This is a genomic window from Mycobacterium europaeum (assembly GCF_002102155.1).
Classification (GTDB): Bacteria; Actinomycetota; Actinomycetes; order Mycobacteriales; family Mycobacteriaceae; genus Mycobacterium; species Mycobacterium europaeum.
The window spans coordinates 111,254-166,467 of sequence record NZ_LQOU01000016.1 but is presented as its reverse complement, the minus strand read 5'-3'; the positions used below and the strand labels follow the sequence as shown (position 1 = coordinate 166,467).

Below are 55,214 nucleotides of genomic sequence, written 5' to 3'. Positions count from 1 at the left end.
ACGGCGCCGTTGCGGCCCAGGTGGAACCGGGCGAACCGGGCCGTGCCCTGGATGCGGCCGTCGTCGGTCTTGCGGGCCTTCATGGGCACGCTCAGGATGTTGCCGCGCATCGGCAGGTCCATCCGGCGGCCCGACGGGGACTCCCATTCGTCGGCGTCGAACGGGCTCAGCAGCGCCGACACCTTGTCCAGCAGGTCGGCGGCCTCGGTGATCACCGCGTCGGGCGCGTCGACGGCGCGGGCGTGGTCCTGCAGGGTGCGCACGGCGTCGATGAACCTGCCGTAGTCGGGGCCGCCCTTGGTCGTCGGCTCCGGCGGGTTGAACCCACCGCCGGGATGCCCGGCCCGTTCGCTGGTCATCCGGACACCGTATCCGGGCCGCGAGACTGCAACTACGGACGGGCCGACCCGCGAAACGTGTCGTGGAATACAGTTTCGCGGGCCAAGTGACGGTCAGACCGTCTGTTGAGCCCCGGCCGCGGACAGGGTTTCGAACTCCTCGTCGGACAGCGTGATCTCGGCGGCGGCGACGTTCTCCTCCAGGTGCGCCACCTTCGAGGTGCCCGGGATCGGCAGCATCACCGGCGACCGCTTCAGCAACCAGGCCAGCGCCAGTTGCGACGGGCTCGCGTGGTGCTCGCCGGCGATGCGCTGCAGCGGGCCGTCGGCGGCGGCCAGCGGCCCGGCCGCCAGGGGGAACCACGGGATGAAGCCGATGCCCTGCTCGGTCGCGGCGTCCAGCAGCGGTTCGGCGCCGCGGGCGGACAGGTTGTACATGTTCTGCACCGACACGATCTCGGTGATCCGCTGGGCCTCCGCGAGTTGGTCGACGTTGACCTCCGACAGGCCGATGTGGCGGATCTTGCCCTCGTTCTTCAGCGCCAGCAGCTCGCCCACCTGGTCGGCCAGCGGGAAGTCGCGGTCGATGCGGTGCAGCTGGAACAGGTCGATCGTGTCGACGCCCAGGCGGCGCAGGCTCATCTCGCATTCCTGGCGCAGATAGCTCGGGTTGCCCAGCGGGATCCAGACATCCGGTCCGGTGCGCAGCAGGCCCGCCTTGGTGGCGATGACCAGCCCGTCATAAGGGTGCAGCGCCTCGCGAATGATGTCCTCGGCGATGTAGGGGCCGTAGGAGTCGGCGGTGTCGATGAAGTTCACGCCGAGTTCGACGGCGCGCCGCAAAACCCTGACCGCCTCGTCCCGGTCGGCCGGCGGTCCCCAGACGCCCTTGCCGGTCAGGCGCATGGCGCCGAAGCCGAGTCGATTGACGGTCAGGTCGCCACCGAGGGTGAACGTTCCGGACGCTTCTGCAACGGTTTTCGAGTTCTGTGCGGTCACTTTTACGACCGTACGCCGCAAATGCCGGCGCGCATCCCGCCGTGGCAAGCTGGGCAAGTGGACTTAGCAGCGCTCGAGGGCCTCCCGCTGACGTACACCGAGGTGGGAGCGACCGCCTCCGGCGCGCTACCCGCCGGCTACGGTCACCTGCACACCGAGACCCAGATCGGCGCGGGCAGGCAGCGCTTCGAGCAGGCCGCCCACGCGGTCATGCGCTGGGGGATGCAGCACGGCGCCGGCCTGCGGGTGCGGCCCAGCTCCGAAGTCGCCGAGGTCGACACGGTGGTGGTGGTGCGCATGGGTTTCCTGCCCGCGCCGTGCCGGGTGGTCTATGTCGTCGACGAACCCGATATCCGCGGATTCGCCTACGGCACCCTGCCGGGACACCCGGAGTCCGGCGAGGAACGCTTCGTCGTCCGGTATGACCCCGTCACCTCCGCGGTGTTCGCGGAGGTGACGGCGTTCTCGCGGCCGGCCACCTGGTGGAGCAAGGCCGCCGGGCCGGTGGTCTCGGTGGCCCAGCGCGTCATCGCCAAACGCTATCTGCGCGGGGTCTGAGCCGACCGTCATGGGCGCCCGATGGCGCCGCTGTGCACGCCCTGCGCCAGCCGGGCGAGGGCGATGGCGCCGACCAGCAGCCCGAAGTCGCGCAGCGCCACGTCGTAGAAGCCCGGCCCGGTGAGTAGGTCGACGATGATTCCGGCCAACCACGCCGCGACCACCCAGGCGCCGAACCGCGGGGCGACGGCGACCAGCACGCCGGCCACGATCTCGACAACGCCCACCAGGTGCATGCACTGGTCGGCGGTGCCGGGCACCAGGTCGTCGATCCAGCGGGCCAGGTACATGCTCCAGTGATGTGGGTACGTCAGCACGTTGAAGAACTTGTCCAGCCCGAACGCGATGGGCGCGACGGTGAAGACCGTGCGAAGTGCGTAGTACGCCGACAGCGCGGGATCCTTCAGCTGGGCCGCGAACGTGGGTGTCGTGTTAGTGGTGCTCATGGCCGCCTCCTTCTTCTAACGGATAATAATTTGAACGCTAGAATCAGTAGACTGTAGCGTCAAGAGTTTTATCCGTTAGAAATGGCGTGAACGTGGACGACGACTCCCTGGAACGCGACGCCGCCGGCATCGGGGCGCTCGCCGATCCGGTGCGCCGCGAGCTCTACCGATACGTGTGCGCGCAATCCGCCCCGGTGAGCCGCGACCAGGCGGCCGACGCGGTCGGGGTCGCCCAGCACCAGGCCAAGTTCCACTTGGATCGGTTGACCGCCGAGGGGCTGCTGGAAAGCGACTACGCACGCGTGACCGGCCGGTCCGGGCCGGGTGCGGGGCGGACATCCAAGCTGTATCGCCGCGCGCGCCGCGACATCGCCGTCAGTCTGCCCCAGCGCGAATACGAATTGGCGGGGCGGCTGATGGCGACGGCGATCGCGGAGTCCGCCAGCACGGGCGAGCCCGTGGTCGAGGTCCTCAACGGGGTCGCGCGCGCTTACGGACGGACCATCGGAGCGACGGCGCGCCGGCCCGCCAACGCGGCGGCCGGGCTCAGGGTCGCCGCCAAGGTCTTGAGCAGGTACGGCTACGAACCCCACACCGTGGGCCGCCGGATCGAACTCGCGAACTGCCCGTTCCACGCGCTCGCCCGGGAGCAGACCGAGCTGGCCTGCAACATGAACCACGCACTCATCACCGGCGTGGCCGATGCCCTGGCGCCGCACGGGCCCGACGCCCGGCTATGCCCCGGGCAGGACCGCTGTTGCGTCGTGCTGACCCCGGGCGACGGCTAGGCGCGCGCCGAGCCCCAGCCCGCCAGCAAACGCTCTGCGCCGGAGCACATTTCGTCGATCACTGCGGCCACCGGCGCGTCGTCGCGGATCATCCCGACACCCTGACCGGCGTCCACCGGGGCGACCCGGCGATCGTCGGCCGCGATGGACGCCGCGAGTTCGTCGCAGGCCTGCGGGTCGAGCGCGTCCTCCTTGCCCGTCCAGCGCTCCACGAAGTCGTTGGCCAGCACCCGCGACGGGAACCGGGCGGGCCACGGCCGGGCCTGGGCGACGTCGAAGGCCCGGGTGACCGCGGTGTCGGTGGCCCGGGCCGCGATCAGTGCGTGGCGGCTGCCGTCGCCGGAGAGCGCCTCCGGACACGCCGCCAGGCGGGTGCCCACCCACGCCCCGCTCGCACCGGCGGCGAGCACGGCGGCCAGGCTGCGCGCCGACGCGACGCCGCCGCCCGCGAGCACCGGCACCGACACGGCGTCCAGCACGGCGTCGAGCAAGGGCAGGGTCGCGAGCTTGGTCTCACCGTGCCCGCCGCCCTCCGAGCCGCGGGCCACCAGGATGTCGACGCCCGCATCGGCCGCCCGGCGCGCCCCGACACCGTCGTATACCTGTGTGGCGGTAGGAATCCCGGCGTCGTGCGCCTTCGCGACCCAGGACCAGTCGGTCCCGAAGCTGACCGACAGCAGCGCCGGCCGCGCGGCCAGGGCGTCCTCCAGCAACCCCGCCTCGGTGCGCATCACCCAGTCGACCAGGCCGATGCCGAACGTTCCCCGCACGTGCTGCAGCTGGGCTCGCAGCAGGTCCCGCGTCCCGACACTGCCCATGCCGACCATGCCCAGGCCACCGGCCGCGGTGACCGCCGCGGCCAGCCGACCCCCGGCGACGCCGCCCATGGGCGCGTTGACGATCGGTACCCGCAGCCCGAATTCTCTTGACCAGGGCGTGGAAAGCATCCGGCTAGTGAACCGAGGGAATGGTCTTGAGCACGGTCAGCATGACCACCGAATCCTCGACCGCGTGCAGGGCGTGCCGTTCGGTCGGGATCGCGACATAGTCGCCGGTTTTGCCCTCCCAGGCGTCACCGCCGGTGGTCAGGCGCACGTGGCCCTGCAGCACCTGCAGCGTTGCCTCCGCGGGGCCGTCGTGTTCGGAAAGCTCATGGCCGCCAAGCAAAGCCAGCACGGTCTGCCGAAGTTCGTGGGTGTGGCCACCGTGGATGGTGTGGGCGGCCCGCCCGCTGTGCGATTCCTTGGCCTCGGCCAGCTTTTCGGACGCGAGGCTGGTCAACGAGATCGATTCCATAGCTGAGTCCTTTGCGGTTGGGCGGAGGAGATCAGGCCGTCAGTAGCAGTATCCCCGCCACGGCGAGCGCGATGACCTTGACCACCTCGAAGGCCACGTACACGTAATGGGCCCGGGAGCGCGGCCCGTCCGACCCGGCGAGCACCGCGTCGGATCGGCGCGTCAATCGCGGGCGCACCGCGATCAGCTGCAGGGCCAGCGCGCCGGCGGCGACGGCGATCGCCGCGACGATGCCCCGAGACGTCGGGCCGGCGACCACGATCGCCAGGACGACGAGGGCGAAGCAGACCTCGACGGTGTTGAGGGCGCGAAACACCAGCCGCCCGATGCCGAGCCCGATCTGGAGGGTCACGTTGGGCGCGCGGAACTTCAGCGGCGCTTCCAGGAACGAGATGGCCAGCACCATGCCCAGCCACACGAAGGTGACGGCGACGGCGATCGCCGGCCCGGTGCTCATGTGGCCGCCTTCTGCAAAGCCAGGTGCGCCACACACAAATCCGGTTCGACGAACGCGTCGAGCCGGTCGACGGACACCGGCGCCTCCCACGCCTCCATGGCGCCCTGCATCAGGCCCAGGTGTACCGGGCAGACGACGGCGGTCCGGTTTTCGGCCAACTCGAGGAAGGGGCAGTGCCGCAGGCCGACCTGTTGCTCCCCGTCGGCCACCCGGCGTTCGGGCGCGAAGCCGAGTTCGTCGAGCATGTTGACGAGGTGGTCGATGGCGTCGTCCGCGCTGGCGGGCGGCGTGGGGACCTCTTCCACGCTGGATTCCAGTTTGTGCCCCCAGGCGCGGCCCGCGGCCTGGGCCTTGGCGCCGGCATCGCGCTCTCCGGCGAACGCCGTGGCCAGGATCTCGGCGAGCAGGCGGTAGTGCCGCGTGCCGCCGCGGTCCATCTGCCTGACGGCGCGGAACATCAGCGGCGGGCGGCCCGGGCCCTTGCGGCCCGGCTCGACGTGCTCTACTTGCCCGTCGCCGACCAGGCTGTCGAGATGAAAGCGGACGGTGTTGGGGTGCACGCCCAGCATTTCGGCGATCGCGGCGATGCTCATGGGATCGGCCGACCGCCGCAACACCCGCAGCACCTCGCGGCGCCGGCTGGCGGATTCCCCGATCGACGCGGGCGGCAACTTCACGGGCCCTCACGCTCCTTCCGCTTGGTCGGCCCTCGGCTGGGCGGCCACCAAAGGCGTGTCTACACCCAGCGGGCCAATCTTGGCCGCCCCGCCCGGGGATCCCAGGGGAGCCTCGCGGCCCGGCAGCGTTTCGGCGAAGAACGCCTCATTGTCGGCCAGGTACGGTTTGAGCTGCTCAGGCAGGTCGTCTTCGTAGTAGATGGCGTCGACCGGGCACACGGGTTCGCACGCACCGCAATCCACGCATTCGTCGGGATGGATGTAGAGCGCCCGACCGCCCTCATAGATGCAGTCGACGGGACATTCCTCCACGCAGGCGCGGTCCATCACGTCGATGCACGGCTTTCCGATCACGTACGTCATGCGATAGAGTTTACACAACATCAGTTGTAAAAACGACCGCGTTGGGAGAACCGGTGAAACAGATTCTGGAATGCGCTGCGGGGCGGGCAATCTGATGAGCAAGCCACGGGCCGACGTGCGGCCTCCCCTGCCTGCGGCGAGTCGCACCGACGCCGCCGTGGCGGGCCATTGGCTGTTGGCCCGCCTCGGCAAACGCGTCCTTCGCCCCGGGGGCCTCGAGCTCACCCGCACACTCCTGGCCCGCGCCGGGGTGGCCGACTCCGACGTGGTGGAGCTCGCTCCGGGTCTGGGCCGGACCGCCACCGAAATCGTGGCACGCCGGCCACGGTCGTATGTCGGCGCCGAGGGGGATCCGGACGCGGCCAACGTGGTTCGCGGCGTGCTCACCGAACTCGGTGTCGAGAACGGCGACGTCCGTGTCGCCGATGCGGCGGCCACCGGGTTACCCGACTCCAGCACCGATGTGGTCATCGGGGAGGCGATGCTGACCATGCACGGCGACGCGGCCAAGCACGCCATCATCGCCGAGGCGTCGCGCGTGCTGCGGCCGCGGGGCCGGTACGCGATCCACGAATTGGCCCTGACACCGGACACGGTGCCGGACGAGGTCAGCACCGATATCCGGCGATCGCTGGCCCAGGCGATCAAGGTCAACGCGCGACCGTTGACGATCGCGGAATGGTCGCGGCTGCTGGCCGAACACGGGCTGGTGGTCGACCACGTCGCGACGGCCCCGATGGCACTGCTGCAGCCACGCCGGCTGGTGGCCGACGAAGGGCTGCTCGGGGCGCTGCGCTTCGCCCGCAACGTGCTCGTCCACCGGGACGCCCGCAGGCGGGTCCTCACGATGCGCCGCACGTTCCGCCGGCACCGCAAGCGGCTGGCCGCCGTCGCCATCGTCGCCCACAAACCGTGACTTCGATCGTCGTGGCCTAAATGCTCTGAGCCGACGCCGGTTTCGCGTCGTCGGGATGGGCGAGCCGGTAGACCTCGATCAGCCGCGCCACATCGGTGGGGGTGACGATGCCGACCACCTGACCGCCCTCGAACACCAGGGCACGGCTGTGCGGACCGGCGGGCGCCATCCGCTCCAGCAGAGCGGTCAACGGCTCCTGGGGGGCGCCGGACGGGACCTCGTGCAGCGGTTGCGCGACCTCCCCCACGGTGGTGGCGGCGCGGCGCCCGGGCGCGACGTCACGCAACTGCCGCAACGTGATCAGTCCCGAGACCGACCCGTTCTGGTCGACGACCGGGTACGCCGAGTGACGGTCGCCGAGCACGTAGCGCTGGACGAAGTCGTCGACGCTGATCCACCCGGGAGCGGTGTGCGGCCGGGCCGTCATGGCGTCGCCGACGCGCACCCCGGAGAACATCTGCTGGGTCGAGATGCGCATCTCCTCTTCGCGACTGGCCGCGAAAATGAACCAGCCGATGAACGCCAGCCAGACGCCGCCGACGAGCCCGCCCAGCAGGAATTCGGCCAAGCCCAAGGCGATCAGGATGAACGCGACCACCCGGCCGGCATGCGCGGCCCCGATGCTGGCGCGCACGCTGTCGCCGTGGCGCCGCCACAGGTAGGCCCGCAGCACCCGGCCACCGTCCAAGGGGGCGCCCGGCAGCAGGTTGAACAGTCCCAGCAGGAGGTTGATGCCGGCCAGCCAGGAGGCGACGCCGACCACGATGGGTGCGGCGCCGACCGTCGGCAGCGCGGCGACGAGGCCACCGAAGATGGCCGCCAGCGCGAGGCTGGTGGCCGGGCCGGCGATCGCGATCCGGAAGGCGGCCCGGGGTGTCTTCGCCTCGCCGCCCAGGGTGGTCACGCCGCCGAACAGCCACAGCGTCACGCTGCCCACGGAGACCCCGGCGCGGCGCGCGACGACGGCGTGCGCCAGTTCGTGCGCCACCAGCGAGGCCAGCAACACCAGCGCGCCGCACGCGCCGGCCGCCCAGTAGGCGACGGGCGAATACCCCTTGACGCTGCCGGGAAGCGTGCTCGCCAGGCTCCAGGTGAACAACCACAAAATGACCAGCACGCTCCAGTGGACATTCACCGGAAAGCCGGCGATCCGCCCCAGCGGGATCGCATCGCGCACCTCAAACCTCCAAAGTCGTTGCGGCCTGGCGATTCGGCCGCGGCGTCCTCTCCGAACGTAGGTCGGTGCCCGCGGCCCCCGCTAGGGCCGTTCGACCCCCGTCGGCCCCACTTTGGACACGGTCAAAACTCGCACCGCCGTCCCAGGCAACCGCCGCTGAACGTGGCGTCGGCGGCGAGCAGCGCCTGGTCGGATCCCACGTAACTGAGCACCTGCCCGGCCCGGGTGCCGTAGCGGTAGACGGTGATGCCTTTCACCTTCGCCTTCCACGCGGCGAGGTAGATCGCATGGACGTCCTCGACGGTCGACTCCGCCGGCAGGTTGACGGTCTTCGACACCGCGGCGTCGACGTGCCGCTGCACGGCGGCTTGCATGCGCAGGTGCCATTCCGGGGCGATCTCCGCCGCGGTGGGGAACGCCGCACGAACCTCGGCGGGCACGTGCGGGTCCCCGCGCACGCCGCCGCACCGGGCGATTTCGGCGATCAGGTCGGGATGGTAGAAACCCCGGTCGCGGGCGAGGCGGTCGAAACACGGGTTGACTTCGAGCAGGCGCCGCCCGATGACGGCACGCACATAGGCGATCGCGAACATCGGCTCGATCCCCGCGCTCGTCCCCGCGATCAGCGAGATCGTGCCGGTCGGCGCGATCGAGGTGAGTTGGGCGTTGCGCCGTGGCGCCGACCCCGCAAACCGGCTGTCGGGGAAGGCCGGAAACGGTCCGCGTTCCTCGGCCAGCCGCTCCGAGGCGGTGCGCGCTGCCCGGCCGACGGTGCGGGCGATCCGCCCGGCCAAGCGAACCCCCCGCTCGCTGTCGTACGGGATGCCCAGGACGGCCAGCAGTTCGGCCAGGCCCATGACGCCCAACCCGATCTTGCGCGTCGCCGTGGTGGCCGCCTCGATCTCCGGGAAGGGGAAGCGGCTGACGTCGATGACGTCGTCCAGGAAACGCACGGCGAATTCGGCCACCGCGGCAAGCCGGTCCCAGTCGACGCCACCGCCGCTCACCATCCGGGCGAGGTTGATGGACCCCAGGTTGCACGATTCGTAGGGCAACAACGGCACTTCCCCGCACGGGTTGGTGGCCTCGATCCGGCCCAGCGCCGGCGTGGGATTGGCGCGGTTGATCGTGTCGAGGAACACCAGCCCCGGATCGCCGCACCGGTGCGCCGCCTCGCAGATGGCGGTGAACAGGTCGGCGGCGGAGACCGTCGCGACCGTCGCGCCGGTCCTCGGGTTGACCAGTCGGTGGCTGCGGCCGGCCCCGACGGCGCGCAGGAACTCGTCGGTCACCCCGACCGAGAGGTTGAACTGGTTGAGCTCGCTCGCCGCGCTGGATTTGGCGGTGACGAAGTCGTAGATGTCGGGGTGCGATACGTCCAGTACCGCCATGGAAGCTCCCCGCCGACGGCCGCCCATCGAGATGACCGTGGCGGCGTAGTCGAAGAGCCGGAGAAACGACAGGGGCCCGCTGGCCGTACCCCCGGTGCGGGCCACCAGGTCACCGGCGGGCCGCAAGTGGCTGAACGTGTATCCGGTCCCTCCCCCGGCCTGGTGTATGTCCGCGCCCTGCGCGAGCGCGGCGAAGATCGAGTGCAGCGAATCCTGCACCGGGAGAACGAAACACCCGGACAGCATGCCCAGCTCGGTGCCGGCGTTCATCAGCGTCGGAGAGTTGGGCAGGAACTCGAGGCCGCGGAGCATCGCCGAAAACCGTTGGGACCACCTGGCCGAGGACCCGCGACGGTACTTCTCTTCGGCCCCCGCGACATGGTTCGCGACGCGGTCCATCATTTCGCCCGTCGACTCCACGGGCCTGCCACGGTCGTCACGCAGCAGGTAGCGTTCGCCCAGCACCGTCACGGCGGCCACACTCAACTTCAGGTCATCGCGCACGCCGATCAGTTCTTTGGTCGCGCGCAGTTCGGCGTGCTGCTGGCGGTAGACGACGTACGCGCGGGCCACGTCGTCGAGGCCGGCCGCCGCCAGCTGCGCCTCGACCAGGTCCTGAATGTCCTCGACCGTCGGGATTCCGCTCCGGGGCCGGCCCACCAGGGCGTCGGCCACCGACCCGGCGAGCACGCCGGGCAGGCGGGGGTCGCGATGCCCGGCCTCGCGCGCGGCCCGGGCGATCGCCGTTTCGATGCGGCCCACGTCGAACGGCACCAGCCGCCCGTCGCGGCGCCGGACGCTCGACGGCCACCGCGCGGACCGCGCTGTCCCGACCATCATCCGAGTATCCCCGCCGCGCCAAAAGTCGTCGCCGGAAACGGGATAAGGACTTCCGTCCCTACCCTGGCGCCGGCTCGCATGGTCGGATCGAAGATGTCCGTTTGAGGCAAGTGACACATCTGTAGGAGAAGACCATGACCACCACGCTGCCCGCGGCCCAGAAGCCGCACACGCTGTTCCCCGAGTTCTTTTCGGCCTTCCCGTCGTTCGCCGGACTCCGTTCGATGTTCGACACCCGGCTCATGCGGCTGGAAGACGAAATGGTCGACGGCCGCTACGAGGTGCGCGCCGAGATTCCCGGCATCGACCCGGCCAAGGACGTCGACATCACAGTCCGCGACGGTCAGCTCACCATCAAGGCCGAGCGCAGCGAGAAGAACGAATTCGACGGCCGATCGGAATTTTGCTACGGCTCGTTCGTCCGGACCGTCTCGCTACCGTCCAACGCGAACGAAGACGACATCAAGGCCACCTATGACAAGGGCATTTTGACTGTCTCCGTGCCGGTTTCGCAGCCCGCACCCGAGGAGAAGCACGTCAAAGTCGCCGTCAAATAACCGGCTGAAGCGTGGGCCCGGGCAGCGTCGCCCGGGCCCCGCATGGCGATAGCGCAGGCGGATTCCGGTGATGACTTTGGGCCCTATCCGCAATCGGCGCGTGACGCAATAATGGTGACGTCTGACGTAATTTTGCTGGTGCGATTTGCGGCTGAACAAAGGAGCATCACGGCTATGGGTAATAGCCCGACGATGTTGTTGACCGACTCTGACGTGGACGCCCTGGCTTCGGAATTCCTGCAGTCGCGGTATCTCGGCCCGATTTATGCCGACTGGTCCCCCGATCGACGCCTCGACACGTTCCTGCGGCGCCGCGGGCTGTCTCGCGTTGCCGACGACGGCGACCTGTCCAATACCGTCCTGGAACGCATCATGGTCCACGTCGGCCGCGCCTCGCGGTTGGCGCGAGGCTGATCACTTCCCGCAACACGCCACCTGGGGTCGGCCCGCACCGGGCTCAGTGGCGTTCTTGCCAAGGCAGGTAACGCTTCTCGACCGCTTCCACCAGTTGTTGGCGTATGCGTTCCAGGTCGGCGGCGCGACGGGCTTCCAGGTCGTCCTCCCAGGCCGCCACCCGCGCCGCGAGCTCCTTGTCGGCGATGGTGCCTTCCAGCCAGTGGGAGAAGTCGCCCCGTTCAAGATGGTATTCGAGCGCTTGTTGGTCGAGGTGCCGCAACGCAACGGTGAAGTCGTGCATCGTTGCGGCCGGTGCGATCGGCAGACCGTCGGTGCTGTGGAAGTAGAACCGCCGCTCCGCCGGAAGGTGGATATCGGCGTATTTGTGGCGGTGCCGGACGTGCCTGGTGTGGCGTTCCCCGATGGTGAATTCGCGGGGTGGCCCCGAGCCGAATCGGATGGTGGCCCGGCGCCGCGAGGCGAGGTCTGTAGCGGTGTCGGACCTGGTGAGCGTCAGCACGACGTCGCTGCTGTCGGCCTCGTGGGCGGGCAACGACGCCGGGACGAACGAGCACAGGACGTAGCCGCCGCGGCGCGCCCAATGCGCTTCCTCTCCGATGCCCAGGAGGTGGGCCTCGTCGTAGACCACCCAGTGCGGGAAGCCGTAGTGTTCGCGGTGCGCCTCAGCGGTCGCCCGAAGTCGGTGCACGTAGTCGGTCTTGCCCGGCTCGGCCAGTCCGGACAGATCGACCACCATGCCGGAATTGGGCCGCAGGGCGTCGACCAACTCGGCGGGTTCGGGCAGGTGATGACCGGCGTCGACGACCTGCACATGGCCGAGTTGCTGCAGCTGCAGGTGATCCCCCTCGGGGTCGATGACGAGAACGCAGTAGCCGGCCGAGATCCATCGCTCCGCCATCAGGCCGACGAGGTAGCTCTTTCCCGACGCGGCCGGCCCGGTGACCAGGATCCGTGCCTGGCTCCCCGGCAATCTGGTGGGGGTTGCGTCCTCGAACGCTCCGATCTCGAGCCAGTGGCGCGACGGGCAGAACCGTTCCGCCCCAGAGAGATATGGGCTGTTCAGCAGCCCGGCCACACCGGCCGCACCCGGCTCGTCCAGCACCACGTCGGCGGATCGCCGAAGCGACGAGACGGCGTTGGCGACCGCCGCACCGACCTCGGCCACACCGAGCAACGACAGATCGTTTTCCGCGTCGCCCACCGCCACCGTGTTGTGTGGCGACAGGTTCATGGTTTCCAGGAGCGCGGTCAAGCCGGTGCCCTTGGTGATCCCCGCCGGCAACACCATCAGGGCGGCGCGATTTCGGATCAGCTGGTAGTCCATTTCCAGCTCACCGATCACCTCACCGACGGCCGCAACGTGCTCACCGTCGACGGCCACCAGCACCTGGCCCCGCCGGAACGGGATCCCCCGCTCGGTGAGCGCTTTGTCCAGCTCCGGACCCACCGCAGGTGCGAGCGCCCTGGCCTCCCCGTCGAACGACACCACGGCGCCGTTCTCGAGCACCAGCGCGTCGACGTGGCCGGCCAACTGGGGGAACTCGGCGTGCAATTCGGCCCCGATGCGGCCGGTGACGACCACGATCGCCAAGCCATCGCTGCGCGCCCGGTCGATCGCCCGCAGGACCTCCGGGTCCAGTTTGCCGCCCGACGTGAGGGTGCCGTCGAAGTCGGCTGCGACCACCTTGAAAAACGCCACAGCCCCGCCCATCTGTATTCGCCGGTTTGCAATCCGAATGTTTCGTGCCGGGGCATCGGATCTTCCGATGCCATGCTGAACGTATGGCCCGTCGCCTGTAACCTTCTAGGGCCGTTCGTCCCCGTTCGGCCTCGACGAATGGCCCGGGCGCATCACGGTGCCGCCGCGGTCAGGCGGCCCCCAGGGCATCCTCCAGCTCGGCCAGCGACTGCTCGGTCAGAGGTACCAGCGTCTCGATATCGGGCACCACGTCGCGGCCGGCGGCGAAGCCGAAGCCGACCCGGTCGGCGTATGAGCACGTCGTGATGTTGAGCCCGTGGCCGTCGTAGACCGTCGAAACCGGATACATTTCCTCGATTCGCGCGCCGTTCCAATACATTTCCGCAGCCGGGCCGCGGACGTGCGAGATCGGCAGGTTGTACCCGGTCCGGATCTTCGGCGCGAACGGCAGCAGCGGGCCGATCGCCGTGGTCGCGATGCTTCCGGCGTTCGTCAGCAGTGACGCCGCCGCTCCCCGTTTGGCCACCCAGCGCTTTCCCTCCGACATTGATCGGTGGATCGCGTTCAGTCGGGCCAGCGGGTCGTCCAGGTCGGTGCCCAGCGGGCACATCCAGAGCCCGAACCTGTTGGCATGCCGATCGTCTGGCATTTCCTGCTCGCGCTCGCGCACCGTGATGGGGCAGGCCGCCACCAGCGACCGCTTGGGCAGCTCCCCCCTGTCCCGTAACCAGCGGCGGACAACCCCGGCGGCCATCGCGGTCAGGACGTCGTTGACGGTCACGCCGGCCGCCTGCCGCACGGCGTGGATGCGGTCGTTTGCCCAGCTGCCCGCGGCGACCGCACGCTCGGGGCCGAGGCGGCCGTTGAACCGGGTGTAGGGCGCCCCCAGGGGCAACGCGGTGGTGTGCCCGACCAGGGCGTCCAGCACGGTGGCGATCTCGCCGGTGGCCACCCGCCCGACCAGCCCCGCACCCGAGGCGGCGGCGCCGGTGAGCGACCGTATCGGCGACAGCAACCGGGAGATCAGCCCGCCCGTCGCCGTCGACCCCGTGGGCTCGCCGCGGGAGTCGGCGTAAAACGGTGGCATCGAGCGCCGATCCGGGTTGTCGCTCAGCGCATCGGTGATCATTCGGAAGCCGGCCACCCCGTCGACGACGGTGTGATGCACCTTGATGTAAAAGGCGAACCGGCCCCTGTCGAGGCCGTCGATCAGATACGACATCCACATCGGCCGTGCGGGGTCGAGGCCGAGCGCGTCCAACTCGCCGATCAGCCGCCACAGACCTTGACCGGAAACCGTGCGCCGCTGGCAATGCCGGCTCACGTCGACCGGATCCATGTGCCGCCAGACCCACATGCCACCGGTGTCGACACCGCGATGCGGGTACTTGCGCAGTCGCGGATCGATCGAACCGTTGCCGGCCAGTGTCGTTCGATGCAGCTCGTCGACGTAGTCGGGCCCGGCGTCGCCGGGCGGCGAAAGGATCAGCACGGCACCGACGTGCATCGGGTTGGACACCCATTCCGCGGTCATCATCGCCGCGTCGAGCGGATCCAGCAGATTCATCGCCGAACCTCTCGCGGTTAAGCGGGGCGGTCGCGCTGGTCGACGGCGCTGTTCAACAGACCCGACTGCTGCAACGCCGCTTCGACGAACCGCTGCACCGGTCGCGCGCGGAAGAATCCGGTGTGCCCGCCGCGGTACCACACGATTTCGGGTTTGCCCCAGTGTTCCCAGAGGCGGATGACCTGCTCCCGGGGATGCACCACCTGATCGGCGACGCCCGCGTAGATGAAGCGGCCGGGCATCGGCACGAGCGGCGCCAGTGACAGGGGCGACGTCATCCGTCCGATGGGCTCGGCGAGTTCGATCGTCTGCCGGCGGGGATCGCCGGGGGCGAGCCCGGAGTGCCGGCTCAGCAGGCCGACCAGGTCTGCGACCGGGACACCGAGGATTGCGCACGTCAGCCCGGGTTCGAGGCTGGCAACCAGCGCGGTGATGTAGCCACCCAGCGACAAACCGTTCAGCCCGATCTGCGATTCGGGCTCTTGCCGGCGTATCCAGGACAGCAACCGCCGGATGTCCCATACCGCCTGCCCGGTCGCGTGCACGTCGTCGAGGACGTCCTCCCCGGGAAAGACCGCGCCTTTCGGGAGGCCCCTGGCGCGCGGGCCGTGCATCGGCAGGACCGGCATGACGACGTTCAAACCGAGATCTTCGTGCAACCGCCAGGACCGGAACAGAGCGAGATCCAAAGCGGCTCGGCCCATTTCAGTTCCGTGGATGCACACCAACCACGGCCGTGGTTGCGGATGGCGAAGCAGCAGGGCGTATTCGCGGTTGTTTGCGGTGTAGCTCATCCACCGGTCCGCGCCCGGTTCGCCCGGCCGGGGCAGGTATCCGCTGTCGAAGGACATGCGGTAGTAGGAACGCTTGCCCTTTTTGACCTTTCGCACGGTGACGTCCGAAAGCGGCGGCGGGGCACCGAAGAATCTCTTGGGGTTGTCGAGCCATCCACGGTCGCCGTAGAACTTCAGCCCCGCGACCACCTCGCTGGTGATCCGTTCGAACTCCTCGGGGCGGCTGACCGGGCGTCGCGCCTTCAGGCCCAGCAGGACGACCTCGTCGCGAAACGCCTGTGCCGCCAGGGCGAGGGTGGGCCGCGCGATCGGAAGCTCGTCGGGCCCCTGGCTGAGGTAGTCGCGCCATGACTCGGCGACGTACCGACCGGTGCTGGTGAACGGTTTGACGGCGCTGCCCAAGCCGACGCCCCCGGGCGCGTTCAAAGGCAACGGGCCGCGCCGGGGAGCTCCGCCGTTGGTCGATACCGCCATGATGGCAAGTTAGCAGGCGCGCAAATCGGCGTGTTAGGGACTTACGGCCCGGTCACGGCCGCGAAAGTCCTTGGAAGGCAGACCGACGGCACGCGCACCGGCCGGGGTCATCTGACCGGGCGCGAAGGGTCTTTCGTCTCTCGCGCCGGGCGCCCGGGCCTCGCAACGTCGGACCCGCACATGCAGCTATGACCTAAGGAGTGGGGAATCATGCCAGAGGCACCGCAAAAGACCGAGCCGCGCTGGGCCGAGCTCTCCGACGACGTGCTGGAATCGGTCGAGAACGGCCGCAAGCAAGCGATCGAGGCGGTCCGCAAGTTCGTCGACCAGATCAGTCCGGTGCTGCCCGAACAGTCACGACGCAAGACCGTCGTCGACGCCGCCCTGGACCTGGCCGACGAGTTGGTCACCGCGCGCATCGAGTTCTTCCGGAACGTGATCCGAAGCGCCGGTCAGGCCGTCAGCAAGCACGGCGAGTAAAACCTCGACGCCACGGCTGTCCGGTCATTCGACGTCCGGCTCCCCGGACAGCCGCAGGACGGCCTCTCGCACGGCGCGCTGTAATTCGACGGCCGCCGTCCAGCTGTTCCCGGAGGGGTTGATCGGCTCTCCGACGGTGATGTCGATGGCCCCGCGTCGCGGGAAGTGGTGCTCTGGACGAAGTACGGTCCGGGTCCCGCGAATAGCCACCGGGGCGACAGGCACCCCGGTTTGGGCGGCCACCACGAAGGCACCCATGTGAAACGGCCGCAAGCCGGGTGCGCGGGCCAGGCGGCCTTCGGGGAAGATGACGAGCGATTGGCCGGCACGCACCAGGCCGGCCAGCCGGTCCGCGTCCGCGACGCCGTGTTCGCGCTCGTGGCGCTCGACGAACTGGTGGCCCAGCCGCCTCAGCACGAATCCGTTGATCCCTTGGTGCTCAAGCACTTCGGCGGCGACGAACAGAAACGACTGCGGCATGACGGCAGCCAGCGCCAACGGATCGATCCAGCTGGGGTGGTTGGCCACCGCGATAGACGTGCCCGAGGGAAGGTGGTCGAGGCCGTGCACGGTGATCGCGGTTCCCGTGAGACGGGCCAGCAGCCGGACCGCGGCCCGCGCCACCCGCCACCGCCACCGCGCGCGTGGGAGCACCAGCAATAAAACCGCGACCGACAACCCGAGGATTGTGTACACCGCCCACGCGTAGCCGGCGAAGGCCACGTCCCCCGCCGCGCGCCGGGCGCGGCGCAGCGACGGTGCCGCGCCGCGGAAGCGGAGCCGGGCCAATTCCCACCACAGCGCGCGCGGTCGCGCGCCGATCTTGCCGGCCTGATAGAGGGTCCGGCTGGCAGACCGCCGGATCTTGCCGCTGGATGTCTTCAGAACCGTGCGCGGCGGCGCCAGCACCACATCGTCGGGCGCCACCCCCAGCAGATCGACTGTGGTTGCCACGATTTCGGAGCGTAACGCGGCGCGTGCGTCGTCTCGGAGCACCCGCGTCTCGGCCATGACGACGAGTCGCTCGGGGCCACCGGAGGGATCGGGCGAGGCGAACACCGCCACGCAGCCCTTGCGGACCCCCTTGATGTCACCCACCGCTTCTTCCAGTTCCGCGGGGTGCAAGTTGCGTCCGGCCCGGATGATCATGTCCTTGATCCGGCCGGTCACGTAGACGTCGGCTTCGACCGTGTACCCGAGATCGCCGGTGTCGAGCCAGTCGTCGCGGAACAGCGCACGCGTCGCCGCCGGGTTGTTGAAGTAGCCCGCGGTCGCCGACGGTCCGCGAAACTCGATGCGGCCTTCGCGGCGATCACCCAATTCGTTGCCGGCGGCGTCGACGATGCGGATTTCATGTCCCGGCAGGGGCCGGCCGCAGGCGACGAATCGGAGGTCGCGCTCCCCGGGCCTGGCGGGCTCGGCCTGTCCGGACCTTGCGAAAACATCTCGTCGAATCCGGTCGATCACCGGACCGCGGCCCAACGGCGGGAACGCCAGCCCCACCGACGACTCCGCCAGCCCATACACCGGGGTGATCGCTTCCCTGCGAAAGCCATACGGGGCGAAGCGATCACCGAAGCGCTCGATGGTGTCAGCGCTCACCGGCTCGGCGCCGTTGTAGGCCAAACGCCAGCTGCTGAGGTCCAGTCCCTCGATCTCGTCGTCGCGAATCTTCGAGAGGCAGAGTTCGTAGGCGAAGTTCGGGCCTGCCGACATGGTGGCGCGGTTGGCATGAATCGCCCAGAGCCAGCGCGACGGGCGGATCAGGAAGGCCTGCGGGCTCATCACCACCAGCGGCACACCGAAGTACATGCAACCGAGCCACGCACCGATCAGGCCCATGTCGTGGTAGAGCGGCAGCCAGCTGACGAACGTGTCCGATCCGGTCGCCCCGGCGGCCTGACCCATCACCCGGATGTTGGCGAGCAGGTTGCGGTGCGTCAGTGCGACCCCTTTGGGCTGCCCGGTGCTGCCGGAGGTGTACTGCAACAGCGCGAGGTCCTCGGACCGCGGCCGGGGAAGGGGTGGTGTCGCGCCTTCGCCTGCGCGCGTGAGGGATTCGGGGACGACGACATGACGCAGGCTTTCGACATTCGAGCGCAGCAGGTGACCGAGGGTGACGGCCTCGGGGACCGTGACGAGCATCGTGGCACGGGCGTTGCTGAGAATGCCGGCGGTGCGGCGCAGGTGATCCGGGAGTTGGGAGGGGCGCGCCGGTGGATAGACCGGGACGGGCACGGCACCGACGAGGACCACGCCGGCGAAGGTCACGAAATACGCCCGAGAGGTGGGCAACATGATGGCGACCGCTTCGCCCGGCACCACATCGTGTGCGACCAGCCCGGCGGCTACGGCGGCCGCCTCCCGATGCAGGGCGCCATAGCTCATGTCGGAGTTGTTGGCGGGGTCGCCGGCGTCGTCGAGGATGCGGAGGTGGATCCGGTCGGGCGTGGCGCCGACGTGCCAGTTGAGCATGTCGTTGAGGCTCTGCGCGGACTCCGGCGTCGAGGCGGGCGGCGCGGTGGCCGGCAGCGAAACGACACCGCGGCCCGTTCGCACCGCCGGGCGGCCGTGCGCCAGGGCCGGGTTGAGGGCCGCCACCAGGTCGCGCGGTGTCTCCGCGCTGGCCAGGATATGGGGCGGCAGCGCCACCCCGAATTTGTCCTGGACACGCGACAACAATTCCGCCAGCTCCAGGCTGCCGATGCCGAGCGCGTCGAAAGGGCTGTCAAGCGTCACCCGAGGCGGCGCGGCCTGCGGGTGAACCTCCTCGACGAGACCGCGCACCAAGGCCAGAACCGGAGAAGCACAGTCTTGGGTCGCCATCGGTCACGAAGCGGCTGGGGATCCAGAAACGCATTCGATGAGCGACTCCATGGCACAACTCCTCGAACTGGCGAACAAGTCCTCATGGTGCGGGCGTACCCGGCTCTTCGGTAAGGGCGCAAAGCCATCAAAGCACGGGGCGTTTGTCACTCGCGGTCTAGTCGAATGCGTGGATCACCTGGCGGGCCACCTGCCGCATCTGCTGATACGTGGCGCGATCGAGTGGCAGATCGCGGAAACGCGGGATCTCCCCCGTCGTGGTGACCACGCCCGGTTCCTCGCGCGCCCAGCAGGCGTGCACCTTGTCGCCCAACGCGCGCGCGGGCGGATTGTCGGCCAGCACGCGGGCATGGAACCGCTTGATGCCGTCGACGCGCGCCGCGACCGCCAGCGCGCAGAGCAGCAGCGTGCCGATTCCGCGCCCCTGGTAACCGTCGGCCACGGTGAGCGCGACCTCCGCCGAGACGGGATCGTCCTGATCACGGATGAACCGGGCGTCGGCGACGACCGGACCCGCCACGCCGTCGGTGACCACCCAGACGAAGTGGTCGACATAGTCGACCTCGAACAGATAGGTCAGCCGGGCATCGGTCGGAGTGCCGCCTTGGTAGCGCCGGTACAGGGTCTCCCGGGAGAAGGAACCACTGCTCTTGAATCGCTCGGCGTCACCGGGTAGGACGGGGCGCAGCGACAGCACGGCGCCGTCGCTGGTCGGCACCGGGATGGGGGAGATGTAGGCGGCCAGCCGTTGCCGGGCGGTGCGCAGCATCCGGTCGGCGACTGCCGGCATGGCGAGCATGCAGTCGAAGGCGGCGCTGTATCCGATGTAGCCCCACACGTCGTCCCGCGCCGTCACGGTTGCCGTGCGGGTCGCGTGGCGCAGCAGCGCGATCTCGCCGACGATCGTCGTGGCCGTCATCTCGGTGGTGGTGACGCGCGCCTTCGGGCCGACATGCCTGACCACGACGGAACCGGACGCGATGATCGCGAACGACTCGGCCCGCTCTCCTTGGCGCATCAAGACCTCGCCGGCGGCGGCGCGCAGGGGCTCGAGCAGGGCGGCCAACACCGCGAGTTCCTCGGCCGGGATGTCGGCGAACACGGGCAGGTCCGCCAGTTCCTGGGTGCTGACCACCCTCACGCCGGCCCGCCTGCCCGCCCCGGAATCCGGCCCGAATCACGCCCCGATTGCGAATCCATTGCTAATACGGTCATTTCGCCGATTTCGGAATCCAGGGCCCTTGAAACAAGTAACGTGGCGATACACCATCCCCGATGTACGGTACGCGACCGGCACCGCCATCGCCGGAGAAGTAAGTAGGTGACCGCAGTGACAAAAGACCCTGTCGGACTGGGACTTCGGCAGGCCGGAAGTAAGACCAAAGCCTTTCGGTAATCGTGCTCTTGTCCTCTACGGCCGGACCTTCGGGACTGGTCAGATGGATCGTTAAGGCTGATGGGGAGGGATCATGAATACAGCGAAGTGGCGGCAGCATTGGCCCCAGCGTAAGCCGACAGCCGCGATTTATCAGCTGACCGATCGCCTCCACGAGGGACATGTCGCCCGGGTGCCCGCCAATCAGATTCCCGAGACCGTGTCCGCCTGGCTGGCCGAACTCGGTGCCCACAGCCCGTTGGTCGACGACCTCGAGCGCGCCGTCCGAGGCGGCGACTGGTCCACGGCGCATGCCCTCGGCGAGTGCCTGTCCATCGAAATAGCCCCGGCCGACTGACGCCCAACGCCCGGCCGGGCGCGGTCGCCGGGGACGTTCGCCGCTCCCCGACGTGACTTTCGTCTCTATCGCCGGACCGCCACCCCCCCGCAGGATCGAGTGGTATGCCGGTGCGTCACGCCATCGGTATCCGTTCGGGAACAATGGATTCGAGTTATGAAAGCACCTTTCGCCTCAACGGAGAGGCCTGATTTCCGCAAGATCGAGGACCGCGCGCCGTCGGTGGCACAGATGTTCGTCAACCGCGTCGCCGCCAGCCCGCAAGCGGAGGCGTTTCGCTACCCGCAGGACCACACGTGGGCAAGCGTGACCTGGCAGCAGGTCGGCGAACGCGTCAACAATCTCGCCGCGGGGCTGATCTCGCTGGGGATCGAGCACGAGGACCGGGTCGCGCTCGCGTCCGCGACGCGTTACGAGTGGGTGCTCGTCGACTTCGCGATCATGTGCGCCGGCGCCGCGACCACCACCGTGTACCCGACGACGAACGCCGGCGATGTCGCCTACATCGTCGCCAACTCCGGCAGCCGGGTGGTGGTCGCCGAAAACCAGACCCAGCTGGACAAGCTGCTCGAGCACCGGGCCGAACTCCCCGACGTGCGCAAGGTCGTCATGATCGACGGCAACGGCGACGGCGGTGACTGGGTGATCTCCCTTGCCGATCTGGATCTGTTGGGCAAGCAACTGCTCGCGGACTCCCCCGACGCCGTCAACGAGCGGATCGCCGCCGTCGGCCCCGAACAGCTGGCCAGCCTCATCTACACCTCCGGCACCACCGGGCGCCCCAAGGGTGTGCGGCTGACGCACGGGGCTTGGACCTACACCGCGGCGGCCATCGATTCGCTGGGCATCCTCGGCCCCGACGACCTGAACTTCCTCTGGCTGCCGCTGGCACACGCGTTCGGCAAGGTGATGCTGGCGCTGCCCCTGCAGGTCGGTTTCCCCACGGCCGTCGACGGGCGTGTCGAGAGGATCATCGACAACCTCGCGGCCCTGCACCCGACCATCATGGGTGCGGCACCGCGCATCTTCGAGAAGGCGCACGCGCGCATCCAGGACATGGCGGCCGAGCAGGGCAGGCTCAAGAAGATTGTCTTCGATTGGGCGATCGGGGTCGGCCTGAAGGTGTCCAAAGCCCGGCAGGCCGGGAAGAATCCCTCGCTGGCGTCGTCACTGTCCTACAAGGTCGCCGACCGGCTGGTGCTCTCCACGATCCGGGAGCGGTTCGGCGGGCGCCTGCGGTTCTTCGTCTCCGCGGCCGCGGCGCTCGACCGCGACGTCGCGCAGTGGTTCGACGCGGTGGGCATCATCGTGCTCGAAGGCTACGGGCTGACCGAGACCGCCGCCGCATCGTTCATCAACCGGCCCAACGCATATCGCTTCGGGACGGTCGGCCGACCGTTCCCGGCCACCGACGTCAAGATCGCCGACGACGGCGAGATCTTGCTCAAGGGCCCGGGTCTGATGACCGCCTACCACGAGCTGCCGGACGCCACGGCCGAGGCGCTCGACGGGGACGGCTGGTTCCACACCGGTGACATCGGGCAGATCGACGCCGACGGGTTCCTGCGGATCACCGACCGCAAGAAGGACATGTTCAAGACCTCGCAGGGCAAGTACGTGGCGCCCTCAGCGATCGACGCGCGGTTCAAAGGCTCGTGCCCGTACGTGAGCGAGATCGTCGTCTATGGCGAGGGCAAGCCATATTGTGTCGCTCTGGTCAGCCTGGACACTGAGGCGATCACCGACTGGGCCAACAAAAACGGTCTGGCGGGCAAGTCGTTCGCCGAGATCGCGCGTGACGACAAGACACAGGAGCTGATCGCCGGGTACATCGACGCCTTGAACGCCGAGCTGAATCGCTGGGAACAGATCAAGAAGTTCACCATCGCCGACCGCGAATTCACCGTGGAGTCGGGCGATCTGACGCCCAGCATGAAGCTCAAGCGCAAGGTGGTCATCGAGAAATTCGCCGACCGCCTCAACGCGCTCTACGAGTGAACGGCGTCTTTCGCTCTCGCCCCGGCCGGGCAGGCTACGGCTGGACCGACAAGACGGTGACGGTTCCCGACCAGTAGTCGCCGACATAGAGCCGGTCGCCGTCGGCGCTCACCGCCAACGCTTCGGGATGACCGCCGACATCGATGGTGTCGGTCACGCATTGGGCGATGGTGTCGACGATCGACACGCTGCGCTCACCGAAGTTGCTCACGTAGGCGTATTTGCCGCTCGGGCTGATCCGTACACAGCGCGGCAGGTCCGCGGCCGGCATCCGCTCCGCTTCGCCGGTGACCGTGTCGACCACCGACAACGAACCGCTGCTCACCACGTACGCCCGCAAACCGTCCGGCGTGATTTGCACCTCAATCGGCTTGTCCCCCAATGGGATCAACTTGACCTCGAAGGACGCGAGGTCGATCGCCGAGACGCAGGAACGGTCATAGTGCGTCGCGTACGCCATCGACCCGCCGATGGTGATCGTGTCGGGCGCGCCGATCAGTCCGACGGTATGGCGCACCACATCGGTCGCGGCGTCGATGACGGCGAGCGAGCCGGCGTCGTATTGGTGGTAGTGATCGCTGCGTCGGCACAGCCCCACGTACAGGCGTTGGCGTCCGGAGTCTGCCACCAGGCTGGTGACGGCGCGGCCGTCGAACCCGGCCACGGGGGCGCCGAGGGCGGTCCCCTCGCCGAGCACCCACACTCGCCCGCGATTGGCGGCATTGCCGGCCGCATAGATCAAGGCCCCGTCCGGGGTGTCGACCTGCTGCACGCAGCACGCGCCGGGAATGACACCGACGCGGTGGTCGGATATGTCGATCACCGACACCGAGCCGCCGTGGTTGGCGGTGTACAGCCGGCTTCCGTCGGCGCCGATGGTCAGTGCCCGCGGGTGCCCGCCGGCCGGGATAACGCTGAGGATCTCGTAGTGGCTGCCGATGAATGCCACCGAGTCGCTCAGCGCTGCGTAGGCGACCGAATTGCCCGGGTTTGCGGTGAGGTCGTGCAGTCGGTCGTCGAATGTCACCCGTGCGATGACGGATCCCCCGGTTCGTCGTTCCACCCATCCCATCGTTGGCAAGCCGGCGGCGGCGAAGTAGGGAAGAAAGTCCTCTAAACCACCGCCGAGGTCCGCGAGGCGGGCGAGTCTCGCGCGCCGCGAGCCTGGGACCTTAGACCCGCAGCCGAGGGCCAACGACTCTCGTGGCGTCGCCGTCGTGATCCATACGGTGGGACGAACCGCAATGACGACGCAAGCAGTGGAGGATGGAATGCACTCAGATCGCCTGAAATTGTTGGCGAAGGCGCAAGGTCCGTTCGCCTCAGTGTACTTCGACGACTCCCACGACACTCTGGACGCCGCCGAGCAGCTCGAAGTGAAATGGGGCGACATCCGCAGGCAACTCGAGGACATGGGCGCGGACGCGAAGGTCCTGGGCATGCTCGAGCAAGCCGTGCTGCACCATCGGCCCGCCGTCGGTCGGCGGGGCCGCGCCGTGATCGCGACGAACGATCAGGTCCTGGTCGACGAGCAGCTGATCACCCCGCCGGCGGCCACGGTGGTGCGCCTTTCGGATTACCCGTACCTCGTGCCGTTGATCGGTATGCAGGTGCAGCACCCGACGTACGTGTTCGCCGCGGTCGACCACACCGGAGCGGACATCAGCCTCCATCAGGGCGACGCCGTCACCTCGAAGACCGTCGACGGCGGTGGGTATCCGGTACACAAGCCGGTCACGGCCGGCTGGAACGGGTACGGCGACCTCCAGCACACCACCGAGGAGGCGATCCGGATGAACTGCCGCGCGGTCGCCGACGAGCTCACTCGGATGGTGGACGAGGCGGACCCCGAGGTGGTGTTCCTCTGCGGGCAGGTGCGTTCGCTCGCGGACGTGACGGCCGAGCTGCCGGAGCGGGTGGCCGCGCGGGTCGTGCAGCTGCACGCCGCGGCCCGCAAGACCGGTATCGATCAGAACGAAATCAGCGAACTGACCGCCGCGGAGTTCGAACGCCGTCGCAGCGCCGAAACGACCAGCGCCGCCGAGCGATTCGAAGCCGAACAGGGGCGCGGCTCCGGGCTGGCGGCCGGCGGCCTGGCCGCCGTGTGCGCGGCGCTGCGCGACGGGAACGTCGACACGCTGATCGTCGGCGACCTGGGCGACGCCACCGTGGTCACCGGCAAGGCGCTGACGACGATCGCTCCCGATGCCGACGCGCTGTCCGACCTCGGCGAACCGGTGGAACGGGTGGCCAGGGCCGACGAGGCTTTGCCGTTCTGCGCCGTCGCGGTCGGCGCTTCCCTGGTGCGGGCCGACCACCGGATCGCCCCCGAGGCCGGGGCCGGCGCGTTGCTGCGGTATGCCGCGACCGACAGGCTCGCCGGTCGACGACCCTAGGGAGCAAACCATGAGGCGATTCATCGACCGCGCCGACGCCGGGCGCCAATTGGGCGCACGGATGGGATACCTGCGCGGGCAGGATGTGGTGGTGCTCGGCCTGCCGCGCGGCGGAGTTCCGGTGGCCTTCGAGGTCGCCAAGGCGCTGCAAGCCCCCCTGGATGTGCTCCTGGTGCGCAAGCTGGGAGTGCCCTACCACCGGGAACTCGCTTTCGGCGCCGTCGGAGATGGCGGGGTGCGTGTATTCAGCGACGCCGTGGTCCGCGAGGCGCGGCTCACCCACCAGGAAATGGCTGCGGTCGAGGCCCAGGAGCTGGCCGAGCTGCAACGCCGGTCGGAACGCTTCCGCGGCGCGCGCCAACCGGTTCCGCTGCGCGGACGGATCGCGCTGATCGTCGACGACGGGATCGCGACCGGCGCCACCGCACAGGCCGCCTGCCAGGTGGCCCGTGCCGAGGGGGCCGGCAAGGTGGTGTTGGCCGTCCCCATCGCGGCAACCGAGACCGCCCAGCAGTTCGCTCGATACGCCGACGAGGTGGTATGCCTGGAAACGCCGGTGCCCTATCTCGCCGTCGGCCAGGGATACCGCCACTTCCCGCAGACCTCCGATGACGAGGTCGTCGCCCTGCTCGAGAGCGCGCGCGACGGTTTCGGGGTGGTCGCCGCCGACACCGACGATCCGCCGCTGCGCGACGAGGAGATCTGGGTGCCGACCGGATCTGTTGCGGTGGCCGGGCACCTGACCATTCCCGAGCACCCGAAGGGTGTCGTGGTATTCGCCCACGGCAGCGGCAGCAGCAGGCACAGCCCGCGTAACCGCTTTGTCGCCGAGGTGCTCAACAACGCCGGCTTCGCCACGGTGCTCTTCGACTTGCTCACCCCCAAAGAAGAGCGCAACCGCGCCAAGGTATTCGACATCGCGCTGCTCGCCAGTCGCCTGATCGACGTCACGGGCTGGCTGGCAGCGCAGCCCGATACCGCCGCATTGCCGGTCGGTTACTTCGGCGCCAGCACCGGAGCGGGCGCGGCGCTCACCGCGGCCGCCCATCCCGGGGTCAAGGTGGCGGCGGTCGTCTCGCGCGGCGGCCGGCCCGACCTGGCCGGCGACGCCCTGCGCCACGTCGACTCCCCGACCCTGCTGATCGTGGGGGGACGCGACGAAATGGTGCTGGCGCTCAACCGGCAGGCCCAAGCGGCGATCCCGGTCGAGTGTGAGGTCGCTGTGGTGCCGGGCGCCACCCACCTCTTCGAAGAAGAGGGCGCCCTCGCCCGGGCGGCTGTGCTCGCCCGCGACTGGTTCACCGACCACCTCCCGCAGCTGGAGCACTGAATCCGTTCACAGCCCGAAGGTTTGGGGCGGCGGTCCCGGACGGGGGGATGCCGGGACCGCCGCGGATTCAGTTGGTCTGTCGGTGTCAGCCGGCCGGTGTGATCAGGCCGTAGTGTCCGTCGTAGCGGTGATACAGCACGCTGCCACGGTCACGGGCGGCGTCGACGAAGAACAGGAAGGGCAGGCCGAGCAACCCGATTCGCTCGATGGCCTGCTCGACATCCAGCCGAGGCGCCGGCTGCGGACTGACGGTCAGCGGCAAATTCAAGGGCGCCAACTCGTCGCCGGCGGTCGGATCGACCTGCGCCAGGCGGTATTCGGTCGGCCCGCCGCGATAGATCACGCTGTCCTGCCGTGTGACCTCCTCGGTGAAGAGGTGGAAGTCGTAGTCGAGCTGTTCCATCTCGTACGCGGCCTCTTCGACCGTGCAGGTCGGCAGGCTGTATGACTTGTGCCGCATGATGCGGCGTTCGCTTTCCGGCCTCGGGTAGTACTTCGGCCGGTTCGTCGGGTCGCTTTCGTGCCGCCATTCATGCGGACCGCGGCGGGGCACACCGCCCCGTTTGGCCTCCCAGTGCTCGGCGGCGCGCTCCAGTTGGCGGCGCAGTCGCGCCTCGAGCCGATCGATCGCCTCCCGCGCGGTGGTGCCCTCGACCTGCGCACGCACCGGCCGGCCGTTGACGTCGAGGTTCGCCTGAGCGATCACCCGGCGAGCCACGGCGGGGTCGCCGTGCTCACTCAGTCTGACGTGGGCGTCCAGCACCGGTTCGTGGGTGAGAGGGCCGAGGTCGCCGATCTTGGTGCGCGCGTAGTCCTCGGCACCGGGCAGTTGACCGTGCGTCGTTACCCGGACCTCGAAGGTGGCCGGCAAATCGGGGCGTTGTCTCATAATGACTTTCGTCTTCCGTCGCGTCGCTCAGTGATGCAGACCCGTGACGGGTTCGTGCGTACTGGCCTGAATATCGGTAGAGGTGGCGGCGAACAGCTGATTCGCCAGATCGGACAGCGCGCGGGCGATGGCCAGCTCGTCGCCGATGGCGGCCACCGGCGGGTCGGCCGGGTCGAGTCGCGCCAGGCCGATACCCACGAGCGTCTTACCCGCCCAGGACAGTCGTGCCTTGGCCCGCGTGCGCTCGTCGCGCTCTTCGACCAGCACGTCGATGTGGCATTGCTTGGTGCCGTCGTCGCTGTTCGTCATCACCAGATCTCCTCGGGTTGCCGATGGTTTCCTCGGCGCTATCGATGCGACCACTTCGCGCCTGTGCCCGAGTAGGGGCGGAAGTCCCGAATCGCCGGGCCGTTCGTCGGCGGCCCCGCGCGTTGCAGCGAGATCAGCAAATGCGCGGATGCGGGCGAAGAATGCGCCGACTTAATCGACATTATTGCTGGACTTAATCAACAGTTTCGTTCGTGTATATGGGCGTGCCCAACAGTTACGGGCGTGTCCGACCTCCCGACACAGACCAAGTACCTGCATGCCTCGCGGGGCCGCCGGTCGTCGCCGCATTCGGGCGACGACCGCGAGCAGGCGATCCTGGCCACGGCCGAGCGCCTGCTGCAGGAGCGCCCGCTCGCCGACTTTTCCGTGGACGACCTAGCAAAAGGCGCCGGGATTTCGCGCCCCACCTTCTACTTCTATTTCCGATCGAAGAACGCGGTGGTGCTGTCGCTGCTCGACCAGATGAACAGCAAGGCGCATGCGGCCCTCAGGACGCTCGGCGGCATCTCGTCCGGCGACCCCGCGGAGCTGTGGCGGGCGCGCATCGAGGCGTTCTTCGAGGTGTCGGGCTCTCACCCGGCGGTCGCCGTGGCGGGCGCCGCGGCGAAGGCGACCAATCCCGAGGTGCGGCAGTTGTGGTCGGCGCTGATGCAGCGGTGGATCTCGCTGACCACGGCGGCCATCAAGGCCGAGCGCGGTCGGGGCGCCGCCCCCGACACCATCCCGGCCGAGCAGCTGTCGGTCGCGCTCAACATGTTGAGTGAGCGGGTAATGGCCGCGACGTTCACCGCCGAGGACGAGTCGATGCCGGAGGACCGGGCGATCGACACCTTGCTGCACATCTGGTTGGCCAGCATCTACCAGCGCTGAGCGAGGGCGGCCCGGGCGCGGTCCAGGCTCTCGTCGATCAGTCGGTCGACCGCGCCGACGTAGGTCGGCGACGGCGGCTTGCCCGCCAGCTCGGCGATGGCGTCTTGCTCCCCCGAAACGTCTGCCGCGTCGAGGTTTTCGAACATCCGCTCGGCGTGCACCGCCAGCCCCGCCACAAGTTCGCCGCATTGGGATCCGGCGACGACGCTGCGCCGGGCCAGGGTGCGCAGGGCATCCCATTCAGCGTGCCAGGCGCCGTCGGGCCGCTCGTCGTTGGTCAGCGCCGCGGCGGTGTGCAGGGTGGCCGCCAGCTGGGGTGCGGACAGGGCGGCCCGGCGGATGAGGATGGACAGCACCGGGTTCCGCTTGTGCGGCATCGACGACGAACCCCCGCGGTGTGCGCCGCCCGGCTCGCTCAGTTCGCCGATCTCCGGACGGGTCAAGGTGACGACGTCCGAGGCGATCCGGCCCCAGCAGTCGGTGCAGCCGACGAACGCGTCGGCTGCCGCGGTGACCGGTGAGCGGGTGGTGTGCCACGGCGGCCGGAGGGCCAAACCCAAAGCCGTTGCGGCGCCGTGCACCAGGCCGGTGGAGACCGCGGCCGGGTCGGCGGCGGTGGTCAGCAGCGCCGCCAGCTCCGTGCTGGCGGCCAATGTGCCGGCCGCCCCGCCGATCTGGATGGGGCAGACCACCTCGGCCAACCTCTCGACGGCATCGACGGCGCCGTTGCACCAGCCGGCCGCCTTCGCCCCGAACGTGGTCGGCGCCGCGTGCTGGGTGAGGGTGCGTGCCACCATGGGCGTCCCCCGGTGCAGGGTGGCCAGGTAGGCCAGGGTCGAGATTTGACCCCTGAGCTGTGCGGCCAGCTCCCCCACGACCTCGCGCACGCCGAGCATCAGGCCGGTGTCGAGCACGTCCTGACTGGTGAGCCCCCGATGAATCCACGGTGCCACGGCCGGCGCGGCGCGCTCCCGCAGCAGGGCGACGAGGCCGATGACCGGGTTGCCGCCGGCCTCGGCGGCAACCGCCAGGGACTCACCATCGTTGGGCGTCAACAGCATTGGCAGGTCGGCGCCGGCGCACTCGGGTGGGGCCAGGCCCGCGGCGGCCAGGGCGTCCAGCCAGGCGGATTCCACCGCGACCATCGATTCCAGCAGGGCCCGGTCGGTCATGTGCTCCCCGGCCCGATGGTCTCCGGGCCACAACAGGTTGGTCATCTCCCACCGTCCCAATAGGCCAGGAACACGGTCTCGCGCGCGCCCTGCAGGTGGATGTCGAAACGGTAACCCGGGCAATCAGTTTCGGCTGCACACAGCAGGGTGGTGCGGCGTCCGGGATCGAGGCCCGCCAGCAGGGGGTCGGCGCCCAGGTCGCCGTCGGGCAGGTATGCGCGGGTGTACAGCCGGTCCAGCAGGCCCCGCGCGAACACGGTGAGGGCGAAGAACGGCGACCGGGCGGCGTTCGCAGGGCCGGGCGCGATGGTGGTGAAGCCGTACCGACCGGCGGCGTTGGTCGCACAGCGCCCCCACCCGGTGAACGTGGCGGGATCGCGGCGCAGTGAGCCGGGCCGACGGATGACACACCCGTCGGCGTCGGGCTGCCAGAGCTCGACCAGCGCGTCCGGGACGCCCTCGCCCGCGCCGTCGTAGACGGTGCCCCGCAGCCGGATGGCGTGTGGATGGTCCTGGCCGACCATTGCACAGTCGCCGGGATAGGCCAATCCGAGGTGGAGGAATGGGCCGACCGTTTGCCCTGGGGTGCAACAGGGTTCAGCCATCGTCGTCCTCGATCAGGGTCTTGCGCGCGCCGGCGAGCACGATGTCCCAGCGGTACCCGGTCGCGTACTCCGGTTCGGTGAGGTCGTGGTCGTAGCGGGCGATCAGCCGTCGACGCGCGGCGGGGTCGAGGACCGACTGAAAGATGGGGTCCAGGTCGAACAGCGGGTCGCCGGGAAAATACATCTGGGTGACCAGGCGTTGCGGGAGGGCGGTCCCGAAGACGGAGAAGTGGATGTGCGCGGGGCGCCACGCGTTGTGGTGATTGCGCCAGGCGTACGGCCCGGGCTTGATGGTGACGAAGCGGTACGAGCCGTCCGGGCCGGTCAGACACCGGCCGGCCCCGGTGAAGTTGGGGTCGAGGGGGGCGGGGTGCTGGTCGCGCTCGTGGCGATAGCGGCCGCCGGCGTTGGCTTGCCAGACCTCGAGAAGCTGTCCGGCAACGGGCTTGCCCGATCCGTCGAGCACCCGTCCGGCGACGATGATCCGCTCTCCCAGAGGTTGCCCCGGATGACCGGCCGTCAGGTCGGCCTCGAGCGGGTCCACGTCGCGGTGGCCGAAGCAGGGCGCCCAGCGTTCGACCTCTTCGGGGTCGACCGGCACCGGCGCGCGTGTGGGATGGCGCAGGGCGGTGCCGCGGTAGGGCGGGTAGTCGAGCCGGGGCTGCGCTTCCGGGCCGCGGTATTGGGCTGCGATGGCGGCGATCTCGGCCGTGATGTCACCCTGAGACGCGGCGCACTCGGGGGTCATGAGCCGTGACGCTACTCTCGCCGGCCGCGTGCGCCGCGCATATGAGCGGCGCGATTGCGGTTAGAGGGAGCGCACCAGCGCCGCGCGCCCCTTGGTCCGCATCTTGTACACGGCGGACCCACGGTACTGCTCCATTTTCGCGGCCATCTTGTTGCCGAGCTCCTCGAGCTCGGCATCGGTGATCTTGACCTCGGGGGGCGCCGGGATCAGGTCGCGCTCCTCCTCGTCGGCGTGGGCCTCCAGCACCGTCTTGAAGGAGTTCCATTCGTCCTCGTAACCCGGCGCGCTCTGCGGGGTTTTGAGCAGCACGGAAAGCTGGTCGACCACCTGACGGTGCTCGGCGTGGGCCACCGCGATCAGTTTGGTGGCCTCTTTGAGGGCCGGGTAGTACAGGTCGTCCTCGATGCGGAAGTGGATGTCGAGTTCGATCAGCATCTCGTCGAAGAGGGCATGCCGCTCCTCGCTGTTGACCGGCGCCTCGCTGACCTTGCGGCCCAGGCCCTTGAGCAGGATGTGGTGTTCTTTCAGCACGTCGTAGGCGTTCACTTGCCCTCCCCTTCTCCGATTCCCGCCGCTGCGCCGAGCGCGGGCCCGGGTTGCGATCGAACCTCGACCATTCCGTTGACCAACCTCGCCTGATAGCACGGCAGCGGGGCCGCCGCCGGGCCGCGCAGCACCTCTCCGGACTCGGCCGCGAACCACGAACCGTGCCAGGGGCATACGAGCCGGCCACGGTCGATCCAGCCGTCGGCCATGGGCGCCGCCAAGTGGGGGCACAGCTCCCCGAACGCCGCGACCTCCCCCGGCTTGGTCTGGCAGACCACCAGGCCCACCCCGTCGACCTCGACCCGCACCGGCTTGCCGTTCAGCGAGCTCGCGGGCAGCACGGGCTTCCATTCGGTGGTGCGCAGCCGCGCGCCCGACTGGTCGATGCCGACGCCGGACTCGAACACCAACGCCCCGCCGAGGTAGCTGCCCGCGACGGTGATGCCGTAACCCAGGGCGGTGAGGGCGATGCCGCGGCCGTGGCGGCCCCGGCGCCGATCCCACCACGACTGCGCGTAGAGCGCGGTGGCGGCCAGGTTCACCAGGCCGTGCACGGCGCCGACCCGGCGGTCGGCCTCATGGGTGTGCTGCCAATCGGTGACGCCGGTGACGGCGGAGCCGATGCTGGCCAGGATTCCCACGCCCAGCGCGCGGGACGCGAACTTCGACGCGTCGCGCACCTCGGTGGCGGGTTGGCCGGGCAGCAGGCTGAGTGCGTCGAGCGCGACGGTGGTACCCAGCGCGCCGCTGGTCAGCGACGCCAGCGGCGGGTGAACCGGGTGGCCGAGCCACACTCCGTGCAAGGCGTTGGTGACGGTGTTGCGGGCGCCGCCCAGGCCGTTGAAGGCGAAGCTCAACAGGTGTTCGAACCGATAGCTCGGCCGATCCAGCCACTCTTGACGCCCGATGGCGGACACCACTCGCGATCCGAGCTTTTGCAGTCGAGCATCCACTGACCGAGCGGTCATGGCACCAGCCCTCCCTCAGATACGTCGCCGATCGATGGCAACGCACGCAAAATCAAACGTTTTACCCCTTGGTTACCGCGCGCTCACATGCGCAGCGGAGCTGACGTGACCACCGTATCCCGGCCTTCCGGCCACATGATTGCCAGCAACCTGTGAATTACCACAAAGCATTCTTGTAAAAAGCTGGCCATGGATCCGGCCCGGTGACAGGCCCGGCAACGGCCGATTGACCGCGGGCGGGTGCATGCGGGATTCTATTGAGCGGAAGGTTTCTCTGCACAGCAGACACGACAGCGTGGGATGGGGGCGCCGTGACAGTCGATCGCGCCACCCGCGACGGCGTTCTCGACCCCGTCTTCGCCAGCGTCCGCGACGGCATGATCCCCGCGCACATCTACAACGACGGCGCGCTGTTCGCGCTGGAGAAAGAGCGCCTGTTCAGCCGGGCGTGGACGTTCGTGGCGCACGAATCCGAAATCCCGCAGGACGGCGACTACGTGGTGCGCCGGGTCCTCGACGACTCCTTCATCATCGGTCGCGACTCGGATGGACAGGTACGCGCCCTGTTCAATATGTGCCTGCACCGCGGCATGCAGGTGTGCCGCGCGGAGATGGGCAACGCGTCCAACTTCCGCTGCCCGTACCACGGCTGGACCTACCGCAACGACGGCCGGCTCACCGGCCTGCCGTTCCACCGCGAGGCCTATGGCGGCGCGGACGGGTTCGCCAAGGATGCCCAAAGTTTGCTGCCCGCACCGAAATTCGCGAGCTACAACGGTCTGCTGTTCATCAGCATGGACACGGGAGCCGAACCGCTCGAAGACTTCCTCGGCGACTTCAGGTTCTACCTGGACTTCTACACCAAGCAGAGCCCTGCGGGGCTGGAAGTGCGGGGCCCGCAGCGCTGGCGCATCAAGGCCAACTGGAAGATCGGCGCCGAGAACTTCGCCGGCGACATGTACCACACGCCGCACACCCACGCGTCGATCGTCGACATCGGCCTGTTTCGCGAGCCGAAGGCGCAGAAACGCAAGGACGGCGCGACGTATTGGGCGCACCGGGGCGGCGGCACCACCTACAAGCTCCCGCCGGGCGGTTTCGACGAGCGGATGCGCTATGTCGGCTACCCCGACGACATGATCGCCCGGATCAAGGACGTGTGGACGCCGCGACAGCAGCGCCTGGTCGGTGAGGACGGTTTCATGATCTCGGCGGCCACCTGCTTTCCGAACCTGAGCTTCGTGCACAACTGGCCCAAGGTGCGTGACGGTCGGGCCGACGAGACCCTGCCGTTCATCTCGATCCGGCTGTGGCAGCCGATCAGCGCGAACGAAACCGAGGTGTGCTCGTGGTTCGCGGTGGACGCCGCCGCTCCCCCACAGTACAAACAGGACTCGTACAAGGCGTACCTGATGTGTTTCGGTTCGACGGGCATGTTCGAGCAAGACGACGTGGAGAACTGGGTGTCGCTGACCACCACCGCCGGCGGTGCCATGGCCCGCCGGCTGCTGCTGAACAGCCGCATGGGCCTGCTCTCCGACGGCACGGCGGTCGTCGAGCCGCTGACCGGTGAGGCGTTCCACGGGCCGGGCCGCGCGCAGGTCGGCTACAACGAGCACAACCAGCGCGCGCTGCTGAACATGTGGGCCGACTATCTGCAGGGGAACGGCGCATGAAAAAGCCGTTGGCCTGCTTGCCGTTTCATGACCTCCGGCATCAGCAGGCCCACCAGTTCCTGGTCGACGAGGCCTACCTGCTCGATGCCCAGCGGTACGAGGAGTGGCTGCAGACGCTGACCGACGACGTCCGCTACGTGATGCCCGTGCGGGTCACCACCGCCCGGGGTGCCGGGTTCGACGCGTCACCGGTTAGGGGCCCGGGAATGGCGCACTTCGACGAGGACAAGTATTCGCTGAGCCAGCGCGTCGCCCGGATGGCCACCGAACACGCCTGGGCCGAGGACCCGCCGTCGCGGCTGCGTCACTTCGTCACCAATGTGCGCACCTTCGAGGGTGAGGACCCCGTGCACCTGTGGGTCGAATCGGCCGAGCTGCTGTTCCGCAGCCGGGGTGACGTGAACGAGAGCGCGCTGCTGTCGTGCGGCCGCGAGGACCTGCTGCGCCGTAGCGGGGACGGCTGGAAGTTGGCCCGGCGTACCATCATCGCCGACGAATCGGTGCTGCGGATGCAAAACCTGGCGGTGTTCCTGTGAGCGAGGAACTGCAGCGGCTCCTGGACGGGACGGTCGGCGAACCCCTCGTCGTCGCAAACGAATTCACCGAGGTGGTGGTGCGCCGCGTCGACACCCGCAACGGGTCGAGGTTGCTGATCAGCGCGCCGCGATCGGGGCAATGGATCACCCTGGACGCGCTGGAGGTGGAGGCCCTGACGCGGCAGAACAGTCGCACCCTGGCGGCGATGGTCGGTAATCCGCACTCCCCGCTGCTGCCGGACGAGGAGGCCCCGCGATGACGGGCTGGCTGGACGGCAAGCGGGCGCTGGTCGTCGGCGCCGGTTCCGGGATCGGCCGGGCCGCCCTCGACGCCTTCCGCGCCGAGGGCGCCAAAGTCGCTGCGCTGGAATGCGATCGCGAGAAGTGCGAGCGCCTGCGCGCGGAGTTGCCCGGCGTCCCGGTCGTGGAGGGCGACGCGGTCACCCGCGATGCCAATGAACGAGCGGTCGACGCCGCGGTCGATGCCCACGGCGGGTTGGACACCCTGGTCCACTGCGTCGGAATCTTCGACTTCTACCGGGGCATCGGCGACATCTCCGCCGACGACCTCCCCGGCGCGTTCGACGAGATGTTTCGCACCAACGTGCTGAGCCAGCTGCAGTCCGTCAAGGCGGCGCTCCCCCGGCTGCGATCCGGCACGGGACCCTCGATCATCCTGACCGCGTCCGCCTCGTCCTTCTATCCGGGGCGCGGCGGCGCGCTGTACGTGGCGTCGAAGTTCGCCGTCCGCGGCCTGGTGGCCGCCCTGGCCCACGAGCTGGCGCCGCGGATCCGGGTCAACGCGGTGGCGCCGGGCGGCACGCTGGGCACCGACCTGCGCGGGCTCGCCAGCCTGGGCCTCGAGGACGTCCGCCTGGACGACACCCCCGGTCGGGCAAAGGAGGTGGCCGCGCGCACACCGCTGAACGTCGCGCTCACCGGGGCGGACCACGCCTGGAGTTTCGTGTTCCTGGCCTCCGACCGCGCCCGCGGGATCACCGGCGAAACCGTCCGCCCCGACGGCGGATTCGGGCTGGCCGCACCGCGATGACCTCCCTCGACGAGCAACGCGCCCTGGTGGCACAGGGCTGCCGGGTGGCCGCGGCCCGCGGCCTGGTCGACGGCGTGCTCGGCCACCTGAGCCTGCGAGTCGACGACGAACACCTGCTCGTTCGCTGCCGCAGCGACACCGATGCCGGGGTGGCGTTCACCCGGCCCAGCGACATCCGGCTGATCACCTTCGACGGCGGAGCGGGCGCCGACGACGAACTCGACGGGTACCGCGTGCCCAACGAACTGCCCATCCACGTGGAGACCATGCTGGCCGATCCGGCGCACCGGGCCGTCGCGCACCTGCACCCGCCCGCCGTCGTCGCCGCCGACCTGGCCGGCATCGCGATCCGGCCGATCTACGGCGCCTACGACATTCCGGGCGCGCGGCTGGCCCGCGGAGGTGTGCCCGTCTACGAGCGTGCGGTGCTGATCCGCACGCCGGCGCTGGGCAGGCAGATGGTGGCGGCCATGCGCGGACGGCCGGTGGTGATCTGCCGCGGGCACGGGATCACCAGCGCGGCCGCCACCGTGCCGCAGGCGGTGCTGCAGGCCATCAGCGTCGACGCGCTGGCCCGAATGTCGTTGCGGGTGAAGGCTGCCGGCGGCAGCCTGCGGGACATCGACGACGCCGATTGGGACGACCTGCCCGACCTCGGGCCGTCGCTGCACACCGGCGCCGCCTGGCGTCACGAGGTGGCCCGGTTGCCGGCCGACTGAGATCTTCCCTCCCGCAATCCGGCCCACACTTATGCTGACCTCGATGGCGAAAAGCGACCCCGATCCGACCACGCCGTTATGGCGTGCGGCGCAGGTGTTCAGGCTGCTGAGCTGCGTCTACGCCACCGGCTTTCAGATCGCCATCAACCCGGATCTGCGTCGGCCCGCGCTGGGCTGGGCGCTGTTCGCGGTGCTCATCGGCTGGAGCGCGGCGTGCGCGCTGGCGTACCTGCGCGGGTTCGGCCGCCGACCGGCGTGGGTGCTCGCCGAGATCGTGATCGCCGTGCTGCTGATGGCGTCGAACACCATCGTCACCACCCCACACTGGGCGTCCGAGAACCAGACCTGGCCGACCACGCTGTGGGCCAGCAACCCGACCATCTCGGCCGCCATCCTGTTCGGTCCCGCCGGCGGCATGCTCACGGGCCTGGTGGTGATGGCCACCAATTTCGGGGTCAAGAACTATTTCGCCCTCAACCTGGGGCACAACGCCACCGTCATCATCGAGCTGGCGATCGGCATGGCGATCGGCATGGCCGCCCAAACCGCGCGGCGCGCCCACGACGAACTCCAGCGGGCGGCCCGGTTGACGGCCGCGGTGCAGGAACGGGAACGCCTGTCCCGCCAAGTCCATGACGGTGCCATCCAGGTGCTGGCGCTGGTGGCCAAGAAGGGCCACGAAATCGGCGGCGCCACCGCGGAACTCGCCGAACTGGCCAGCGAGCAGGAACGCGCGCTGCGGCGGTGGCTGGCCGCCACGGACGTCGACCAGGACACCGACGGCGCCACCATCGACCTGCGCACCCTGCTGCGCAGCCGGGAATCCGACCTGGTGTCGCTGAGCCTGCCCGCCACGCCGGTGCCCTTGGGTCGCCGGGTGGGCACCGAACTGAACGCGGCGGTGGGCAATGCGCTGGACAACGTGGCCGCGCATGCCGGCCCCGGCGCGCACGCGTTCGTGCTCGTCGAAGACCTGGGCGATTCCGTGGTGGTCAGCATCCGCGACGACGGTGTGGGAATCGCCGCCGGCCGGCTCGAGGAGGCCGCCGGCCAGGGGCGCCTCGGCATCTCCCAATCGATCGTGGGGCGGCTGGCTTCGCTGGGCGGCACGGCCCGCCTGCGCAGCGAGCCCGGAGAAGGCACCGAGTGGGAGTTGTGCCTGCCACGCGGAAAGGCACACCATGGCCGGTGACACCCCCACGACGACGGTGATGGTCGTCGACGACCATCCCATCTGGCGCGATGCCGTCGCCCGCGACCTGGCCGAAGACGGCTTCACCGTGGTCGCCACCGCCGACAGTGTCGCCGCCGCCCGGCGGCGGGCGGCCGTGGTCAAGCCAGACGTGGTGGTGATGGATATGCAGTTGCCCGACGGCGACGGCGCGGAAGCGACCGCGGGGGTGCTCGCGGTCTCCCCGTCGTCGCGGGTGCTGGTGCTCTCGGCCTCCGACGAGCGAGACGATGTGCTGGAAGCCGTGAAGGCCGGCGCCACTGGCTATCTGGTCAAGAGCGCCTCCAAATCGGAACTGGCGCAGGCCGTGACGGCGACAGCTGAGGGCCGCGCCGTGTTCACCCCGAGCCTGGCCGGGCTGGTGTTGGGGGAATATCGGCGTATCGCACAGGGCAACGACGACGGTCCCGCCCGGCCCAGCCTCACCGAACGCGAGACCGAGGTGTTGCGGTATGTGGCAAAGGGGCTGTCCGCCAAGCAGATTGCGCAGAGACTGTCCCTGAGCCACCGCACGGTCGAGAATCACGTGCAGGCGACCTTCCGCAAACTCCAGGTCGGCAACCGGGTGGAGCTGGCCCGCTACGCCATCGAGCACGGCCTCGACGAAGAACCGTGACCCGCGGGGCGGCCGGCCGACCGCCCCGCGGGTCAACGAAGCCTCCACCTACGAGCGCGCCGTGGTGAGGTGCTTTGCCGGCGCGGCGGCCAGCACCCGGGCGCCGACCAGCGCGGTCACCATCACGGCCATGCACACCAGGCCGTCGTCTTTGAGCCCCCACCTGATCGCGGCGAGGATGGCCACGCCCGCCACGCACAGCAGGGCACCGATGGCCGCTCCGCGCCCGCGCGAGGTCACCGTGGGGGCGCCGTCCCAGCCGGCCAGCGGGTTGTTCTCCAACGGCCGCAGCGCGACGAAGAGCGCTGCGACGGCGACGACCACGACGAGCAGCTGCGCAAGGCTGACGGCGAGGAAGTCCTGCGCGCCCGGATAGCGTGGGCAGCCGAGGTAGTCGAAGGCCAGGTGCACGCCCAGCAGCACGGGCATGTGCCACAGGTACAGGGTCATGGCCCCGGAGTTGCCGATCGCGGTCCACCACCACACCCGCGGTCGCCGGGCCCAGCGTGCGATCGCCGGCGCGGCGGCGATCGCCAAGGCGCTCAGGATGATTGCGTGCCCGGCCAGCAGCAGCGACGGCGGGCTGGTGTTGGAGAGCTGGTGATCACCGGTGCCGACCATGCTGATCTGGTACGGGCCCCAGTGCACCAGGGCGACGTCGACGGCGAAGAAGGCGGCCGCGACCGCCAGCGCGGCGCGCCCGGTGAGCAGCCGGCGGCGGTAGGCGACGCCGAACATGGCGGGGATGAGCCAGACGGCCAGGTTGAGGTAGCCCAGGGGCATCATGGCCGGCCAGTGCAACCGGACGGCGTCGATCGCCGCGATGGCCCCGTAGACACCGGCCACGGCGGCGGCGAGACGCCCCGCGGTGGTGATGCGGTACAGCACCGGCATGGCGGCCAGCACCAGCACGTAGGCGCCCAGGAACCACAGCAGCTGCGTGCTGACGCCGGCCACCGGCTCGTAGATATGTTGTGGCAAAGCGTGATACAGCATCGTCAGCGCCACCGCCCAGAACGCCAGGTAGTAGAACACGGGCCGGAACAATCGCGTGCAGCGTTTCATCAGCCAGTCACCCCAGTTGGTGCCGACGGACCACGAGGACAGGCAGGCCGCGGCACCGGCGAAGAAGAACAGGGGCATGATCTGCAGGATCCAGGTCGCCGCCTGGAACACCGCCGAGGTGGTCAGCAGGTTGTCCCAGATCAGGACGTGGTTGCGGATGACGCTGATGGCCATCACGGTGTGGCCGAGCACGACACCGATCAGCGACGTGATGCGGATGACGTCCAGGACACGATCGCGGTCAGCCGGAGTGGCCGCCGCGACTTGGGCGACGTCCGGGAATCTGGTGAGAGCTGCCATGGGAATGTTCCGATCCTCTCGGGAAACCTATTGTCGAAGCAGGGAATTGGGCGGCGCTGCGGCCCGGAGGTGCTGTGGCGGATGCCATGGATGAAGCATCGCCGACCGCGCGGGGCCGGCACCCGCGCAGTTCTACGCGTCGGGCCTGCGTAGTACTACTCAGTTCGCGGCATTGAGCGGGTCGTAGTCGGCCAGCAGTTTCTCGATCCGGGCCTCGTCGAGTCGCACGCGCACCGTGGCGGCTTCCTGCTGGTCGCGAATCACCTTGGCCAACGTGAACGCGCTCGACACCAAGAACAGGAACGTGATGCCGAGGAAGGATCGCTGCCACAGGTCGAGCGGGAGCAGGTAGATGCCGCCCAGCGCGGTCACGAAGCTGATCGCGAACGCGACAGCCGCTTGAACGAAGAAGGCAGCGGTGGTTTTGGACATGCTATCGGGAACGGTCATGCCAATCAGCCTGCGGCAGGCCGCTACTCGCCGGAATCCGTAAGACTACTCAATTGCGGTGTGCGCCGAACGAAACCCACGGTGGCCGGCCGACTGCGACCGGAAGGCCGCGCGGACGCGGCATCGCTCGGGCACCTCAGCCCAGCTGATCACCAATGTCCTTGGCGGCCTTGACAAGTGCGGCCGCCACCGCGCCATACCCGGAAATGTCCAGCCGGTTTTGGGGCGCGGCGGCGTTGAGCGCGAGCCGCAAACCCGGGGCCCGTGTGGGTATGGGGACCGCGACCGAGGCCACGCCCTCCTCGCTCTCCTCGCGATTGATCGCGTACCCGCGCTCGCGGATGGCGGCGAGCTCGGCCTCCAGCTCGGTGCGGGTACCGATCGAGGACGGCGTGATGCGTTCCAGCCGCTCGTGCGGCAGCAGCTGGCGCAGCTCCGGTTCGGGCAGCTGCGCCAGCATGACCTTGCCCGTCGAAGTGCAGTGCGCGGGCAGGGTGCGGCCCAACCGGGACGCCACCCGCACCGCCGCCGGGCCCTCCACCGCGGCGACAAAGCGGACGCCGGCGCCGTCGAGCATCCCGACGTGAACGGTTTCGCGCAGCTGTTCGCTCAGGCGTCGCATGATCGGCATGGCGGTCCGCTGGATGTCGACGCGGCCGAAGATCGCGAACGCCACCCCGGTCAACGACGGCCCCGGCAGATAGGCCTTTGACACCGGGTCTTGCCGGACGAACCCGCGGTAGGCCAGCATCGCCAGCAGCCGGTGCGCGGTGGACGACGCCACGCCGAGGTAGCGGGTCGCCTCGCTCAACCGGATCTCGGGTCGTTCGCCCAACAGCAGCAACAGCTTGAGGGCGTTGTCGACGGACTCGATCGGGTACTGGGGCGCAAGCGAGTCGGCGGCGGGCACCTCGGCGTCCCGGTCACGCTTCCTCGGCATGACAGTGAACGTACCCAAGGACCACCCGCGCGGGTTGCGACTCACAGCAAGCTGAGGACGCCCGCCCCGAGCAGTCCCGCCGCGATCACCACGGCCGTCGTGGTTGCGACGGCCCGCCAGCCGAAGCTGCGGGCGACCATGGCGGCACCCGGAGCGCTCACCGCAGGGAGGGTGATCAGCAGCGCGCCGATCGTCCCCGACGACGCGCCCAGCAGGGCCAGCCCCTGCAGGATCGGAATCTCCCCCGCCGTCGGGATGACCATCAGCGTCCCGGCGACCGCGACGACCAGCACCAGCACAAGGCCCGGGAGCAGTCCGTGGTGCGCCGGCTGGCCCAAGCTGAGCAGCCAGCCCCGCAGCGCCCCCGCGAGCAGCACCAGCACGGCGTACTCGGGCAGCAGGAACAGGCACAGAGACAGCAGGGCCCGCACGAACCTGCGCGCCCGCCCCGCGGGCTCGTCGTCGTCAGCCGCCGCGAGCGTTCCCGCCGGGATGGGCTCACCGCCGGACCTGCGCGAGACCCATCCCACCGAAGCCGCGACGCCGAGCACCGTGGCGACCCCGACGACCATCCTGGTCAGCGTCCATTGCCAGGGCGCGACGAAGAACAGGAACACCAGCACCGCCGGGTTGAGCAACGGGTTCGCCAGCCAGTAGGCGACGGCCGCCGCGGGCGTGATGCCGTTGCGCCGCAAGGTGACGGCGACCGGCGCGGTGCAACACGCGCACATCATCGACGGCATGCCCGCAAGCCCGGCGGCCAGCCCGCTGGAGACCGCCCCTCGACGGTTCAACGCGCGCGGCAGCCATGACCGGGGCAGCAACGCCTGCACCGAGGCGCTGATCAGCAGCGCCACGATCAGCGCCGGCCAGATCGACGACACGTATGCGTGGAAGAACGTCGCGGCGGCGTGCCAAGTCGGGCGGTCCCCGGCGTGCACGCCACCTGCGGTGAGGATGCTCGATCCGGACCAGTGGCGGCTCCGGTGAGCGGCGGCGGCCTTCGCCGCGTAGGGCGCCCACTTGGCCCACAGCAACCCCGCCGCGGACACGGCCAGGGCGACGAAGACACCGAACGCGACGCTCGCCCGACGACCGATGCGAATCCCGTTGCCCTTCAAAGGCATAGCCATGCTCAACGACGCTAGTCCACCGGCCGCGGTTCTGAGCAGGAGAGTGGGTGGCCATGCTTCCCACACCGGGGCGGCGATGGCTATTATTCTCGGCTTCGTGCGCGGGGCTATTCCGTTCGGGTATCGCCGTTACGTCGCCATCGGGGACAGCCAGACCGAGGGCCTGTGGGACGGCGACGACGTCGTGGGCCTCCTGGGATTCGCCGACCGGCTCGCCGTCATGCTCGATTCGCTCTATCCGGGCCTGCACTACGCCAACCTGGCGATCCGCGGCAAGCGGATCGCCGACGTCCTGTACGAGCAGGTCCCGCAGGCGCTGGCGATGCGGCCGGACCTGATCACCGTGTGCGCCGGGATGAACGACGTCATTCAGCCGGGCCGCTCGTTCGGCCCCGCCCTGGCCGACCTGGAGTACGTCTACGCCGCGCTGGCCAGGTCCGGCGCGACGGTGGTGACGACGACCTTCCCGAACGTTGCGCAGTTCCTCCCGCTCGGGCGGCTGGTGTCGGGGCGTCTGGCCCGCATCAACGCCGCGATCACGGCGGCCGCCGACCGCTACGGGTTCGGGCTGGTCGACCTGTACAACGCGCCGTCGATGCGCGAGCTGGACACCTGGGCCGTCGACCGGGTGCACGCCTCCAGCAAGGGGCACATGCTGTTCGCCGCCGCGGCCGCCGAGGCCCTGAATCTTCCTGGGAGCAACCACGATTGGGCCCACGCCAGCGCCGGCGCCAGGAGGCGGTCGCTCAGTAGCGGCGCTTACGAGCAGCTGCGGTGGACGCAGGACAGCTTCTTCCCGTGGATCTGGCGGCGGCTGCGCGGCATGTCCTCGGCCGACGGCCGGGAACCCAAACGCCCGCGACTGGAGAGCCTCAGCGCGCCGAGCAGGCCGGCCGGCGCGAACCGGAGGGTTTAGGGCGCGTTCCGCCGGGCGGTCAGGCATCCTGGACGCATGGATGTGGAGGTTTTGCTGCACGCGATCCCGCCGCTCGCGGTCTACCTGGTGGTCGGCGGTGTGGTCGGGCTGGAGAGCCTGGGCATCCCCCTCCCCGGAGAGATCATTCTGGTCAGCGCCGCGCTGATGTCGTCGCACGACGACCTGCCGGTCAACCCCGTCGGTGTCGGGGTCGCGGCGGTGATCGGCGCCGTCATCGGCGACTCGATCGGCTACGCGATCGGTCGCCGGTTCGGCATGCCGCTCTTCGACCGCCTGGGCCGGCGGTTCCCCAAACATTTCGGTCCCGGACACGTCGCGTTGGCCGAAAAGTTGTTCAACCGCTGGGGAGTTCGGGCGGTCTTCTTCGGCCGCTTCATCGCGCTGCTGCGGATCTTCGCCGGGCCGCTGGCCGGAGCGTTGAAGATGCATTACCCGCGCTTCCTGGTGGCCAACGTCTCGGGCGCCATCTGCTGGGCCGGCGGCACCACCGCACTGGTGTATTTCGCCGGGATGGCCGCGGAGCGCTGGATGGAGCGGTTCTCCTGGATCGCGCTCGTCATCGCCATCGTCTTCGGTCTGATCGCCGCCTTCGCACTGCGCGAGCGCACGTCGCGGGCCATCGCCGAACTCGAGGCCGAGCACTACCGCAAGGCCGGCAGCACCGCGGCCGACGCCGCGTGACCGCCGGCGGCTAGCTTGCCGCCTCGCCGACGTCCTCCGGCGCGACCGGCCGGTGCTCTTCGATCAGTGCGACGGCCATCCTGCGGGCGCGCAACGCCGCATCCGAATCACCCACGGCCGCCAGCACGATGGCGCCCTTCATGAGGATGTGCCACGACGAGGCGAAGTCCTCGACGTCGGCCAGCCCCGCCGCGACGGCGCGGTGACGCAGGATGTCGCGGACGTGCTCGATGTGGGTGATGCAGGCCTGTCCGGCGGGGGATTCGGGTCCGAGCTCGAGCAGCACGTTGATGAACGAGCAGCCTTCGTAGCCGTCGCGCAGCTGGATCCACTCGTGCATGACGTCGAAGATCGCCAGCAACTGTTCCTCGGGCGTCTCGCCGCGCTGCCGGGACTGTTCGTCGATCAGCCCGTGCGTCCACAATTCCTCGCGCCGCTGCAGCACGGCCAGCACCAGGTCGTTCTTGGTGGCGAAGTGGCGGTACAGCGTGGCCTTTGCGACCCCGGCCCGCTCGATCACTTCTTCGGTGCCGACAGCACGGACCCCGCGCCGGCTGAACAGGTCATACGCCGAGGTCAAGATGCGCTCGCGAGCCGACGCGGCGGGCCTTCCGAGGTCGGAAGCTGTCATAACAACCCACAACATACTCTTAGCCGGGACAGGTAGACAGACCGACCTGTCTTGTTATAGAAATGAGATTCGCACTTTCGCGAAGAGTCTGTCTTCAGAGGGCAGGACGGGCATCCATCGCAGCGTCGTAGACGCCGGTCGATTAGGAGTCCACGATGTGCTCGGCCATTGCAGAACCTATGACAACTACCCACTTGATGCTGAGCACGAAGCTGGTGTACGAGCTGGGCGATCCGAACAGCACGCTGCGCGCGACGGCCGATCGCAGCGGCCCGGCGGTGCTGGTCTACGCGGGCGGGGAGATCGACGCCTGCAATGAGCACACCTGGCGCCAGCTGGTCTCCGAGGTGGCCGGCATCGTCATCGCTCCCGGCCCCCTGGTGATCGACGTGACCGGCCTCGAGTTCATGGGCTGCTGCGCCTTCGCGGTGCTGACCGACGAGGCGAAGCGCTGCAAGGAGCGCGGCATCGAATTGCGGCTGGTGAGCTGCGAGCCGATCGTCGCCCGCATCGTCGACGCGTGCGGCCTGTCCGGGCTGCTGCCGATCTACCCGACGGCCGATTCCGCCCTGGCGTCCGCGGCCCGTTGGTGACGGGGCGGCCCGGCCGCTGATCGCCGTCCCCCGGCCGGATGAGCGACCCGCCCACCTTCGGCGCGAAGGAGGAATTCCTCTTCGTCGACCCGCGCACCGGTGAACCGGCTCCGCGAAACTGGAGCTGAGCAGCTGCCAGATGGAAACGACTTCCAGCGTCGTGGCGACCAGCTTTGGGCTCGGCGAGGGACTGGCGCGGAGCGGTGCCGGCGCGCGAGCAGCTGGGCGCGCTGGTGCGGCGGGCGCGGCCGGCGCTGGAGTCGCTCGGTGAATATGACCGCGTCGCAGCCGAACTCGACCGCGTCGCAGCCGAACTCGACCGCGTCGCCGAGCAGGGCAACACGGGGCGATGCGCCAGCTGCGGGCGTGGCGCAGGCGGGGTGGCGTGATGGACGTGATCGAGGAGGCGGCCGCCGCCACGCTGAGCTGAATCCTTTGGGCCCCAGCCTTTTCCGTCACGCGATGGCGACCAGTCGATATAACCCGATCAGGCCCACCACCACGATGGTGGCGCGCAGCGCGTTGCCCGATAACCGGCGCCCGTAGCGGGCCCCGACCACTCCCCCGACCAGCGAGCCGGCCGCGATCAGCCCCGCGGCCGGCCAGCTGATCCGGTCGAAGGCCACCCACGTATAGGCCACCGCCGCAACCACATTCACCACCAGTGTCATGAGGTTCTTGGCAGCGTTCATCCGCTGCACCGATTCCGGCAGCAGCGCACCCATCACGCCGACCAGCAGGATGCCCTGCGCCGCGGTGAAGTAGCCGCCGTAGACGCCCACGGCGAACGTGCCGAGCACCAGGACGGCCATCCGGGCGGGCGTGACGTGCTCGGCCGAACGGCCCGCCGCCTCGGCCCGCCGGCTCGTCCAGGCCTGGATCCGCGGCCCGGCGACCACCAGCGTCAGCGCCAGGACCAACAGCACCGGCACCACCTCGGCGAAGACCTTTTCCGGCAGATGCAGCAGCAGGAACGCGCCCAGCACCGCGCCGGCCAGTGACGTCGGGATCTGCCAGCGCAGCCGGTCCCACTGGCCACGCAACTCGGCGCGGTAACCCCAGGTGCCCGACACGCTGCCGGCGACCAGACCGATCGCGTTGGACATGGTGGCCGTGACCGGCGGGAAGCCGAGGGCGACCAGCGTGGGGAACGTGATCAGGGTGCCGGACCCGACGAGCGCGTTGATGGCGCCGGCGCCGAACCCGGCCAAACAGATCAGAAGCATGTGGGAAGGCGACACTGAAGAAAAACCCTAGCCTGCCGCCGGTTTCGGCTCGCGGGCGACCGGCGGGGCGAGGTTGTCGTCAGGCGGGTGGCGCTTGGGCCCCGCGGTCGACGCCGGTGCGGAGCTTCACCGACGCCGAATACGCGAGCGTGCGGAAGCGCAGGACCGGATCGTCGGAGGGCTCGATGCCGTCGGTCACCCGCATCGGGTCGAACACCACGATGTCGCCGCCATGCTCGCGCTCGGTCTCCAGGCCGGTGATCTCCAGGGTGCCGACGGTCGCGATCTGCGTGCTCTGCCAGGGCGCCGACGGGTCGACCGTCGAGTCGGTGGGCCCGCCGATCTGCACCCGATAGTTGAATCGCACCGGCCCGCCCTGCAGGCGCGCGTTCAGCTCGTCGGTGAGAAAGTCCGGACCCTCGCTCCGGGCGGCCGACGCCGACAGGTAGTTCTCGGTGGCGGCCGGAACCATGTGGTAGCGAACGAATCTGGCGCTGCCGTCGGCGGCGACCCAGCGGAACGCGTGCAAGCCGTGGTACTCGGTGGTGGCATAGCTGGCCGGGATCCTGTTCGCGTCCCGCAGCACCGGCAGCGCGCCGAGCAGCCGGGGATGGGTCAGCAAGTGGGTGGCCATGCGCAGCGGTGTGGTCAGGCCGGGCCGCATCGCCTTGAGCAGATCGACGAATCCGTCCGGTGTGCTCGAGGCGAACAGTCGCGCGGTCTGGGTGGACACGTCGGTGGTGGAGCCGTCGGGCAGCGTGAACTTCACCGCCATGCCGCGGATCCCCGGCACGTTGTCGCGCTGCTTGGGGTTGCCGGCGCCGTTGGAGAAGCGAATCAGCGCCGGGATCGTCGAACCGTCGAGATGCTTTGCGCGCGTGAGCATCACCGCATCAGGTGTCGCGGTGAACGTGCCGCGGTAGAGCGTGCCCTTGGCGTGCAGCGCGCGGCAGCCCGGCTGCGCACCGCCGGTGCCCCGAATCGCCTCGATCGCCTCGTCGGGAGTGACCATGCGCGAATCTTAAGGCGCTAGGAGGGAAAGCCGAAGAGTTTGACGACACCGTGGTCGCGGCCGGCGGTGTAGCCGCCGTCGACGGCGATGGCCTGGCCGCTGACGAAGGAGGCGTCGGGCGACAGCAGGAACGCCGCCATGGCCGCGACCTCCTCCGGCCGGCCCAGCCGCTGCAGGGCGTGCTCGGCGGTGATTGATTGCAGCGGGCCCTCCATGCCGGGGAGGCCGAAGACGTTCTGGGCCATCGGCGTGTCGATGAAGCCGGGACAGATGGCGTTGGCCCGGATGCCGCTGGGCCCGTAGTCGAGCGCGATGTTCTTGGTGAGCAGCACGACGCCGCCCTTGGCCGCGTTGTACGAGCTGCCGCCCGCCGTGCCCTCCAGGCCCTCGACGCTGGCGACGGTCACCAGCGAACCGCGTTCGCCGTCCACCCGGGGTTGCTCGATCATCCGCGCCAGCGCCGCCTTGGCGACCAGGAACGTGCCGGTGAGGTTGGTTTCGATCACCCGCTGCCATTCGGCCCGGTCGAGCAGATGGACCGGGCCTCCCCCGGCGACGCCGGCCGCGTGCAGGACGCCGTCGAGGCGATCGGGCACGGCGGCCAGCACCGCGGCGACCGCGGCCTCGTCGGTCACGTCCGCGGTCACGAACTCGAACCCGGGCCCGAGGTCGAGCGGGTCGGCCAGGTCGGCGCCGACGACCGTGCCCCCCTCGGCCAACAGGCGCCTCGCGGTCGCCAGGCCGATTCCGGATGCGGCGCCCGTCACGACGAACGTGCGTGAGCGGGCACGGTCAGGGTTCACCACTCTTGGTCCCCTCTGCTGAAGGATCGTGTCAGGCCGCAGACATGTTGACACACCGCACCGCTCGCACGTGGGCAAACTCTGCGGTGGCGCCGGAGACGGTCGGTTTGATAGCAGAGAGCTATCGGCAAATAGCGGCCCGGTCTTGAACAGCGCCCGTCCGCGGGGACATGGTGAAAACTAGCGGGCGCATCACCCCCTTCGCCCAGGGCCGGATTAGGAGCCAACACATGTTTACGTCGACACCCGAGCCGCTACGTCCGCGGCGGGTCGCCCCCGTCGCGGTGATCGTGGCCACCGCCGTCGCGGCGGCCATCGTCGTGATCGGAACCACCACCTCGCCGCCCTCGGTGCGGCTCACCTCGGGCGAGCCGATCGCCATCGCCCAGGGCGTCTCGATCGTTCCCGCGCCCGGCTGGACACTCGGCCACCGCGGGCCGAATTGGGTGGCGCTCAGCAACGCCGACCGCAGCGCGCAGATGCGGGTCACCGTCAAACCGGCCGGCGGAACGGATGTGGTGGCCGTCCTGCAAGCGGACAAAGATCAGTTCGCCAGCACCGCATCGGCCGTCCTGGGCAACGTGCGGGAAGTCAGCGAGCCGCGCACCAGGACGCTGCCGGGGCCGAAGTTCCAGCAGGAGGCCTCCATCGACTACACCGCCGACGTGCTGGCACCCGAGGGCGCGATCCCCGTCATCGGCACCTTCACCGAACTGCTGAACACCTCGACTCAGCAGTCGGCGTTCGTCGATTACCGTCAGGACAACAACGCGACCCCCCAAGCCGCAGGCGATGGCGGCATGATGATCCGGTCGATGGAATGAGCGCGCTGCGGCTCGGCTTTGCGTGGGTATCCAGGGCTTTGCGTGTGAGTCCACGGAGGGAAAATCGCCTAGCTCCCACCCTCAGTGCACACTCAACGCCCCCAGTGCACACTCAAGAGGAACGAACTCACCTACCTGGGGGAATCAATGCCACCAGCCGACACCGCGGCGAACACGACCGAGACACTGGCCGGGTTCGTCGATCGGCACGCACAGCAGCGGCCCGACGCCGTGGCCATTCGCTACGGCGAACAGCAGTGGTCCTGGGCTGACTGGGCCGCGCGGATCCGCCGCGTGGCCGGCGCGCTGCGCGCCGCCGGGGTCCAGCGGGGGCAGTGCGTGGCGTTCCTGGACAAGAACCACCCCGCCTGCCTCGAGGTCCTCTTCGCCGCCGCGTCGATCGGGGCGGTGACCACCATCGTCAACTGGCGCGTCATCGGCGACGAACTCGTGCACGTGCTCGACGACAGCGGGGCGCGGCTGCTCTTCGTCGGCGCCGAGCTGCAGTCGGCGGCCGAGGCGGCCGCCGCACGGGTGCCGGGCGTGCAGCGCATCGTCGCGGTGGGTGACGAGTACGAATCCCTGCTCGCCGCGGCGGCGCCCACCGAGGGCGACGCGGGCGTCGACGAGGGCGAGACCGCGCTGGTGATCTACAGCTCCGGCACCACGGGGCGACCCAAGGGCGTGCTGCTGAGCCAGCGCGCGCTGGTCAACCACGCCGCCAACCTGGCGCCCGCCTTCCCGTTCGACGACGGGGACGCCAACCTGGTGGCCATGCCCCTGTTCCATGTCGGCGGAATCGGCTACGCGCTCTTCGGAATTCGCGCGGGGGTGCCGACGATCATGACCCGCGAGCCCGACGCCGCCGCCCTGATCGGCGCGGTGCGGGCCGGCGCGACCCACGCGTTCTTCGTCCCACCGGTGATCGCCCGGTTCCTCGACGCCGGCGAGGCGGCGCATGCCACGGTCGCGGGCTTGCGCTACATCGTGTACGGGGCGGCGCCCATGCCGCTGCCGCTGCTGCACCGGGCGCTGTCCACCTGGCCCGAGACCCGATTCGTTCAGGTGTACGGGCAGACGGAACTGTGCGGCGCGGTCACCGCGCTCAGCGACGCCGATCACCGCGACTCCGCCCGTCCGCACCTGCAGCTGGCAGCCGGAAAGGCGGTGCTGGGCACCGAGATTCGTGTGGTCGATCCCGAAACGGGCGTCGAGGTCGCCGCCGGGGAGCCCGGCGAGATCTGGGTGCGCAGCAACCAGAACATGAGCGGCTATCTGAACCGGCCGGAGGCGACGGCCGAGACGATCACCGGCGACGACTGGGTGCGCACGGGCGACGTGGGGCGCCTGGACGCCGACGGCTACGTCTACATCGAGGACCGGCTCAAGGACATGATCATCACCGGCGGGGAGAACGTGTACGGCCCCGAGGTGGAGAGCGTGCTCATCGAGCATCCCGCCGTCGCCGACGCCGCGGTGATCGGGGTGCCCGACGACTTCTGGGGGGAATCGGTCAAGGCGATCGTGGTGCCCGCGGGTGAGGTCGACGCCAACGACGTCATCGCGTTCTGCCGCCGGCACCTCGCCGGCTACAAATGCCCGCGAACGGTGGAGTTCGTGGAGTCACTGCCCCGTAACGCGAGCGGCAAGATCCTCAAAACCGATCTGCGCCAACCGTATTGGCGCGGCCGGACACGAGCGGTATGACCGCGCCGGTGGACGCGCGCCGGCGCGAATGCGCGATCAGCGTGCTGGGCGGCCCGACCACGGTGGTCGACATCGCGGGCCACCGGCTGGTGATCGATCCGACGTTCGACCCGCCCGGCGTGCACTCCTACCTGACCAAGCTGACCGGCCCCGCGGTGAGCGCCGAGGCGCTGGGCCGGGTGGACGCGGTGTTGATCAGCCACGACCAGCATCCCGACAACCTCGACGACGCCGGCCGCCGGATGGCCCTTGCCGCCCCCTTGGTGCTCACCCACCCTGGGGCCGCGGGCCGGCTGGGCCCGCCGGCGGTGGGGGTGGCGCCCTGGCAGACCTACGAACTGTCCGGATCGCTTGACGTGCAAGCCGTTCCGGCGGTGCATGGCCCGGCCGACGGGCAGCGCGACGAAAGCGGCCACGTCAACTGCGAGGTGACCGGCTTCGTGCTGTCCGGGCCCGGCCTGCCCACCGTCTATCTCAGTGGCGACAACGCCTCGATGGCGGCGGTCAAGGACGTGACCGACCGGGCGGGCGTCATCGACGTCGCGGTGTTGTTCGCGGGGGCGGCCACCGTGCCGGTCAAAGAGCGCGGGCGACCGCTCACCCTGACCGCGGCCCGCGCGGCGGCCGCCGCCGAGATCCTGGGCGCCCGGGTGGTGATCCCGGCCCACGTCGACGGCTGGGCCCACTTCAGCGAGGGCGTCGACGAGTTCGCGGCGGCGTTCGATCGGGCCGGGATCAGCGACCGGCTCCGGGTCGCTCCCCGCGGCGAGTGGCTCGACCTGTGGTGATCACAACCGCCCGTCGACCCGCAGGTCCGGGTGCACCCAGTCGGGCGAGCGGCGCTCCTTGAACGCGCGGAAGCCCTCGCGCGCCTCGGCCTCACTGAGGCTGCTGGTCATGCCGATGCGGTCGTAGAGGCCCAGATAGCTGTCGATACTGGACTTGATGACGCCGCGGGCGCGCGGCGCGGTGCGGCAGCATTGCGCAAGCAGGTCTTTCGCCTCGGCGAGCAGGTCGTCGTGTGCGACCACGCGGGTGACCAGGCCCCAGTCCAGCGCTTCGGCCGCGGTGAGCACCCGTCCGGTGAACATCAGGTCGCGGGTGCGCACCGGCCCGATGACGCGGGTGAGCATCTGGCTGTAATAGGTGTCGGCGTAGCCGCGGAACAGCTCGGGCACGCGGAAGGTCGCCCGCTCGCTGACCACGGCCAGGTCGCTGCACAGCGCGATCTGGAATCCGCCGCCCTGGCACAGTCCGTTGACCGCGGAGACGACGGGTTTCGCGGAGGTGCGGACCGCGTCGAACGGGGTGACGTCCATGCCCAGCGCGCCGCCGAAGGTGATCCAGTTGTCCGTGGCTCCCCCGCCGCCCATGTCGCCGCCGGGCGCGAAGACGTCTCCGGTCCCGGTGAGCAGCAGCCCGGCCAGATCCCTGTCCTCGTTGACACGGCCCACGGCGTAACGGATTCCGAAGTACATCGCGGGCGTCAATGCGTTGCGCGCCTCGGGCCGGTCGATGGTGCACACCGCGATCGATCCCTGGCGCTCGAAGGTCAGATAGGGGGTGCCGAGCCAATCGCCCTCCGGCGGGCGGGGCGTGCTCTGCGATGTCGTCGGTGTCTGCGCCACGGGACTCCTCGTGCGTCGGTCGCTACTGTCGCTCTTACAGTAGCGGCGGCGGCCGGTCAGACATACGGCAGCGTCGCCGTGGCGCTGGTGGCGGATGCGTCGTCGAGCAACGTCGCGAGTGCGCTCTGCAGCGTGGCCGTGGCTTGTGCCACCGGCTTCTCGCAGTATCTGCAGGTCGTCTTGAACTGCGGCTGGTCGTCTTCGTCCGGCCAGAACCGGCGCGGCCCCGCCTGGGCGCCGGGGTCGTAGGCGACCGCCTGATGGGGGGGCGTCCTTGAGCAGCCTGCCCACCGGATGACCCTGCGGGCATTCGAGTTTCAGGATGCCGATGCCCTCTTGGTTTCCTACCATCGCCACCGTCCTTAACGGGATTGGTTGCACACCGATTGTCACCCGCCGGTCCGTCCCGGGGGGTTCATTGCAAAATCTGGAGCACTCGACCGACAAGCGGCTCGGGAAGTGGGATGCTCGGTGTCGGGCGAAGAATTGAGGTCGATATGCCAGCCGCCATGGCGGACACCGAACTCGTTGAGGACGCGGTGCGGTCAGCATGCCGCGCGCCGTCCCTGCATAACAGCCAACCCTGGCTGTGGACGGCCGGCCGCGGTCAGCTGCAGCTCTTTCTCGATTCAAGCCGGGCGATGGTCTTCGACCGGTCCGGCCGGGAGGCGCTGATCAGCTGTGGCGCGGCGCTCGACCACCTTCGAGTGGCGCTCGCCGCAGCGGGGCGGCAAGCCCGGATCTCCCGCCTCCCCGATCCGAAGGATCCCAACCATCTGGCGTCCGTCGACTTCACCTCGGTGGGGAGCGTCACCGACGCCGAACGGCGGCGCGCGGGCGCGATCTGGGCACGCCGAACCGACCGATTGCCATTCATCGCACCGATGAACTTCGAAGCGCTCGAGCAGTCCCTGCGTGGTGCCATCGACAACGATGCCGTGCATCTGGACGTGATGGCCAACGACGTACGCGACAGGCTGGCGCGGGCGTCGTGGATGGCCGAGTCGCTGCGCCTGTATGACACCGCGTACCACAATGAGCTGCATTGGTGGACAACGCCGTTCGAGGGAGCAGAGGGCGTTCCGTACAGCGCTCTGGTCTCGCCGGCCGAGAGCGAGCGCGTCGACATCGCGCGGACGTTCCCGATGACGCATAACCGGGAACGGCGCACCGAAATCCCCGAAGACGAGTCGACAATTGTGATGCTGTCCACCGACGGCGACACTCGACTTGACGCGCTGTTGTCCGGCGAAGCGCTCTCGGCGCTGTTACTGGAATGCACGATGGCGAACCTGGCGACGTGCCCGGTAACTCACGTCACCGAGCTCAAAGTCACGCGCGAGATGATCGCCGAACTCCTGGAAGAGGGCAGGAGGCCGCAGGTTCTGGTGCGGGTGGGCGTGGCACCCCCAGCGGCCGAACCGCCGAGGTTTACGCCCCGTCGACCGCTCAGCGAGGTTTTGCGGTTCGCAGGTTGAACACGGTCCACCCGATCCACTCCGTTCAGCGCGACGGCCGCGACAGAATGAGGATCGCTTGTTCTGACAGCTCGCGTGCCGCAGCGGTGGTTTCGGCGCAGGCCAGCAATTGCACGCCCCGCCCGGCCTCGATCTCGACCGGGCTCAAAAGGATGACGCCCTGTTCCCGGTTGCCCGGTTTGAAGAGCAGGTCGTCAAGACCACGAACAGCATCGGCGAACTGCCGCGGCGCTTGGCTCTCTCCAATGCGTTGTGCCACTACGAATTTCGTGCGGCTAGGATCCCGGCTCAATCGGTTCACGATGGTCATCGGAATGGAGACACCGCCCCAGCGACCGTTGCACTCAATCCAGTGTAAGTCCGCGGATTCGAAGCTCTGCCCTACCAGTAGCGCGTCGAGACTACATCGGCCAAAGTATCCGACCAGTTGCAAGACCGCCGCCAGACGCATCGCCTCATTGGCCAGTTGGTTTCGCCAGCGCTCCGGAAGCTCCGCTGGCGCTGACCCCACAAAGGTCCCCTCGCTACCTAGCAATTGCTGCTCGAACAGGCCCTCGATGAGAGGCGGGCCATCGTCGATAGTGGGGATCCACAACTGGACGGAAGGACTGCTCAACGCCGGCGCCTCCCATAACCCGACAAGCAGCGGATAAACGTCGTACCAGCCGAGCGCATGCAGGGTGTCGAGAATGTATTCCTTGATGTCCGCCAGCGAAGCCCCAGCCACCTGATTTGCGGCAACACTCACATTCCCGGCCCCACCTGCGCTGTAGGGCACCTTGACTACCACTCGCGCCGCCGATCGGGCGAGCGCGCGAATGCGATTTGCGAGCGCGGCTGGACCATACGCGGCGCACGTTGGAGGCAACGCATCGTCACCGAGCACCTCGCTGATCAATGTTGCGAACCAAAGCTTGTCGTTGACGCACCGCGTGAGCCGTGGAGGCGGGCTCGCAATGTGAACGGCGACGTTCGCCGCCTCAGCGACGGCTGCGCCGAGTTGCCATGTGCTGCCCATGCCGATATGCGGGAGGATAGTCAGACCGCCCTTGCGCCTCGTCGCTTCCACGATGCGCTCGAACGCCTCACCATCGAGTCGACAACGCACCGCCAGTGGGCGCAAAGGGTTGCCCTCCCCGGAGGACAAATTGAGGGTGACGACCGGTCCGGTCCCAAGGACATGCGAGCGGTAATTCTCGAAATCGGGGTGGGGCTCACCGCCGAAAGTGACTAGGTCGCCGCGGCGCGCGAGAAGTGAGAGCCGATATTCGTAGGTCGGGGCCTTTTGCGGTGTGGAAAGGCCGATTTCTCGCGTGTCACCGATGACCAGCC

Annotated in this window: 59 protein-coding genes and 1 pseudogene (2 of these 60 running past the window's edge); 26 read left to right on the top strand and 34 right to left on the bottom strand. The window is 69.2% G+C overall.

The features are described 5' to 3' along the window. Both AWC03_RS08915 and AWC03_RS08910 read right to left on the bottom strand, forming a co-directional pair. Window positions 1-359, bottom strand: the 5' portion of a protein-coding gene (locus tag AWC03_RS08915; protein ID WP_085240135.1) for a PaaI family thioesterase. 265 nt of this gene lie to the left of the window's left edge; 359 of the gene's 624 nt are visible here — the first part of the coding sequence; its start codon is at window positions 357-359; its stop codon lies beyond the left edge, outside the window. Between the two features lie 93 nt (window positions 360-452). Next, on the bottom strand, window positions 453-1,337 hold the full coding sequence (locus AWC03_RS08910; RefSeq protein ID WP_085240134.1) for an aldo/keto reductase: 885 nt from the start codon (window positions 1,335-1,337) through the stop codon (window positions 453-455). Between the two features lie 57 nt (window positions 1,338-1,394). Here AWC03_RS08910 and AWC03_RS08905 point away from each other — a divergent pair, with 57 nt between their 5' ends. Continuing rightward, complete coding sequence (locus AWC03_RS08905; RefSeq protein WP_085240133.1) at window positions 1,395-1,895, top strand: DUF1990 family protein; 501 nt, start codon at window positions 1,395-1,397, stop codon at window positions 1,893-1,895. 8 nt (window positions 1,896-1,903) lie between these two features. Here the strand turns inward: AWC03_RS08905 and AWC03_RS08900 are convergent, their stop codons facing one another. Continuing rightward, window positions 1,904-2,341 carry an Rv2617c family stress response/phage resistance protein gene (locus AWC03_RS08900; RefSeq protein ID WP_085240132.1) on the bottom strand — a complete coding sequence of 146 codons (438 nt, stop codon included), beginning with the start codon at window positions 2,339-2,341 and terminating at the stop codon, window positions 1,904-1,906. A 92-nt stretch (window positions 2,342-2,433) separates the two neighbouring features. Between AWC03_RS08900 and AWC03_RS08895 the strand changes: the two genes are divergently transcribed. After that, the gene (locus AWC03_RS08895) at window positions 2,434-3,129 is read left to right on the top strand and encodes a helix-turn-helix transcriptional regulator (protein WP_085240179.1); all 696 of its coding nucleotides are present in this window, start codon (window positions 2,434-2,436) and stop codon (window positions 3,127-3,129) included. Here the strand turns inward: AWC03_RS08895 and AWC03_RS08890 are convergent. From AWC03_RS08890 to fdxA, 5 genes are read right to left on the bottom strand one after another with little or no spacing between them, the layout of a single operon-like run. After that, entirely contained in the window at window positions 3,126-4,076 is a 951-nt protein-coding gene (locus AWC03_RS08890) for an NAD(P)H-dependent flavin oxidoreductase (protein ID WP_085240131.1), read from the bottom strand. The genes AWC03_RS08895 and AWC03_RS08890 overlap by 4 nt on opposite strands. 4 nt (window positions 4,077-4,080) lie before the next feature. Next, window positions 4,081-4,425 (bottom strand): cupin domain-containing protein, encoded by a 345-nt coding sequence (locus AWC03_RS08885; protein WP_085240130.1) that lies wholly within the window; start codon window positions 4,423-4,425, stop codon window positions 4,081-4,083. Window positions 4,426-4,456: 31 nt separating this feature from the next. After that, window positions 4,457-4,882, bottom strand: a complete 426-nt coding sequence (locus AWC03_RS08880; protein ID WP_085240129.1) for a hypothetical protein — start codon at window positions 4,880-4,882, stop codon at window positions 4,457-4,459. Further along, window positions 4,879-5,559 (bottom strand): helix-turn-helix transcriptional regulator, encoded by a 681-nt coding sequence (locus AWC03_RS08875; RefSeq protein ID WP_085240128.1) that lies wholly within the window; start codon window positions 5,557-5,559, stop codon window positions 4,879-4,881. Before AWC03_RS08875 ends, AWC03_RS08880 begins: the two co-directional genes overlap by 4 nt. Before the next feature lie 6 nt (window positions 5,560-5,565). Next, window positions 5,566-5,922 (bottom strand): ferredoxin, encoded by a 357-nt coding sequence (fdxA, locus tag AWC03_RS08870; RefSeq protein ID WP_085240127.1) that lies wholly within the window; start codon window positions 5,920-5,922, stop codon window positions 5,566-5,568. A 94-nt stretch (window positions 5,923-6,016) separates the two neighbouring features. Between fdxA and AWC03_RS08865 the strand changes: the two genes are divergently transcribed. Beyond that, window positions 6,017-6,838 carry a class I SAM-dependent methyltransferase gene (locus AWC03_RS08865; RefSeq protein ID WP_085240178.1) on the top strand — a complete coding sequence of 274 codons (822 nt, stop codon included), beginning with the start codon at window positions 6,017-6,019 and terminating at the stop codon, window positions 6,836-6,838. Between the two features lie 16 nt (window positions 6,839-6,854). Here AWC03_RS08865 and AWC03_RS08860 read toward each other — a convergent pair whose 3' ends face one another. Both AWC03_RS08860 and AWC03_RS08855 read right to left on the bottom strand, forming a co-directional pair. Beyond that, window positions 6,855-8,015 (bottom strand): site-2 protease family protein, encoded by a 1,161-nt coding sequence (locus tag AWC03_RS08860; RefSeq protein ID WP_085240126.1) that lies wholly within the window; start codon window positions 8,013-8,015, stop codon window positions 6,855-6,857. A 122-nt stretch (window positions 8,016-8,137) separates the two neighbouring features. Next, the gene (locus AWC03_RS08855; protein ID WP_085240177.1) at window positions 8,138-10,243 is read right to left on the bottom strand and encodes an adenosylcobalamin-dependent ribonucleoside-diphosphate reductase; all 2,106 of its coding nucleotides are present in this window, start codon (window positions 10,241-10,243) and stop codon (window positions 8,138-8,140) included. 137 nt (window positions 10,244-10,380) lie between these two features. Here AWC03_RS08855 and AWC03_RS08850 point away from each other — a divergent pair, with 137 nt between their 5' ends. Continuing rightward, complete coding sequence (locus AWC03_RS08850) at window positions 10,381-10,803, top strand: Hsp20/alpha crystallin family protein (protein WP_085240125.1); 423 nt, start codon at window positions 10,381-10,383, stop codon at window positions 10,801-10,803. A gap of 198 nt (window positions 10,804-11,001) precedes the next feature. Then, window positions 11,002-11,217, top strand: coding sequence for a hypothetical protein (locus AWC03_RS08845; protein ID WP_208859494.1), 216 nt, complete (start codon window positions 11,002-11,004; stop codon window positions 11,215-11,217). Between the two features lie 43 nt (window positions 11,218-11,260). On the opposite strand, the gene AWC03_RS08840 is transcribed toward AWC03_RS08845, so the two are convergent. The 3 genes from AWC03_RS08840 to AWC03_RS08830 form a co-directional block, all read right to left on the bottom strand. Continuing rightward, a complete protein-coding gene (locus AWC03_RS08840) occupies window positions 11,261-12,919 on the bottom strand; it encodes an HAD-IIB family hydrolase (RefSeq protein WP_085240124.1) in 1,659 nt (552 codons plus the stop codon). A 169-nt stretch (window positions 12,920-13,088) separates the two neighbouring features. Beyond that, window positions 13,089-14,486, bottom strand: coding sequence for a wax ester/triacylglycerol synthase family O-acyltransferase (locus tag AWC03_RS08835; RefSeq protein ID WP_085240123.1), 1,398 nt, complete (start codon window positions 14,484-14,486; stop codon window positions 13,089-13,091). Window positions 14,487-14,503: 17 nt separating this feature from the next. After that, the gene (locus AWC03_RS08830) at window positions 14,504-15,754 is read right to left on the bottom strand and encodes an alpha/beta hydrolase family protein (RefSeq protein ID WP_085240122.1); all 1,251 of its coding nucleotides are present in this window, start codon (window positions 15,752-15,754) and stop codon (window positions 14,504-14,506) included. A gap of 210 nt (window positions 15,755-15,964) precedes the next feature. Here AWC03_RS08830 and AWC03_RS08825 point away from each other — a divergent pair, with 210 nt between their 5' ends. Beyond that, window positions 15,965-16,234, top strand: coding sequence for a hypothetical protein (locus AWC03_RS08825; protein WP_085240121.1), 270 nt, complete (start codon window positions 15,965-15,967; stop codon window positions 16,232-16,234). A gap of 24 nt (window positions 16,235-16,258) precedes the next feature. Here the strand turns inward: AWC03_RS08825 and AWC03_RS08820 are convergent, their stop codons facing one another. Continuing rightward, the gene (locus tag AWC03_RS08820) at window positions 16,259-19,060 is read right to left on the bottom strand and encodes an AMP-binding protein (protein WP_085240120.1); all 2,802 of its coding nucleotides are present in this window, start codon (window positions 19,058-19,060) and stop codon (window positions 16,259-16,261) included. Between the two features lie 157 nt (window positions 19,061-19,217). Next, a complete protein-coding gene (locus tag AWC03_RS08815; RefSeq protein WP_085240119.1) occupies window positions 19,218-20,201 on the bottom strand; it encodes a GNAT family N-acetyltransferase in 984 nt (327 codons plus the stop codon). Between the two features lie 328 nt (window positions 20,202-20,529). Here AWC03_RS08815 and AWC03_RS08810 point away from each other — a divergent pair, with 328 nt between their 5' ends. Together AWC03_RS08810 and AWC03_RS08805 are read left to right on the top strand one after the other, a co-directional pair. Continuing rightward, entirely contained in the window at window positions 20,530-20,793 is a 264-nt protein-coding gene (locus AWC03_RS08810) for a hypothetical protein (RefSeq protein WP_085240118.1), read from the top strand. Between the two features lie 156 nt (window positions 20,794-20,949). Then, window positions 20,950-22,791, top strand: coding sequence for an AMP-dependent synthetase/ligase (locus tag AWC03_RS08805; protein ID WP_085240117.1), 1,842 nt, complete (start codon window positions 20,950-20,952; stop codon window positions 22,789-22,791). A gap of 34 nt (window positions 22,792-22,825) precedes the next feature. Here the strand turns inward: AWC03_RS08805 and AWC03_RS08800 are convergent, their stop codons facing one another. Further along, window positions 22,826-23,854 carry a YncE family protein gene (locus tag AWC03_RS08800; RefSeq protein WP_158089959.1) on the bottom strand — a complete coding sequence of 343 codons (1,029 nt, stop codon included), beginning with the start codon at window positions 23,852-23,854 and terminating at the stop codon, window positions 22,826-22,828. A 208-nt stretch (window positions 23,855-24,062) separates the two neighbouring features. Here AWC03_RS08800 and AWC03_RS08795 point away from each other — a divergent pair, with 208 nt between their 5' ends. Then, complete coding sequence (locus tag AWC03_RS08795) at window positions 24,063-25,187, top strand: Rv2629 family ribosome hibernation factor (RefSeq protein WP_085240115.1); 1,125 nt, start codon at window positions 24,063-24,065, stop codon at window positions 25,185-25,187. A gap of 10 nt (window positions 25,188-25,197) precedes the next feature. After that, the gene (locus tag AWC03_RS08790; RefSeq protein ID WP_085240114.1) at window positions 25,198-26,517 is read left to right on the top strand and encodes an alpha/beta family hydrolase; all 1,320 of its coding nucleotides are present in this window, start codon (window positions 25,198-25,200) and stop codon (window positions 26,515-26,517) included. Between the two features lie 85 nt (window positions 26,518-26,602). Here the strand turns inward: AWC03_RS08790 and AWC03_RS08785 are convergent, their stop codons facing one another. Both AWC03_RS08785 and AWC03_RS08780 read right to left on the bottom strand, forming a co-directional pair. Next, entirely contained in the window at window positions 26,603-27,406 is an 804-nt protein-coding gene (locus tag AWC03_RS08785) for a ribosome hibernation promotion factor (RefSeq protein WP_085240113.1), read from the bottom strand. 27 nt (window positions 27,407-27,433) lie between these two features. Next, complete coding sequence (locus AWC03_RS08780) at window positions 27,434-27,715, bottom strand: DUF1876 domain-containing protein (protein WP_085240112.1); 282 nt, start codon at window positions 27,713-27,715, stop codon at window positions 27,434-27,436. Window positions 27,716-27,958: 243 nt separating this feature from the next. On the opposite strand from AWC03_RS08780, the gene AWC03_RS08775 reads away from it, so the two are divergent. Beyond that, window positions 27,959-28,606 (top strand): TetR/AcrR family transcriptional regulator, encoded by a 648-nt coding sequence (locus AWC03_RS08775; RefSeq protein WP_085240111.1) that lies wholly within the window; start codon window positions 27,959-27,961, stop codon window positions 28,604-28,606. Here AWC03_RS08775 and AWC03_RS08770 read toward each other — a convergent pair. From AWC03_RS08770 to AWC03_RS08750, 5 genes are read right to left on the bottom strand one after another with little or no spacing between them, the layout of a single operon-like run. Further along, window positions 28,594-29,823, bottom strand: coding sequence for a lyase family protein (locus AWC03_RS08770; protein ID WP_085240110.1), 1,230 nt, complete (start codon window positions 29,821-29,823; stop codon window positions 28,594-28,596). The two genes, AWC03_RS08775 and AWC03_RS08770, sit on opposite strands and share 13 nt — an antisense overlap. Continuing rightward, a complete protein-coding gene (gene pcaG / locus AWC03_RS08765; RefSeq protein WP_085240109.1) occupies window positions 29,820-30,383 on the bottom strand; it encodes a protocatechuate 3,4-dioxygenase subunit alpha in 564 nt (187 codons plus the stop codon). Before pcaG ends, AWC03_RS08770 begins: the two co-directional genes overlap by 4 nt. After that, a complete protein-coding gene (pcaH, locus tag AWC03_RS08760) occupies window positions 30,376-31,131 on the bottom strand; it encodes a protocatechuate 3,4-dioxygenase subunit beta (protein ID WP_085240108.1) in 756 nt (251 codons plus the stop codon). The genes pcaG and pcaH overlap by 8 nt, the downstream gene beginning before the upstream one ends. A 60-nt stretch (window positions 31,132-31,191) precedes the next feature. Beyond that, window positions 31,192-31,677: a hemerythrin domain-containing protein gene (locus AWC03_RS08755; RefSeq protein ID WP_085240107.1), complete on the bottom strand. Its 486-nt coding sequence runs from the start codon at window positions 31,675-31,677 to the stop codon at window positions 31,192-31,194. Then, window positions 31,674-32,645: a Rieske (2Fe-2S) protein gene (locus AWC03_RS08750; protein WP_085240106.1), complete on the bottom strand. Its 972-nt coding sequence runs from the start codon at window positions 32,643-32,645 to the stop codon at window positions 31,674-31,676. The genes AWC03_RS08755 and AWC03_RS08750 overlap by 4 nt, the downstream gene beginning before the upstream one ends. A gap of 377 nt (window positions 32,646-33,022) precedes the next feature. On the opposite strand from AWC03_RS08750, the gene AWC03_RS08745 reads away from it, so the two are divergent. Genes AWC03_RS08745 through AWC03_RS08715 form a run of 7 tightly spaced genes read left to right on the top strand, consistent with a single transcriptional unit; the run spans window position 33,023 to window position 38,474 of the window. Next, window positions 33,023-34,321, top strand: coding sequence for an aromatic ring-hydroxylating dioxygenase subunit alpha (locus AWC03_RS08745; RefSeq protein WP_085240175.1), 1,299 nt, complete (start codon window positions 33,023-33,025; stop codon window positions 34,319-34,321). Then, window positions 34,318-34,857 (top strand): 3-phenylpropionate/cinnamic acid dioxygenase subunit beta, encoded by a 540-nt coding sequence (locus AWC03_RS08740; protein WP_085240105.1) that lies wholly within the window; start codon window positions 34,318-34,320, stop codon window positions 34,855-34,857. Before AWC03_RS08745 ends, AWC03_RS08740 begins: the two co-directional genes overlap by 4 nt. Further along, entirely contained in the window at window positions 34,854-35,117 is a 264-nt protein-coding gene (locus tag AWC03_RS08735) for a dihydrodiol dehydrogenase (RefSeq protein WP_141659286.1), read from the top strand. Before AWC03_RS08740 ends, AWC03_RS08735 begins: the two co-directional genes overlap by 4 nt. After that, on the top strand, window positions 35,114-35,908 hold the full coding sequence (hcaB, locus tag AWC03_RS08730; protein ID WP_085240104.1) for a 3-(cis-5,6-dihydroxycyclohexa-1,3-dien-1-yl)propanoate dehydrogenase: 795 nt from the start codon (window positions 35,114-35,116) through the stop codon (window positions 35,906-35,908). The genes AWC03_RS08735 and hcaB overlap by 4 nt, the downstream gene beginning before the upstream one ends. Beyond that, window positions 35,905-36,627, top strand: coding sequence for a 3,4-dihydroxyphthalate decarboxylase (phtC, locus tag AWC03_RS08725; protein ID WP_085240103.1), 723 nt, complete (start codon window positions 35,905-35,907; stop codon window positions 36,625-36,627). The genes hcaB and phtC overlap by 4 nt, the downstream gene beginning before the upstream one ends. 31 nt (window positions 36,628-36,658) lie before the next feature. After that, complete coding sequence (macS, locus tag AWC03_RS08720) at window positions 36,659-37,819, top strand: MacS family sensor histidine kinase (RefSeq protein WP_085240102.1); 1,161 nt, start codon at window positions 36,659-36,661, stop codon at window positions 37,817-37,819. Continuing rightward, a complete protein-coding gene (locus tag AWC03_RS08715) occupies window positions 37,809-38,474 on the top strand; it encodes a response regulator (protein ID WP_085240101.1) in 666 nt (221 codons plus the stop codon). Before macS ends, AWC03_RS08715 begins: the two co-directional genes overlap by 11 nt. Before the next feature lie 48 nt (window positions 38,475-38,522). Here the strand turns inward: AWC03_RS08715 and AWC03_RS08710 are convergent, their stop codons facing one another. The 4 genes from AWC03_RS08710 to AWC03_RS08695 all read right to left on the bottom strand — a co-directional run bounded on the left by AWC03_RS08710 (window position 38,523) and on the right by AWC03_RS08695 (window position 42,362). Continuing rightward, complete coding sequence (locus tag AWC03_RS08710) at window positions 38,523-39,839, bottom strand: acyltransferase family protein (RefSeq protein ID WP_085240100.1); 1,317 nt, start codon at window positions 39,837-39,839, stop codon at window positions 38,523-38,525. 159 nt (window positions 39,840-39,998) lie between these two features. Continuing rightward, window positions 39,999-40,289, bottom strand: a complete 291-nt coding sequence (locus tag AWC03_RS08705) for a YiaA/YiaB family inner membrane protein (RefSeq protein WP_085240099.1) — start codon at window positions 40,287-40,289, stop codon at window positions 39,999-40,001. Between the two features lie 136 nt (window positions 40,290-40,425). Next, on the bottom strand, window positions 40,426-41,229 hold the full coding sequence (locus AWC03_RS08700; RefSeq protein ID WP_085240098.1) for an IclR family transcriptional regulator: 804 nt from the start codon (window positions 41,227-41,229) through the stop codon (window positions 40,426-40,428). 41 nt (window positions 41,230-41,270) lie between these two features. Beyond that, window positions 41,271-42,362 carry a permease gene (locus AWC03_RS08695; protein WP_085240097.1) on the bottom strand — a complete coding sequence of 364 codons (1,092 nt, stop codon included), beginning with the start codon at window positions 42,360-42,362 and terminating at the stop codon, window positions 41,271-41,273. 97 nt (window positions 42,363-42,459) lie between these two features. Here AWC03_RS08695 and AWC03_RS08690 point away from each other — a divergent pair, with 97 nt between their 5' ends. Together AWC03_RS08690 and AWC03_RS08685 are read left to right on the top strand one after the other, a co-directional pair. Next, window positions 42,460-43,278 (top strand): SGNH/GDSL hydrolase family protein, encoded by an 819-nt coding sequence (locus AWC03_RS08690; RefSeq protein ID WP_208859493.1) that lies wholly within the window; start codon window positions 42,460-42,462, stop codon window positions 43,276-43,278. Between the two features lie 36 nt (window positions 43,279-43,314). Beyond that, window positions 43,315-43,980 carry a DedA family protein gene (locus AWC03_RS08685; protein WP_085240096.1) on the top strand — a complete coding sequence of 222 codons (666 nt, stop codon included), beginning with the start codon at window positions 43,315-43,317 and terminating at the stop codon, window positions 43,978-43,980. Between the two features lie 10 nt (window positions 43,981-43,990). On the opposite strand, the gene AWC03_RS08680 is transcribed toward AWC03_RS08685, so the two are convergent. Further along, complete coding sequence (locus tag AWC03_RS08680; protein WP_085240095.1) at window positions 43,991-44,611, bottom strand: TetR/AcrR family transcriptional regulator; 621 nt, start codon at window positions 44,609-44,611, stop codon at window positions 43,991-43,993. 155 nt (window positions 44,612-44,766) lie between these two features. Here AWC03_RS08680 and AWC03_RS08675 point away from each other — a divergent pair, with 155 nt between their 5' ends. Continuing rightward, window positions 44,767-45,204, top strand: a complete 438-nt coding sequence (locus tag AWC03_RS08675; RefSeq protein WP_208859458.1) for an anti-sigma factor antagonist — start codon at window positions 44,767-44,769, stop codon at window positions 45,202-45,204. 173 nt (window positions 45,205-45,377) lie between these two features. Next, complete coding sequence (locus AWC03_RS08670) at window positions 45,378-45,593, top strand: hypothetical protein (RefSeq protein WP_420845653.1); 216 nt, start codon at window positions 45,378-45,380, stop codon at window positions 45,591-45,593. 66 nt (window positions 45,594-45,659) lie between these two features. Here the strand turns inward: AWC03_RS08670 and AWC03_RS08665 are convergent, their stop codons facing one another. The 3 genes from AWC03_RS08665 to AWC03_RS08655 form a co-directional block, all read right to left on the bottom strand. Then, window positions 45,660-46,445 carry a sulfite exporter TauE/SafE family protein gene (locus AWC03_RS08665; protein ID WP_085240093.1) on the bottom strand — a complete coding sequence of 262 codons (786 nt, stop codon included), beginning with the start codon at window positions 46,443-46,445 and terminating at the stop codon, window positions 45,660-45,662. A 64-nt stretch (window positions 46,446-46,509) separates the two neighbouring features. Continuing rightward, window positions 46,510-47,442, bottom strand: coding sequence for a catalase family peroxidase (locus AWC03_RS08660; protein WP_085240092.1), 933 nt, complete (start codon window positions 47,440-47,442; stop codon window positions 46,510-46,512). Between the two features lie 17 nt (window positions 47,443-47,459). Further along, window positions 47,460-48,248: an SDR family NAD(P)-dependent oxidoreductase gene (locus AWC03_RS08655; RefSeq protein ID WP_085240091.1), complete on the bottom strand. Its 789-nt coding sequence runs from the start codon at window positions 48,246-48,248 to the stop codon at window positions 47,460-47,462. A gap of 347 nt (window positions 48,249-48,595) precedes the next feature. Here AWC03_RS08655 and AWC03_RS08650 point away from each other — a divergent pair, with 347 nt between their 5' ends. The 3 genes from AWC03_RS08650 (at window position 48,596) to AWC03_RS08640 (ending at window position 51,564) form a co-directional block, all read left to right on the top strand. Beyond that, on the top strand, window positions 48,596-49,069 hold the full coding sequence (locus tag AWC03_RS08650) for a hypothetical protein (RefSeq protein ID WP_085240172.1): 474 nt from the start codon (window positions 48,596-48,598) through the stop codon (window positions 49,067-49,069). Window positions 49,070-49,216: 147 nt separating this feature from the next. Continuing rightward, window positions 49,217-50,776: a long-chain-fatty-acid--CoA ligase gene (locus AWC03_RS08645; RefSeq protein ID WP_085240090.1), complete on the top strand. Its 1,560-nt coding sequence runs from the start codon at window positions 49,217-49,219 to the stop codon at window positions 50,774-50,776. 8 nt (window positions 50,777-50,784) lie between these two features. Continuing rightward, the gene (locus tag AWC03_RS08640) at window positions 50,785-51,564 is read left to right on the top strand and encodes an MBL fold metallo-hydrolase (RefSeq protein ID WP_085240171.1); all 780 of its coding nucleotides are present in this window, start codon (window positions 50,785-50,787) and stop codon (window positions 51,562-51,564) included. Here AWC03_RS08640 and AWC03_RS08635 read toward each other — a convergent pair whose 3' ends face one another. Together AWC03_RS08635 and AWC03_RS28205 are read right to left on the bottom strand one after the other, a co-directional pair. Then, window positions 51,565-52,404, bottom strand: coding sequence for an enoyl-CoA hydratase/isomerase family protein (locus AWC03_RS08635; RefSeq protein WP_085240089.1), 840 nt, complete (start codon window positions 52,402-52,404; stop codon window positions 51,565-51,567). It abuts the gene before it with no gap. A gap of 56 nt (window positions 52,405-52,460) precedes the next feature. Then, window positions 52,461-52,755: pseudogene (locus AWC03_RS28205) on the bottom strand (hypothetical protein). A 146-nt stretch (window positions 52,756-52,901) separates the two neighbouring features. Between AWC03_RS28205 and AWC03_RS08625 the strand changes: the two are divergent. Continuing rightward, window positions 52,902-53,882, top strand: coding sequence for an Acg family FMN-binding oxidoreductase (locus AWC03_RS08625; protein ID WP_085240088.1), 981 nt, complete (start codon window positions 52,902-52,904; stop codon window positions 53,880-53,882). 25 nt (window positions 53,883-53,907) lie between these two features. On the opposite strand, the gene AWC03_RS08620 is transcribed toward AWC03_RS08625, so the two are convergent. Then, window positions 53,908-55,214: the 3' portion of a hypothetical protein gene (locus tag AWC03_RS08620; protein WP_085240087.1), read on the bottom strand. Its footprint extends 169 nt past the window's final position; only the last 1,307 of its 1,476 coding nucleotides appear in the window; its start codon lies beyond the right edge, outside the window — the gene reads right to left on this strand; its stop codon occupies window positions 53,908-53,910.

Coding starts and splice junctions, on each gene's coding strand:
- AWC03_RS08900 (WP_085240132.1), bottom strand. CDS start 2,341: ATGAGCACCACTAACACGACACCCACGTTCGCGGCCCAGCTGAAGGAT.
- AWC03_RS08890 (WP_085240131.1), bottom strand. CDS start 4,076: ATGCTTTCCACGCCCTGGTCAAGAGAATTCGGGCTGCGGGTACCGATC.
- AWC03_RS08885 (WP_085240130.1), bottom strand. CDS start 4,425: ATGGAATCGATCTCGTTGACCAGCCTCGCGTCCGAAAAGCTGGCCGAG.
- AWC03_RS08880 (WP_085240129.1), bottom strand. CDS start 4,882: ATGAGCACCGGGCCGGCGATCGCCGTCGCCGTCACCTTCGTGTGGCTG.
- fdxA (WP_085240127.1), bottom strand. CDS start 5,922: ATGACGTACGTGATCGGAAAGCCGTGCATCGACGTGATGGACCGCGCC.
- AWC03_RS08865 (WP_085240178.1), top strand. CDS start 6,017: ATGAGCAAGCCACGGGCCGACGTGCGGCCTCCCCTGCCTGCGGCGAGT.
- AWC03_RS08855 (WP_085240177.1), bottom strand. CDS start 10,243: ATGGTCGGGACAGCGCGGTCCGCGCGGTGGCCGTCGAGCGTCCGGCGC.
- AWC03_RS08850 (WP_085240125.1), top strand. CDS start 10,381: ATGACCACCACGCTGCCCGCGGCCCAGAAGCCGCACACGCTGTTCCCC.
- AWC03_RS08835 (WP_085240123.1), bottom strand. CDS start 14,486: ATGAATCTGCTGGATCCGCTCGACGCGGCGATGATGACCGCGGAATGG.
- AWC03_RS08830 (WP_085240122.1), bottom strand. CDS start 15,754: ATGGCGGTATCGACCAACGGCGGAGCTCCCCGGCGCGGCCCGTTGCCT.
- AWC03_RS08825 (WP_085240121.1), top strand. CDS start 15,965: ATGCCAGAGGCACCGCAAAAGACCGAGCCGCGCTGGGCCGAGCTCTCC.
- AWC03_RS08820 (WP_085240120.1), bottom strand. CDS start 19,060: ATGGCGACCCAAGACTGTGCTTCTCCGGTTCTGGCCTTGGTGCGCGGT.
- AWC03_RS08810 (WP_085240118.1), top strand. CDS start 20,530: ATGAATACAGCGAAGTGGCGGCAGCATTGGCCCCAGCGTAAGCCGACA.
- AWC03_RS08805 (WP_085240117.1), top strand. CDS start 20,950: ATGAAAGCACCTTTCGCCTCAACGGAGAGGCCTGATTTCCGCAAGATC.
- AWC03_RS08795 (WP_085240115.1), top strand. CDS start 24,063: ATGCACTCAGATCGCCTGAAATTGTTGGCGAAGGCGCAAGGTCCGTTC.
- AWC03_RS08790 (WP_085240114.1), top strand. CDS start 25,198: ATGAGGCGATTCATCGACCGCGCCGACGCCGGGCGCCAATTGGGCGCA.
- AWC03_RS08785 (WP_085240113.1), bottom strand. CDS start 27,406: ATGAGACAACGCCCCGATTTGCCGGCCACCTTCGAGGTCCGGGTAACG.
- AWC03_RS08780 (WP_085240112.1), bottom strand. CDS start 27,715: ATGACGAACAGCGACGACGGCACCAAGCAATGCCACATCGACGTGCTG.
- AWC03_RS08770 (WP_085240110.1), bottom strand. CDS start 29,823: ATGACCAACCTGTTGTGGCCCGGAGACCATCGGGCCGGGGAGCACATG.
- pcaG (WP_085240109.1), bottom strand. CDS start 30,383: ATGGCTGAACCCTGTTGCACCCCAGGGCAAACGGTCGGCCCATTCCTC.
- pcaH (WP_085240108.1), bottom strand. CDS start 31,131: ATGACCCCCGAGTGCGCCGCGTCTCAGGGTGACATCACGGCCGAGATC.
- AWC03_RS08750 (WP_085240106.1), bottom strand. CDS start 32,645: ATGACCGCTCGGTCAGTGGATGCTCGACTGCAAAAGCTCGGATCGCGA.
- AWC03_RS08745 (WP_085240175.1), top strand. CDS start 33,023: ATGATCCCCGCGCACATCTACAACGACGGCGCGCTGTTCGCGCTGGAG.
- AWC03_RS08740 (WP_085240105.1), top strand. CDS start 34,318: ATGAAAAAGCCGTTGGCCTGCTTGCCGTTTCATGACCTCCGGCATCAG.
- hcaB (WP_085240104.1), top strand. CDS start 35,114: ATGACGGGCTGGCTGGACGGCAAGCGGGCGCTGGTCGTCGGCGCCGGT.
- phtC (WP_085240103.1), top strand. CDS start 35,905: ATGACCTCCCTCGACGAGCAACGCGCCCTGGTGGCACAGGGCTGCCGG.
- macS (WP_085240102.1), top strand. CDS start 36,659: ATGCTGACCTCGATGGCGAAAAGCGACCCCGATCCGACCACGCCGTTA.
- AWC03_RS08715 (WP_085240101.1), top strand. CDS start 37,809: ATGGCCGGTGACACCCCCACGACGACGGTGATGGTCGTCGACGACCAT.
- AWC03_RS08710 (WP_085240100.1), bottom strand. CDS start 39,839: ATGGCAGCTCTCACCAGATTCCCGGACGTCGCCCAAGTCGCGGCGGCC.
- AWC03_RS08705 (WP_085240099.1), bottom strand. CDS start 40,289: ATGACCGTTCCCGATAGCATGTCCAAAACCACCGCTGCCTTCTTCGTT.
- AWC03_RS08700 (WP_085240098.1), bottom strand. CDS start 41,229: ATGCCGAGGAAGCGTGACCGGGACGCCGAGGTGCCCGCCGCCGACTCG.
- AWC03_RS08695 (WP_085240097.1), bottom strand. CDS start 42,362: ATGGCTATGCCTTTGAAGGGCAACGGGATTCGCATCGGTCGTCGGGCG.
- AWC03_RS08685 (WP_085240096.1), top strand. CDS start 43,315: ATGGATGTGGAGGTTTTGCTGCACGCGATCCCGCCGCTCGCGGTCTAC.
- AWC03_RS08680 (WP_085240095.1), bottom strand. CDS start 44,611: ATGACAGCTTCCGACCTCGGAAGGCCCGCCGCGTCGGCTCGCGAGCGC.
- AWC03_RS08675 (WP_208859458.1), top strand. CDS start 44,767: ATGTGCTCGGCCATTGCAGAACCTATGACAACTACCCACTTGATGCTG.
- AWC03_RS08660 (WP_085240092.1), bottom strand. CDS start 47,442: ATGGTCACTCCCGACGAGGCGATCGAGGCGATTCGGGGCACCGGCGGT.
- AWC03_RS08645 (WP_085240090.1), top strand. CDS start 49,217: ATGCCACCAGCCGACACCGCGGCGAACACGACCGAGACACTGGCCGGG.
- AWC03_RS08625 (WP_085240088.1), top strand. CDS start 52,902: ATGCCAGCCGCCATGGCGGACACCGAACTCGTTGAGGACGCGGTGCGG.